This is a genomic window from Yersinia hibernica, from assembly GCF_004124235.1.
GTDB lineage: Bacteria > Pseudomonadota > Gammaproteobacteria > Enterobacterales > Enterobacteriaceae > Yersinia > Yersinia hibernica.
Map to the genome: position 1 here is coordinate 1,899,543 of NZ_CP032487.1, position 57,671 is coordinate 1,957,213.

Below are 57,671 nucleotides of genomic sequence, written 5' to 3' on the forward strand. Positions count from 1 at the left end.
AATTAATTACAAATACCCCCTCACTAATCATCCCGATTAAAATCATACTATTGAGTCTCACACTTACTGGCTAAAGTCTAATTACTTTCGCCGAGAAAAACATATTTTTTCTATTCGCGCTGTTACGATTCAGATATAAATTGCAAGCTAATTTTTTTGCTGGGTGTTGCTTATTAACCTGCGATTAACCTAATGCCGCGCGCTATATGCGGAATAATACCCCTATGATTAAGGCGTATTACACTCTGTCTGAATAGGGTAGAATGCGGCACGCATATTACCCCTGACGGCTGAGTGTATTGATGCCCGTAAGTATTGACTTACCCGCGCGATGCCTGCGTTTGAGAACCCGGTTAAGAATTCGACATATGGTTGTAATTTCATGAAATTCAGGCCTGTTACATCGACCCAAAACAAAGGGTTGCAGATAGCCAGCTCCCCCTTTACACATCAGCAACGCAGCACCCGCAGTATTATGCTGCTGGTTATTTTGGCCTGCATTCCGGGGATTGTCGCCCAGACCCTGTTTTTTGGCTACGGCAGCCTGATTCAAGTGGCGCTGGCCATGGTGACCGCCGTGCTGGCGGAAGGCGCGGTGTTGCAATTACGCAAACAACCGGTGCTAGTGCGGTTACAGGATAACTCTGCCCTGCTCACCGGGTTACTTTTGGGGATAAGCCTGCCCCCACTGGCCCCTTGGTGGATGATTGTATTAGGCACCTTATTCGCCATTGTCATTGCCAAGCAACTCTATGGCGGTTTGGGGCAAAATCCGTTTAACCCCGCCATGGTCGGCTATGTCGTTCTGCTAATTTCATTCCCGGTACAAATGACCAGTTGGCTGCCCCCGCAGCCATTACAGGGAACCGCGGTTGGGTTTTATGACAGCGTGTTGACCATATTCACCGGCTTTACCCATAACGGCGCGGATATTCACCAACTTCAAATAGGTTATGACGGCGTCAGTCAAGCCACGCCGCTTGATAGCTTTAAAACGGCGCTACGCTCCCAAGCGCCAGCGCAAATTTTGCAACAACCTATCTTTGCTGGGAGTCTGGCGGGGGTGGGCTGGCAATGGATTAACCTCGGTTTTCTGGCCGGCGGCCTATTCTTACTGTGGCGTAAAGCTATTCACTGGCATATTCCGGTGAGTTTTCTGTTGGCCTTGGCCGGGTGCGCCACCCTCAGTTGGCTGATAGCGCCACAAAGTTTTGCCCCACCGCTGTTGCATCTGTTTTCCGGTGCCACCATGTTAGGGGCTTTTTTTATTGCCACCGACCCGGTCAGCGCCTCAACAACCCCCCGTGGTCGCCTGATTTTCGGCGCCTTGATTGGTATTCTGGTGTGGCTGATTCGGGTTTACGGCGGTTATCCCGATGGCGTAGCATTTGCCGTGCTGCTGGCCAACATTACTGTGCCGCTGATTGACCACTATACCCAGCCACGCGTTTATGGCCATCACCGTGGGCGCAAATAAGGATCCGTTATGCTAAAGACTATGCAGCGTCACGGCATCACTCTGGCACTGTTTGCCGCCGGCGCCACCGGATTGACCGCAGTGGTGAATGCCCTGACCGAAACAACTATCGCCCATCAGGCCGCCCTACAACAAAAAGCCCTGCTGGATCAGGTTGTTCCAGCTGAAAACTATGACAATGACATGCAAGCTGAATGTTACGTTGTCACGAATTCGGCACTGGGCAATCTGGCCCCGCACCGCCTCTATCTGGCACGTAAAGCAGGCCAACCGGTCGCCGCCGCGCTGGAAACCACCGCCCCCGATGGTTATTCCGGGGCCATCCAACTCTTGGTCGGGGCCGATTTTCACGGCAATGTATGGGGCTCTCGGGTGATTGAACATCACGAAACCCCCGGCCTTGGTGATAAAATTGATATCCGCATTTCTGATTGGATTGACCATTTCCGTGGTCAACATGTGGCTAATCAGCAAGATAAGCGCTGGGCGGTGAAAAAAGACGGTGGCGATTTTGATCAGTTCACTGGGGCCACCATCACCCCAAGAGCAGTGGTGCGCGCGGTGAAAAATACGGCGCTGTATTTAGAAACGCTGCCGGCAACGCTTGATGGGTTGCCCGCCTGTGGAGAGAGTCAATGAGTGAAGCCAAAAACCTGTTAGCCCAAGGCCTGTGGAAAAATAACTCTGCATTGGTGCAACTGCTGGGCCTCTGCCCGCTCCTGGCGGTCTCATCAACCGCGACCAACGCGCTCGGTTTGGGTCTAGCCACCACCTTGGTTTTAGTCTGTACCAACACCGCCGTATCCGCACTACGCCGCTGGGTACCGCATGAAATCCGTATTCCTATTTATGTCATGATCATTGCGTCTGTGGTCAGTACCGTGCAAATGCTGATTAATGCCTATGCCTTTGGTTTATATCAATCTTTAGGGATATTCATCCCACTGATTGTAACCAACTGTATTGTGATTGGCCGGGCGGAAGCTTATGCCGCGAAAAATCCCGTGGGACTGTCAGCATTGGATGGCCTGGCCATGGGGCTGGGGGCCACTTGCGCACTATTTGTCTTGGGTTCGCTACGTGAAATTCTGGGTAACGGTACCCTGTTTGACGGCGCTGATATGCTGCTCGGTCACTGGGCAAAAGTGCTGCGTATTGAAGTTTTGCATCTAGACAGCCCATTCCTGTTGGCCATGCTGCCACCGGGTGCATTTATCGGCTTGGGCCTGTTGTTGGCCGCGAAGTATGTCATTGATGAGAAAATGAAAGCGCGCGCAGCCAAAGCACCCGCAACCGCGCCACAAGCTCAAGATATCGTGGTAGAGAAAACGTAATGAATAAAGAAAAACGTATCGCTATTTTGACCCGCTTGCGGGATAACGACCCACATCCCACCACCGAATTGGTTTACAGCAGCCCCTTTGAGCTGCTCATTTCTGTGCTGTTGTCAGCACAAGCCACTGATGTCAGTGTGAATAAAGCCACTGCCAAGCTCTATCCGGTGGCCAATACCCCACAGGCTATATTGGATCTGGGGGTTGATGGCCTCAAGTCATACATAAAAACTATTGGTCTGTTTAACACCAAAGCCGCGAATGTCATCAAAACCTGCCGTATTTTGCTGGAAAAACATCAAGGTGAAGTGCCAGAGGATCGTGCTGCGCTCGAAGCCCTACCCGGTGTCGGCCGCAAGACCGCTAATGTGGTGCTAAATACCGCTTTTGGCTGGCCAACCATTGCCGTTGATACCCATATATTCCGTGTTTGTAATCGCACCGGCTTCGCCCCGGGCAGCAATGTTGATCAGGTTGAGGCCAAGTTGCTCAAAGTGGTTCCCGCCGAATTTAAACTAGACTGCCACCACTGGCTGATTCTGCATGGCCGCTATACCTGTGTCGCGCGCAAACCGCGTTGTGGCTCATGCATTATTGAAGATTTGTGCGAGTTTGATGACAAACGCGATATATAAACATGATTGTCCAGCGCGTTTCAGCGGCCCAGGTGATCCCGCGCCGCTGCTCGATTCATCGGCAGCCTTTGAAGTGACTCATAATGATTAAATAAAATTAATGTATTTTTTGGCGTTTTTATCAAAACAGACTCATATTTGTGATGCAGCAAAATAAATACAAATTTATTTAATGTATTTTTAAAATATGAGGAATCAATGAATGAGCAAAATATGTCTTTTTAATAATAGTGCTAAAGTCAAAAAATCTCATTACTCATTAGTCAAAATCTGTATAACACTCATCGGGTTCAGTAGCTTTGCTCCCCTTCCCTTATTAGCCATGACATATCGCGACAATACCGTTGATTTACCGGTGACAGCCAGTGGCTACAAATTGGTTAACGGCAAATATGTGATAAACAGTTTTAATATTACCAGTGGGCAAGATCCGAAAGGTAATATAAACAATGGTACCACCCGAACTTGGAGTGGTAATTCCGCGAGCATCAATTATCAAATCGGGCGCAGTGGTTCTAAGGGCGTGGCAAACTGGTTTTCAAGCAATATAAAAGCCAATCAAACGACATTTAATCATGACCCTGGTGATCTCAATTTTGCCTTCCTCGGCACCATGACACTGACACTGAGTGGCGGTGTGCTTGGCAAGAATCAAGACACTTATACTATTCCCAATGTAACCTTGGCACAGGGGCATGCGGGCTTATCAAACAACTGGTGGTTTGGCGGGAAAACCTGTAGTTATCAAGGAAATAATATGGTTCGTTGTAGCGGAACCAGCAGTGCGGGCTATGCGGCGACATTTGATTTTCGCCGCGGCGGCAGTGGGAATCCTGTTAACTCGGTTGAACTAAAAAATATTAATATCCCGCAATACACCACTTATGGCCTGCAAAGTGATTATTCAGGTGAAAATACACGATGTGTTTGGCAACCATCATCACAGTGCCCTCCTTTTGTCACCTATTACAACAGCACGCAATCCGCCACGATTAAATTGTCGGTTGCAAATAACCGTTTATATAATGCGCAAGGGGCACTGTTTGATACCACCCGAGCTAATCTTAGCCATAGTGGACAACCCGCCGCCATATTTGTCATGGACGGTTCAGGCAATATTTATGCAAGTAACCAGAATAAAGTCTATCTATTCCACCATTCGTCATTATTAGCCGGCACATCCGTCAGTGCCGCCGGAGAACTATTTGTTAAAGCTGGCGTTATTCAATCTGCCACCAATTGTTCTGGACATTATCGCACTCCGAACACCTCAATGGTTCAATTGCGGGACTCACTTAATCGCCAAGGTTATTCTGGCACCTATGCAGTCGACTATTGTTCCGATGACCAAATGAAACGCATTCTGAAATCTCAAGGTGTGGCACCTTAATCGCCCAAATTAATATCTACCGGCCCTGCTGTTTAAAGTGCAGTATGGCCGGCATAATTTCTCACGATAAACCCCCTCTATGCCGCGATTGCGCTATTCGATTAGACGCCGCTACTGCGCCCCACTAAACTTGTGACAAAATAGACTCAAATAGTTAATTATTTTGTTACCTATTTGAAACAAAAAACACCTGCGGCGTATCATCATGAAATTTAAATCGGCCATAAAACCCTATACCGGCGCAGCTGGTGGCTGGGGATCCCTTGAAGCCACCACGCGCTTTGTGTTGGACAGCAAGCAAGCATTGAAAAACATTCGTAATTTGCTGCGTGTTAACCAGGTTAAGGGCTTTGACTGCCCGGGCTGTGCTTGGGGCGATGACAATCACAGCACATTCAGTTTTTGTGAAAATGGCGCAAAGGCCGTCAGTTGGGAAGCCACGCGCAAAGCAGTGGAGCCAGAGTTTTTTGCTGAACATAGCCTGACAACTCTGCGCCAACAAAGTGACTATTTTCTTGAATATCAAGGGCGCATCACCCATCCGATGCGCTATAACCGCGACACTGACCGCTATCAGCCCATCAGTTGGGACAGTGCTCTGGCGCTAATTGCCAAACATATTAATGGGTTGGAAAGCCCAGATCAGTTGGAGCTCTATACTTCAGGCCGCGCCAGCAATGAAGCTTCTTACCTTTATCAACTGTTTGGCCGCATGCTGGGGACCAATAACTTCCCCGATTGCTCCAACATGTGCCATGAGGCCAGCGGCACTGGGCTGAAACAGAGTATTGGTGTGGGTAAAGGCACCATTCGTATGCAGGACTTCGAATTGGCTGACGCCATTTTCGTTTTCGGGCAGAACCCGGGCACCAACCACCCCCGCATGTTACACAGTCTGCGCCATGCCAAAGAGCGCGGTGCACGGATTGTCAGCTTCAATACCTTGCGCGAGCGCGGGCTAGAGCGCTTTGCTGACCCACAAAACCCAATTGAAATGTTGACGCCTAAATCCTCGCCCATCAGTTCGGCCTATTTCCAACCTCATCTGGGGGGTGATATGGCGGCGGTACGCGGGATGGTGAAAGCATTATTGGAAACACATCGCCAACAGCTGGCTCAAGCCCAACCCGGCCTATTTGATGAGGAATTTATTCGCACACATACCCAAGGGGTAGATGCGTATCTGGCAGCGGTTGATAATACCTCATGGGCCAAAATCACCCAGCAATCGGGCCTAACAGAGGCACAGATACGCCATGCCGCCGGGGTTTATCAGCATGCCGAACGCGTTATTTTGACTTGGGCGATGGGCATTACTCAACACAAACACTCGGTGATAACTGTCAGAGAGCTGGCCAACCTGCAACTGCTATTTGGTCAGTTAGGCAAGCCCGGCGCAGGTTTATGCCCGGTCAGAGGCCACAGTAATGTGCAAGGCAACCGCACCATGGGGATTGATGAAAAACCCTCAGCCGCGATGTTGGCGCGTTTGGGCCAGCATTTTGGTTTTACCCCGCCTCAAGCCGCGGGACATAACACGGTAGAAGCCCTGGAGGCCATGCTGCGGGGTGAAGTCAAAGTATTGCTGGCGCTGGGGGGGAATCTGGCCGCCGCGGCACCGGATACCGAGCGCACGGCGCAAGCATTACGCCGCTGCGAGCTAACTGTGCATATCAGCACCAAACTCAATCGTAGCCACCTGATTACCGGCACTGAAGCGCTTATCCTGCCGACCTTAGGGCGCACTGAGCGCGATATGCAAGCCACCGGCTCACAATTTATTACGGTCGAAGATTCATTTAGCATGGTGCATGCCTCTGAGGGCGTGGGCAAACCACTGGCAGAAACTCAGCACTCTGAAACCGCCATCGTCTGCGGTATCGCCAATGCTGTTTTTGCGCGCCAGCCTGTTGCAGCTAACCGGCTCGATTGGCTGGCACTGGCCGATGATTATAATTTGATTCGTGACCATATTGCCGCCACCACCCCGGGGTTCAATGATTTCAATGCCCGCTGTGAGCACCCCGGCGGCTTCTATCTGGGCAACGCGGCGGCGCAAATGCAATTTGACACCCCGAGTGGCAAAGCCGAGTTTTGTGCAGCAATGCTGCCCGAGGGCCTGTTCCCGCAGCTAGCCGGGGATCAGGCCCCTTTTGTGCTGCAAACCTTGCGCTCACATGACCAGTACAACACCACTATTTATGGTCTTGATGACCGCTACCGCGGGGTGTATGGCCAGCGGGAGGTGCTGTTTATTAACCCGCAAGATTTGGCGGCGCTGGCATTAGACGATGGCGATTTAGTTGAAATTGAAACCCTGTGGAATGATGGAATTACCCGCAAAGTTAGCGGTTTCAAATTAGTGAGCTACGATATTCCGCGCGGCAATCTGGCGGCTTACTACCCTGAAACCAACCCGCTGGTGCCGCTATCGAGCTTTGGTGATGAAACCCATACCCCCACCTCGAAATCCGTACCGGTGGCGGTGCGGCGCTGGCAGCCGCCGCAAACGCAGCGCATTGCTTGAACTCCGTGATAAAACTGGCCCGCATTGCTCGGGCCGTTTTATCTCAAGTGATGGCGCATAAAGTGGCAGCCAAAATACCCATACTTTTAACGGTGAATTCCCTAACCCGATGATATGCCGCTTGCCCGACGGGACTGATTCGCGTAAAACTGTCAGCCGGATTAATCCCTCTAACTCACACCATTCACTGGACGATATGTTTCAAGATAACCCGCTGCTGGCGCAGCTAAAACAGCAACTTCACACTCAGACTCCGCGCGTCGAAGGCGTGGTTAAAGGTACTGAGAAAGGCTTTGGATTTCTTGAGGTAGACGGGCAGAAAAGTTATTTTATTCCGCCGCCACAGATGAAAAAAGTCATGCATGGCGATCGTATTATTGCCACCCTTCACACCGATAAAGACCGTGAAATTGCTGAACCGGAAACCCTGGTTGAGCCATTTTTGTCGCGCTTTGTTGGCCGGGTACAACGAAAAGATGACCGCCTGTCTATCGTCCCTGATCATCCTCTGCTGCGTGATGCCATTCAATGTCGTCCGGTGCGTGAACTGACGCACGATTTCCAGACCGGTGATTGGGCTGTGGCTGAAATGCGCCGCCATCCATTAAAAGGTGACCGCGCCTTTAATGCGGATTTAACCGCATTTATTACTGATGGCGACGATCATTTCGTCCCTTGGTGGGTCACGTTAGCTCGCCATAATCTGGAGCGTGAAGCACCCGCGATGGTTGAATCTGCGCTGCATGATGGCCAACTGCAACGTGAAGATTTGACCGCGCTTAATTTTGTCACTATCGATAGCGCCAGCACCGAAGATATGGATGATGCCTTGCAGGTGCACGACAACGGCGACGGTTCGCTGTTGTTGACCATTGCTATCGCCGACCCTACCGCATATGTCGATGAAAACAGTGAGTTGGATTTCATTGCCCGCAAGCGCGCATTTACCAACTATCTGCCGGGTTTCAACATCCCAATGCTGCCGCGGGATTTATCTGACAATCTGTGTTCACTGCGCCCGAATGAACGCCGCCCGGTGTTGGTGTGCCGAGTCACGGTCGCTGCTGATGGCGCGCTGGGAACTGACATCCAGTTCTCGGCGGCCTGGGTTGAGTCAAAAGCCAAGCTGGTTTATGACGAAGTTTCAGATTGGTTAGAGGGGCAAGGTGACTGGCAGCCGCAAAATGCCGAGATAGCCGAGCAAATCACATTACTAAAACGTGTGTGTGAGGCCCGCAGCAATTGGCGTCAAGCGCACGCGCTGGTGTTTAAAGACCGGCCAGACTATCGCTTCTTGTTGGGCGAGAAAGGTGAAGTGCTGGATATCATAGTCGAACACCGCCGCATTGCTAACCGGATTGTTGAAGAGTGCATGATTGCCGCCAATGTCTGCGCGGCTATTGCGCTGCGTGATAATCTTGGTTTTGGTATCTATAACGTGCATACCGGGTTTGATCCGGCGCTGGTTGAACAAGCGGCAAATGTGTTGCAAGCCAATGGCGTTGAAGCTTCCCCAGCCGCGCTGCTGACGCTGCCCGGCTTCTGTGAATTGCGCCGTCATCTTGATGCGCTGCCGACTCAGTTCCTTGACAGCCGCATCCGCCGTTTCCAAACCTTCGCCGAAATCAGCACCGTTCCCGGCCCACACTTCGGTTTAGGGCTTGAGGCCTATGCCACCTGGACGTCGCCAATTCGTAAATATGGCGATATGGTCAACCACCGCCTGCTGAAGGCTATTATTACCGGTCAGCCAGCGGAGAAACCACAGGATGAAATCACGCTGCAACTGGCTGAGCGTCGCCGCTTTAATCGTATGGCGGAGCGCGATGTCGGTGACTGGCTGTATGCGCGTTATCTCCAGCCAGTGGCCGGTACGGATACCCAATTCCCGGCGGAAATCATTGATGTCACGCGGGGGGGCCTGCGGGTGCGCTTACTGGATAATGGCGCGGTGGCCTTTATTCCTGCGCCATTTATTCATGCCGTGCGTGATGAAATGGTGTGCAGCCAAGAAACCGGCACGGTACAAATCAAAGGTGAAACGGTTTACAGCCAGAGCGACAAAATCAACGTGCGCATTGCAGAAGTGCGGATGGAAACCCGTAATGTGGTGGCCCGCCCAGTAGTTTAGTGCGCTACTCGCCTGAAAATCTATGCCGTGGTGATGTACAGTATCCCACGGCTTTTTTATTCCCCCTTATTTGATCGGCAGATTCTACGTTTTGAGGTATCCGTAGCGCGCTATATGTAAACAAATGATACTAATTATGTACAAAAAAACAATTCGCCCATCACATTTCTTACTTTCGCTACTTTTCTTTCACATTAAAGCCCCTATGTTAACTAGCAGTTTGCATCTTTTTGCCAAAACAGGTGCGTATAGCCGTTAACTTCCTCACAGAACAAGGAGTCGTTACCCATGAAAAACGTCAAGACTGTCGTCATTTGGCTGACCGTGGCGTTAATTGGTGCATTTGCTTTTGCCATGCTGGCACTTAGCCGTGGCGAACATGTCAACGCCATTTGGCTGGTGATTGCATCGGTGGCTTGCTACAGCATTGCATACCGCTTTTACAGCCTGTTTATTGCCAAGAATGTCTTTGAGCTTGATGACCGCCGTTTAACCCCTGCGGAGCGGCGTAATGATGGCCTGGATTATGTGCCGACCAATAAATGGGTGCTCTTTGGTCACCACTTTGCGGCTATTGCCGGAGCCGGGCCACTGGTGGGGCCAATACTGGCCGCCCAAATGGGCTTCTTGCCGGGCACTATCTGGATTCTGGTTGGGGTCATGATGGCCGGTGCAGTGCAGGACTTCTTGATTCTGTTTATCTCCACCCGCCGCGATGGCCGCTCTCTGGGGGAGATGGCCAAACAAGAGTTAGGTGCTTTTGCCGGGGTTATCACCATGTTAGGCGCATTGGGCGTGATGATTATCATCTTGTCGGCACTGGCATTGGTGGTGGTTAAAGCGCTGGCCGATAGTCCTTGGGGCCTGTTTACCATTGCCGCGACCATCCCAATCGCCCTGTTTATGGGCGTGTATATGCGGTTTCTTCGCCCGGGTAAAATCGCCGAAGTGTCATTAATTGGTTTTGTGCTGATGATGGCGGCAATTATTTACGGTGGGAATATTGCCGCACACCCATACTGGGGGCCATTCTTCACATTGCACGGCACCACACTGACCTGGGTGTTAGTGATTTACGGCTTTATTGCCTCGGTGCTGCCGGTATGGCTGCTGTTGGCACCGCGCGATTACCTGTCTACCTTCCTGAAAATTGGCGTCATCATCGGTCTGGCGATTGGTATTGTATTCGCCATGCCGGAAATGAAAATGCCAGCCGTCTCGCGCTTTATTGATGGCAGCGGCCCGGTATTCTCCGGCAGCCTGTTCCCGTTCTTATTCATCACCATCGCCTGTGGTGCGATTTCCGGTTTCCATGCGCTGGTCGCCAGTGGCACCACGCCGAAACTGATTGAGCGCGAAAGTCATACCCGCTTTATCGGCTATGGCGCGATGTTGATGGAGTCCTTCGTCGCCATTATGGCGCTGATTTGTGCCTCCGTTATCGACCCCGGCGTCTACTTTGCCATGAACTCGCCAGCGGCGCTGATTGGCACCACGGTAGAAAGTGCCTCGCAAGCCATTAACAGCTGGGGATTTGTGGTCACACCTGAAACTCTGGCGATGGTTGCCAAAGATGTCGGCGAGAACTCGATATTATCGCGTGCTGGCGGCGCACCGACGTTTGCGGTCGGGATGGCACATATCATCAGTGAAGTCTTTAATAGCCGTAATATGATGGCGTTTTGGTATCACTTTGCCATTCTGTTTGAAGCCATGTTTATCTTGACCGCCGTGGACGCGGGCACCCGTGCCTGCCGCTTTATGGTGCAAGATTTGGTCGGCGTGGTGGTGCCAAGCTTGGCAAATAACCGTTCATGGTTTGGTAACTTATCCGGCACCACGGTGGCCGTCGCTTGTTGGGGCTTCTTTGTGTATCAAGGTGTGGTCGACCCACTGGGCGGTATCAATACCTTGTGGCCACTCTTTGGTATCGGTAACCAGATGCTGGCGTCGATGGCGCTAATTTTAGGCACCGTGGTCCTGTTTAAAATGAAGAAGCAGCGCTATGCTTGGGTAACCATCCTGCCCACTATCTGGCTGTTTATTACCTCCATGACGGCAGGCTGGCAGAAGATTTTCCATGAAAAACCGAGCATTGGCTTCTTGGCGCAGGCGAAGAAATTCTCAGCCGGTGTCGAGCAAGGTGTTTTAATTGCCCCGGCCAAGAGCATTAAGGACATGGAAACTATCGTGTTTAACAACCAGATCAACGCCGCCTTGTGTGCATTCTTTATGTTGGTGGCGGTGACCATGCTGATTTCATCGGTCTTCGTGGTTCGTCGGGCGCTGAAGTCCAGCAAACCAACCACCCATGAGACTGAAATAGTCTGGCGTGAGGAGAGTGTTCGTGGCTAATGCAGGGGTTCCGTTTCGCAACCGAGGTGGCGTTTCACCGGCCACATCACGGCAAATTACGCGCTGTATACCGCTGGTTCCGGTGGTTAAGCACCCGACCACGTTATGGGCTTGGGTGCGTCTTATAGCGCAGCGGGTGGCACAAAGTTTCCGGCTGATGGTCGGCGTACAAGATTACGGCAATTATGTTAATCATATGCGTCGTCATCATCCCGCTACGCCGCCCATGACTGAACGGGATTTCCACCGTTATTGCTTGGAAGCCCGCTTCCCCAGCAAGGGCGGCAAGTTGGGGAAATGCCCGTGCTAGGGTAAAAACCGCTTGAGGCCAACCAAGTAAGTGACACCGTCACGCCCGGTAATATTCTAGCCGGGCGTTTTTTATATTTCCGCCTATCAGTGCCGATACTAGCCCAAGATGGCGGAGCCAAATGCGCCCTGCCAATCATGTTCAAACTGCTCGACCGCCGCTTTCACCGCCGGGGTGCTAATAAATTGCTCGGCCACATCCACCGGGATAGTGACCGACTGGCAGCCCGCCAACAAGCAATCCAGTACCTGACGCGGGGTGCGGAAGCTGGCGGCCAATACTTTTGCCCCCGGGGCATGTAGGGTCAGCAACTGCTGCAACTCGCGCACCATCGCAATGCCATCCCCGCCCTGAGCATCCAAGCGATTGACATAAGGCGCGACATACTCAGCCCCTGCCAAGGCCGATAGCAGCCCTTGCCCAGCACCGTAAACCGCCGTGCCCAGTGTCGGGATGGACATTGACTTCAATTTTTTGATTGCCGCTAACCCCTCAGCAGTCGCAGGCACTTTAATCACCAACCCCGGCACGCGCTGGGACAGCAATACCGCCTCTGAGACCATCAATTCACTGTCACTGGCTAAAACCTGGGCGAAGAGTTTGCCGGTTCCCCCCAGCGCATCACGCAATGCCGGCAGCACCTCCCAGATAGGTTTGCCTGCTTTGGCTAAAATACTGGGATTGGTCGTCACCCCCTGCAAAGGCAGAACACGCGCCAGACGTTTAACTGCGGCCACATCTGCGGTGTCGAGATAAAGCTCCATAAAAACCTCCAGAATTGTTTACAACGAATGGATTAACCAAGAATCATTAGTCGCAATCATAGACCAAGCACTAAACCATTATGTGATCCTTATCAAATAACTTTCATTCGATAGTCATTTATACTTCAAACGAAAGTTTATTTAGTGGGCAGAGCCTGATGAACCTAAGACAGCAAACCATTTTACAGTTAGTGAATGACCGCAAGCGGGTGAGTGTCAGTGAGTTAGCACAAGCCACCGAGGTGTCCGAGGTCACTATTCGCCAAGACCTCAATGTGCTGGCAAAGCGGGGCTTACTCAAGCGGGTGCATGGCTCGGCTATCGCCCTTGAGAGTGAAGATATTGATGTCCGCATGATGCGCCATTTTGCCATCAAGCAAAAACTGGCCAATTATGCCGCCTCACTGGTCAAGGACGGCGAAACCCTATTTATTGAAAGTGGTAGCAGCAATGCGCTACTGGCCCACCAGTTGGCACAGCGCCCTGGCATCACACTGGTGACCGTCAGCGGCTATATTGCTCGACAATTAAAAAACTCTGCCTGCGAAGTCATTTTACTGGGGGGGATTTATCAGAAGAAAAGTGACAGCATGGTTGGCCCTCTGACACAATTGTGTTTGCGTCATGTCAATTTCAGTAAGGCTTTTATTGGTATTGATGGCTATCAAGTAGACACCGGATTCACCGGGCGCGACATGCTGCGCGCCGATGTTATCAACAGTGTATTGGCTAAAGGTAGCGAAAATATCATTCTGGCTGATGCCTCAAAATTTGGGCAGGTACATCAAAACTTACTTGCCCCGACCTCTGGTGTCAGCCGAGTGATAACCGATAGCCGCTTGCCGGCCTACTACCAACAACAACTCACAGCCCAAGGTGTTAAAGTCGATATTATAAGCGAATAATCAGTAATTTACCCTTAGTGCAACAACGTTGCTGGAGTGATAATCGTGGCAGAAATAACCTTTACTCGTGAACAAACACAGCGCATGACATACAAACTGCAGCGCTATCTGGAGCACGAACACCATATCGAGCTGGAAGACTTTGATGCGGAATTTTTACTGCAATTCATCAGCCGCGAATTAGGCGCGCATTTCTACAATCAGGGCATCAATGATGCCATCACACAAATCGAAGCAAAAATGCTCGATATCAGTGACGCCATCTTATGGCTGGAAAAACCCGTGCAAGACTGAGCACGGGGTTGTCACCCCTGGCCATTATTGGCCGTAATAGGCATTTTTGCCGTGTTTACGCAGGTAGTGTTTGTCCAACAATTGTGGCTGCATAGTGCCCAGTTGCGGGTTCAACTGGCGAGAGAAAATCCCCATGTAAGCCAGTTCTTCTAATACCACCGCATTGTGGACGGCATTGTCAGCACTGGTTCCCCACGCAAATGGCCCGTGCGAATTGACTAAAACAGCGGGCACATCCTCAGGTTTAAGCCCCCGTTTATCGAATGTTTCGACAATCACATTGCCGGTTTCCCACTCATAACGGCCCGCGATTTCCTCGGCTGTCATCAGCCGGGTGCAAGGAATGGTGCCATAGAAATAATCAGCATGCGTGGTCCCCCAGGCGGGCAAATCCAGCCCGGCCTGCGCCCAGATAGTGGCATGGCGCGAATGGGTATGAACAATACCACCAATTTGTGGGAAATTAAGATAAAGCACCCGATGAGTATCAGTGTCCGATGACGGTTTTTTACTGCCCTCCACCACTTTGCCGGTTGCCAACTCGACCACCACCATGTCCTCCACGGTCATGACATCATATTCCACCCCCGAGGGTTTAATCACCATCAGCCCACTTTGCCGGTCGACGGCACTGACATTGCCCCAGGTGAAGGTGACCAGATTGTGGCGCGGTAGAGCCAGATTAGCAGCCAGCACTTGCTGCTTCAGTGGGTTGAGCATGATCGTATCCTGAATAACTGAATTTGTCCCATTTTCAGCGCGTCAGGTGAGAACCGGTATGGGCGAAATAGCTATAAACTGCGTGCAGATCAGCTAGAAAGTGCAGTCTGAGAGATGGGCAATCGGTGTCGCCGAGCTTTGTTGCGCATAGACAATGAGTTAATTCGGCTTTTAGCCTCAGATAAAACTTAATTCCGCCCCTGCGCTGAGTAAATTAAGACTATTTACCTATTAAATGTTTTACGGATATTTATACTGGTTTACAGCGGCAACAAAACCCATTTTTAGCATTAATTCTAAATTAAAGTCTAAATGCCACTTTTTATTCCAAACACTAACTTAACAAGACTTCGGCTAAAATTGATACAATGTCTATACTTAGTAAGGCAAGATAACTTTGATACGGATAATTCAGTAGCTATCACCTGCTCATCTGTATATAGCCACAGTCTGGAGAATGATGATGATAATCAATAAACGCTTTGCTACTGCCGCACTGGCACTGACTCTGACTTTATCTCTGTCTGCATGTTCTAACATGTCCAAACGTGACCGTAACACCGCAATTGGTGCCGGGGCCGGCGCTGTTGGTGGGGCGGTATTGACTGGCAGTACCCTAGGGACGTTAGGGGGTGCGGCGATTGGTGGGGTTATTGGCCATCAGGTTGGTAAATAACTTTTATCCTTTGTTCTTGAAACTGTAGCATTGTTGGCGGCTCTCAGGCACCCGGATCACTGAACCCCCTCAGCTCATCGGGATTTCTTCGTTTGCCGCCTAGCTACAGCCCCAATAACGTCGGATAATCTCTTTTGTGCTTGAAACGGAAGGTTATTTTCACCCTCCCGCCAGCTTCACTTGCATCCCTTTGGCTTCGAGCAGTTGCTTGAGAAGGTCCCGTTTATCCCCTTGAATCTCAATGATGCCGTCTTTCACCGCCCCACCGCAGCCACACTTCTTCTTCAACTCTGCCGCCAGTTTCTCCAGCATTTCATCACTGCCATCAATCCCGGTAATCAGACTCACACCTTTTCCCTTGCGGCCACTGGTCTGGCGCTGGATTCGAACAATACCATCACCCTTAGGTCGCTGTGGTTTTACCTCAGCCTCCGTGATACGGCCAGTATCAGTTGAATACACCAAACGGCTATTATCCTGGCTCATGATGCCCCCTGAGTCAGGGAGGCGCGAATGTCAGTCAGCGTTTTTTCCGGATCAGGGGATTGGGTGATCGGGCGCCCTATCACCATATAATCCACGCCAACACTAAGCGCTTGTTCTGGCGTCATAATTCGGCGCTGGTCACCCGCCTCGCTACCTTCAGGGCGAATCCCCGGCGTCACCAACTTGAAATCCTCGCCACACACCTGTTTCAAGCGCACAGCTTCATGGGCTGAACACACCACACCATCCAAGCCACAATCCCAAGTCAGTTTCGCCAACCGCTCAGCTTGCTCTGCGGGGGTGATGTTAATACCAATATCACGTAAATCTTCACCATCCATGCTGGTCAGCACCGTGACGGCAATCAGCAAAGGGGCTTGCTGACCGTAAGGTAATAAAGCCTCTTTGGCCGCAGTCATCATGCGCGCCCCACCACTGGCATGGACATTCACCATCCACACCCCAAGCTCGGCCGCCGCTGCAACAGCGCGGGCCGTGGTATTGGGAATATCGTGGAATTTCAAATCAAGGAAAATCTCAAAGCCGCGCTGTTGCAGGTCACGAACCAATTGCGGGCCATATAAGGTGAACATCTCTTTGCCCACTTTTAGCCGGCAATCATGCGGATTAACACGATCAGCAAAGGCTAGCGCCGCGTCTTTATTGGCATAATCCAGTGCAACCACGATCGGGGAAGATATTGAGCCACTGTTATTAGTGTGAGTTGCAGACGTCATTTTCAAGCCTTTTTCAGTCAGTTAGTCATGATAACCACGACATTCTACAGGGTGTAACACTGAAATTACAGCATTCGGGCTGCACCGCGATGTGCCCCTATTTGTCAAAGTTTGCTTGGCTAGGTCAATTCAGGTCAAGCCAATCGCCAGCCCATAACCGCCATTAAGTAAAAAAGCTTCAAGAAACGTAAAATATCAATCAAATAATTTGATTATATCGCTCAGTTTTTTGTGATTTTATTTAAATAACCATACCGTATCATACACTCCATCGCAGACAACGAATGTCTAAATAATGATTTAAATAATAATTTATTATTCAAATCATAAACATGAAACTGGAGTTCTTAATGAAAAATATTAAATATATTATCCCTGCATTGGCACTGTCTTTCGCTTCATTCGCCAGCGTTGCCGCAACACAAATTCAGCATGCGCCCGCTACAGGAGCCAATGAAATTGGCATCATCTCCGCCAGTAATGCAGGAACATTGACCGAATTAGAGCATGCATTGGCTAAAAAAGCAGACCAAGCCGGTGCCACATCATTCCTGATTACCTCTACAACCGGTAATAATAAATTGCACGGTACCGCCATCATTTATCGCTAAGCTAGCGCTTCACCTTGGCTATCTCCGGGCTTGCAGCACTAACGGCAAGCCCGCAATCTATTTCTCCTGCTGCTGACAATGACCATCCCTCTCACTGTTTCCCCCTGTCGTGCAGTAGCTCGCGCGCCGGAAAACTGAGGATCAGATGCGCGATGACACCACCGACTACCCCCCAGAACGCGGAGCCAACGCCCAACAGTGTTACACCACTGGCGGTTATCAGAAATGTGATAATCGCGGCATCACGCTGGCGTTCATTTTCCAGTGCGCGATACATGCTGCCAGCAATGGTGCCGAGCAGTGCCAGCCCAGCAATAGTGTGGATCAGCGCCAGCGGCAGTGCGCTAAAGAGCATGCCGATAGAGCCGCCGAACACCCCTGCGACCAAATAAAAAAAACCTGCGGCCACCGCCGCCATATAGCGTTTTTTCGGGTCAGGATGAATATCTTCGCCCATACAGATTGCCGCAGTAATGGCAGCAATGCAGATAGTAAATCCGCCGAATGGCGCCAAAACGAGCGCGGTCAGTGCAGTCCATGAAATCAGGGGAGAAACCGGTAAATGATAGCCATGCGCTTTCAATGTGGCGATGCCCGGCGCATTTTGCGAGGCCATGGTCACGATGAAAAATGGCACCCCGATACCAAGAACAGTTGCGAGTGTGAAATGCGGCATCACAAATGTGGGGGTGGCAACGGTCAATGTCTGGCCATGTAGCGCAATATCGCCCTGAGCCCCTGCCACCAGCAGCCCGGCGGCCAAGGCAAGCACAATCGCATAGCGCGTTAACAGGCGTTTTGCCAGTAAGTATACCAAGCACATGGTACTGACCAGGGCAAAATGACTTGATAGCGAAGTAAAGGCATCCAGACCGAAGCGCAGTAAAATCCCCGCCAACATCGCCGCTGACAGTGCCTGGGGAATATAATGCATCAGTCTGGCAAATAAGCCTGTCACGCCACATAACAAGATAAGCCCAGTGGCAAACACAAAAACCCCCACGGCCTCATTGAGCGGCGTACCGGGCAAACTGGTGACCAACAGTGCCGCGCCGGGCGTTGACCAGGCGGTGACCACCGGCGTGCGGTAATAGAGTGATAAGCCAATGCTGGTCACCCCCATGCCTAGCCCCAGCATACTCAGCCAGCCGCCGATTTGCGCCACACTGGCCCCCGCCGCCGCTGCCGCCTGAAAGATTATTGCCGCCGAACTGGTATAACCGACCAAAACGGCGACGAATCCGGCGATAACCGCCGAAAAAGTTAAATCTGATAAACGCAAATGCAATGCCATCGGGGAAAATCCTTCTGATTATTGGCTGCAGGCGGTATGCTAATGTGCGTTATAGCGCACAAACAGTCACTCAACATAGCACTGTGCGTTATAGCGCACAATGAAAATCGCAAACCGGGTTTCCAAAGGAGTCAAAATGCAAGAACTCACCCGCCATATTGGCAGTCAGTTGAAAGCCGTTCGGCGTGAACGGGGCTGGAGTTTGAGCCAGACGGCAGCACAGACTGGCGTCAGTAAGGCGATGCTGGGGCAAATTGAGCGCGGCGAATCCAGCCCTACCGTGGCGACACTGTGGAAAATTGCCAGCGGTCTGAATGTCTCTTTTTCGCAGTTCCTTGAAACGCCCCCGGCACAATCTGCGGCGCTGCACCGCCACGGTTTATTGACCACATTCAACAGCGAAAGCGCGGGAATGCGCGTTGTGCCGCTCTTTCCTTATGACGCAACACTGCGTATGGATATGTTTGTTATTGACTTAGAACCGGGGGGATGCAGCGAATCCGCGCCGCACGAAGCGGGGGTTATTGAGCATGTCATCGTGATTGATGGTGAACTGGTGCTGACCGTCGCTGGCGTCACCCGCACACTTAGCGCCGGCGAGGCGCTACGTTTTGCCGCCGATTGCCCGCATGCATATCGCAATGAAAGCAGTAATTCGGTGCGTTTTCACGATTTGATACATTACCCACACAATCGTCCGTAACCGGCATTTATCGCCATAAATTGGCGATAGAGATATTACCTGCCAATTTATGAGCTGGTTTCACCACCAGCTAATGTGAATTTTTTGTGACAGTTGTGTTATCCCCTAGACAGTTTCGCTTAGCTCGCTTAGCTTGGTATTTTCCCCTAAGTTGAAGGTTATATGATGAGCGAAATATCTACCTTAACCATTAAAATCCCTCTGGAATTAAAAGAGAAAGTGAAAGCCGCCGCCTTAGAAAAACAGTTTTCTCTGAGTACCGAAGTCTGCGAAAGATTAGAAAAAAGCTTTGCGGTTGAGGTTAAAAACAGTAAAAGCAGCCGTAAAGATGCCAAACTGCATCACAGCGAGATTGATAACCAAGGGGTAGAAGAGATTTCAGAGCTGCCGTTGAGCCAGAAAGAGTTGAAAAAACTGCGCCAATTACTGAAAGCACCGCAGAAGAAAAAGTAGATTATTGGATCAAAATGCACCGTCTGGCCGTCGGGTGAGTCAATTCACCCGATAGCGCTAATTATCGCGCAAATTATTGCCAGCCTAACTATTGCCCGTCTAACCCTCTGATTGGCTTAACGGATGCCCACGCACGGCATGATGGGCAATGCCAGTAGAGTGAGTGCGCGGTAAAACCACATTTATGGCAGCGATAACGCGGTTTGGTGCGAATTTGCTCCCCGACCATATCGCGCAGCAACAGCAAACTCTCTTTCGCCCGCCCTTCTTCTGCATCAGCCAGGTGATAGTCCATCAATCGATAGAAAACACGCATGGTTGGATGGCGCTGTAACTGGCGATTAATATAGGTTTGTGCCACATCGCGGCCTTCATGCTGCTCAAGAATTTCTGCCAACATCAGTTCAGCCGTCGCGCCGGTATTATCTTCAACACAGCGTTTGAGGAAATTCGCCCAGGCATCAGGTTGTTGTAGATGCTGGTAGCACTCACTCAGCATCGGCAATGCTTCGCTCACCACTTCTTTATCTTGCTCTAACACCCGCTCTAGCGCGTCGACACCTTTGGCATACTCACCCTTGGCCAAATACACCCGGCCTTGCATGATAGACACTCGCGCGCACTGTTTATCGGCGGAGGCCGCTTTCTTCAACAGATTCATCGCCTTATCGAGGTCATCACTGCCCATGGCTTGCAGCGCCAGCTCGCAATAGAAATGAGCAATTTCCAGGCGCTGATTATCTTTGCCCATCTTGACCAGTTTCTCAGCCACTTCAATGGCATTGTTCCAGTCACTGGTCGCCTGATAGATAACTAATAACTGCTGTAAGGCACCGAGCCGAAAATCTTGCTCTTCAACCAATTGGTTGAACATATCTTCCGCTCTGTCATATAAACCCGCCGCCATGTAATCGCGGCCCAGTTGCTGAACCGCCAGCAACCGTTGTTCAAATGTCAGAGAGGCACTTTCCATCAAGGCCTGATGAATGCGGATAGCGCGGTCAACTTCGCCACGCGAGCGGAAAAGATTACCTAACGTCAGATGCGCTTCAACCGTTGAACTGTCTTCTTTCAACATTTCAAGAAACAGGTCAACCGCTTTATCTTGCTGGTTTGAGAGAAGGAAGTTCACCCCTGCCACATATTCACGAGACAGGCGGTTAGCATCCTGCTGCTTATCCTGCTGAGCACTTCTACGGCCCATATACCAACCATAGGCGGCAGCGACTGGTAACAGCAGAAACAGCATTTCTAACATAGAAAATTATTCCTTGCTGACAGCAGGTGTGGCTGCAGTCGCATGAGGGTCCGCCGCTGGCTCTTGCTGTGATTCCAGGCGTTTAATTTTCCGCTCGGCACGGCCCAGTAAGATGCGAACCCGCAGATAAAAAAGCCCACAAATAATCCAGCCCAGTACCAAACCTGCGGCAAAAAGCGTTGCCAACAAAGTCGATACCCGATATTCACCCTGAGCCAATAAATAATTGAAGGTAACGACCTGATCGTTATTTGCTCCGAGCGTGACTGATATCACGAAAATCACGAGCACTAACAAAAAAATCAGCAAATATTTCACATTTTTTCCTAAAGGCCGAATCAACCTGATGAATTATGCCAAAAATGTGGCGTCCTTAGTTAATAAATTAGCACTTCCTTACCCTGCAAAGAAACCCTGCACCAAGATAAAGCGCTGAACCCGAGCTTAATAGAGATTATTTTAAGCAACTTAACGGCGAATAATAGTTAATCGCCTAATTTTCCTTATGCGCGCGTTTTTCAATCTCTTGCTGTTCTGGCGACACAATAGTTAATGGGCCAAACCAGCGCTGCACCCAATTGCATACAATAGCGACCAGTAGCGCACTGAGAACTGTCGCCGCCATCAGATCACCGGGCCAATGCATACCTAAGGCCAGCCGGCTCATCATCACACCCTGCGCCCAAAGCAGCAATAAAATCACCGTTTTATAATGGCGGCGCGGCCATAACAATCCAACCCCCAATAGCGCCCAACTGGCAGCAAAAACAGTATGACCAGAGGGAAAAGCAAAACCGGTTTCAAATTGCCAGTGGCGACTTAACCAAGCTGGGACGGTAGATTGGTTCTCAAGTTGCTGTTTGACTAACGCGCTGCGCTCGGCACGGGGTAAGGAGTAAAAAAAACGATTATCGACATGATGTTCAGCTTCAAGCCACACCACGAAGGGTCGCGGCTCCTGCACTTGCTCTTTAATCAGTGACTTTAGGCCTTGCCCCACCACAATCACCATGCCGAGTATGACTAACAGCCCGATGGCCGGTTTTATCCTAAAACGCAGGCACCACAAAAACCAGCCGCTGAGTAGCACACTGGTCAGCACTCCCCATGGCGCGGTGACAGTTTCAGTCAGCCAAAAAAGCCCTTTTAGCCAGCTTTCACCGCCACCGGGATGCCACTGCCAACCCGAGAGCCAAATGGCAAATGTTGGCAGCAGTAAAATAACTGCCCCCACGGTAATTCGTTTTGCTATATTCCACATCTGAGGCCCTTTCTTGCTGGCAATTCCCACAACATATTACCCATAGTGATAGCACAACTTGCATGAGGGCTATATCTATATAATATAAGCCGCTCTAACCATTGATAATATAGACAAATTTTCGTCACTCGCGAAATAAGTCCCGAATGAACCTTCACACCGGCTTTCTTGCTGCTTTGTTGAACAGCAGCGCGTCAAAAATTATGGCAATATAACTAATAATGATCGCGGAAAATTTTTTATTTAACCTTATCACCTAAAATACAGGGGATAGCGGGTTAAAACGGGCATTCACGGTAGGATATCAATAACCTACTTAAGGGCATGAAGTTATAATATGAACAGTAAGATGCAGCTAAAACGTGTAGCAGAAGCCAAATTACCGACGCCTTGGGGTGATTTTCTGATGGTCGGTTTCGAAGAGTTAGCCTCCGGCCATGACCATCTGGCATTGATATTGGGTGATATTAGCACCGATATGCCAGTGCTCTCGCGGGTTCATTCTGAATGTTTGACCGGTGACGCCCTGTTTAGCCTGCGTTGTGATTGTGGCTTCCAATTAGAGGCGGCACTGGCACATATTGCCGAAGAGGGCCGCGGTGTGCTGATTTACCATCGCCAGGAAGGCCGCAATATTGGTCTGCTGAATAAGATTCGGGCTTATGCATTGCAGGATCTTGGGGCCGATACGGTTGAAGCGAATCATCAGCTCGGTTTCGCCGCTGATGAGCGCGATTTCACCCTGTGTGCTGATATGTATAAGTTATTGGGTGTTAAAGCCGTGCGGCTGTTGACCAACAACCCGAAAAAAGTGGAAATTCTCTCCGAGGCGGGGATCAATATCGTCGAGCGCGTGCCCTTGATTGTCGGGCAAAACCCGAAGAATGAGCAATATATGGCAACCAAAGCCGCCAAAATGGGCCATTTATTGGCCAAGTAATCACTTTAGCTTAGGGTTTATCTCTATAAAAAGGGGGCGGCTGGCCCCCTTTTATCATTACGCAAGTTGATCACTGACACCAATAGTGACACTGTCACTCTATCTTCACAACATTTTGCGGATAACATAATGCAAAATGCCGCCATTCTCGAAGTAAACCAATTCAGTAGCAGTATCTATGCGGCAGAGGGTATCAACATTTTGTTGCCGGCCATCAGCATAGGTTAGAGTCACTGGCACGGTTTGCCCGGGTGACAAACTCTGTAACCCACTGATACTAATAGACTCATCCCCAGTCAGGCCCAATGTTTTGCGATTTACACCTGATGGGAACTCCAGTGGCAGAATGCCCATCCCGATAAGATTTGAGCGGTGAATACGTTCGAAAGATTCGGCAATCACCACTCTCACCCCTAATAATCGCGGCCCTTTAGCCGCCCAGTCCCGGCTGGAACCCGAGCCATACTCCTTACCCGCAATGACGGCTAATGGCACATTTTCCTGCTGATACCGCATGGCTGCATCGTAAATAGCCATCTGATTTTGTGATGGAATATGGCGAGTCATTCCCCCCTCAACACCTGGCACCATTTCATTGCGGATGCGGATATTGGCAAAAGTGCCGCGCATCATCACCTCATGATTGCCCCGGCGGGAACCATAAGAGTTAAACTCTTTAATCTCGACCCCACGATCACGCAAATAGCGGCCTGCGGGGCTGTCGAGCTTGATATTACCGGCCGGTGAAATGTGGTCGGTGGTGACGGAATCTGCCAAAATCGCCAAAATACGTGCATGCTGGATATCCTGAACCGGCTCCGGTAAGGCTTTCATTTCACTGAAGAAAGGTGGCAAGCGGATGTAGGTTGAATCACTCTGCCAGTCATAGGTCGGCGTGCTGTCGACTTGAATCGCCTGCCACTCCTCATCACCATCAAACACGGCAGCATATTCTTTGCGAAACATCTCGGTTTTCACCTCTTCCACCGCTTTGGCGATGTCAAGGCCGCTCGGCCAGATATCTTTCAGATAGACAGGGGCCCCCTCAGGGTCATGGCCCAACGGGTCTTGGCTCAAATTGACATTCATGTTACCAGCCAAGGCATAGGCCACCACCAGCGGCGGTGATGCCAACCAGTTAGTTTTCACCAAGGGATGGATGCGCCCCTCAAAGTTGCGGTTGCCAGACAGCACCGCACCGACGGTTAAATCCCCCTCTTTGATGGCTTTTTCTATTGAGTCCGGTAATGGGCCAGAGTTACCTATACAAGTCGTACAGCCATAGCCCACCAAGTTGAAGCCCAAGCGGTCAAGATAGGGCGTCAAGCCCGCAGAATTAAGATATTCAGTGACTACTTTAGAGCCGGGAGCCAGTGAAGTTTTCACCCAAGGTTTGGTTTTAAGGCCCTTTTCTGCGGCTTTCTTCGCCAGCAAGCCCGCGGCCATCAACACGCTAGGGTTGGAGGTATTGGTACAAGAAGTAATGGCCGCGATGACCACCGCGCCATGTTGTAGCTCGTGGGTTTCGCCGGCCAGAGTGAAGGCAACATGGCTGACTTTGTCTTTTTTGCTGTTGATTTCCAGCTCTTCAAAGGCGCTAAATGCTAACGGCACTTTAGCTAGAGCCACGCGGTCTTGTGGGCGCTTCGGCCCGGCCAAACTGGACTCCACCGTGCTCAAATCCAGTGCTAACTGGCTGGTAAATATCGGCTCATCCCCTGGGTGGCGCCACAATCCTTGCGCTTTACTGTAGTTTTCGACCAAGGCTATCTGTTCGTCGCTACGGCCACTTAAGCGCAGATAACTCAATGTCACATCATCGACCGGGAAGAAGCCGCAGGTCGCGCCATATTCCGGTGACATATTGGCAATAGTGGCCCGATCCGCCAGAGGTAAATCGGCCAATCCATCGCCATAGAACTCGACAAATTTACCCACCACGCCATGTTTTCTCAGCATCTGGGTGACAGTCAACACCAAGTCTGTGGCGGTAATTCCTTCGCGCATCTTGCCGGTCATTTTGAAGCCGACTACATCAGGGATGAGCATCGAGACTGGCTGGCCCAGCATCGCCGCTTCGGCCTCAATACCGCCAACCCCCCAGCCAAGGATCCCCAAGCCGTTAATCATGGTGGTGTGAGAATCCGTCCCCACCAAAGTATCTGGATAGGCAATCTGCTTGCCGCCCTGCTCTTCATGCCACACAGTCTGGCCCAGATATTCCAGGTTCACTTGATGGCAAATCCCCGTCCCCGGCGGCACCACACGAAAACGGCTAAAGGCTTTTTGCCCCCAGCGCAGGAAAATATAGCGCTCGTGGTTGCGCTCCATTTCTAAGCGGACGTTTTCACCAAAGGCCGCTTTATCACCAAATTCATCAACCGTGACCGAGTGGTCGATAACCAAATCCACCGGGGAGAGTGGATTAACCTGCGCAACATCCCCCCCCAGGCGTTTGACCGCTTCGCGCATCGCGGCCAAATCCACCACCGCCGGCACACCGGTAAAATCTTGCATTAATACGCGCGCGGGCCGGTAAGCAATCTCTTTGTCAGCATGCCCGGTCTGTTGCCAGGCAATAATGGCGTTCAGGTCATCCTGCTGAACTTGCTCACCATCGAAGTGGCGCAGTAAATTTTCCAATAACACTTTCAGTGATTTCGGCAGTCGGTCGATATCCCCCAGCACTGCCGCCAGTTGCGGCAGGCTGTAATAGTGATATTCGTGATTGAGGGCGACCAACTTGGCCATACTCGTTTTCCGCAGATCCAACGACATAGCGCCTCCATGATTTCTTATAGTGTTCTAAACAACTGTCATCTCAACAAGGCTATTCCCTTGAAATTATGAGGTCTAGATTAAATATAACACAAAGAAACATTAACATTTTGGCAACAATGCGATTACTGTGATAGATGGCCTATATACTGTTTTATTTGAACAAATCATAACGGGTAGTTAAAGCATCATGATATCCGTCCGAATACCCATTATCGTAAATTATCTTCATATCTACTTCTGCACATTCCTGAGGTATATCATCCTCAATATAAATACCTTCAGGTTCAAAATTACTTTCTAGTATCATCGACCCAAACTGCGCTTCGGTTAAATTTTCAAATGGTGGAACCCATATGTCATATTTACCGGCTGCAGACGATACAGCATTCGCAATAGTATCAGAGTTGAGAGTGAATAACGCTTTAAACCACTCTAAAATCATTTTTATTATACCGTTGCGGTTAACGTCACTTCTTAATTCGCTAGAACACTGGTTCTCAAATTTAAAAGAAACGCGCGATTTCTCTTCATTTAACTCAAAGTTTTTACCTAAAAACAGCTGACAATCCAATGTGAATAAAGGTTGGAACCCATCGTTATAAGGTACTGAATAGTGCATTTCAAGTCCATGATGTCTATCTGGCTTAAATTCCATTGAAATATCATCATGATGTAAATAAGGATGCCCTCTTTTGGCATGTTCAAGAGCCACTGTTGCCATGGAGTATTTACTCAATAAATTCAGTACAGCAACTCTTCGGTCATCTTCCTCTTTATTCCCTGCCTCTAACCAACCGATATCGACTAATTTCTCTAACACTTCACTAATATTTCTATAGCCTGTCAAACGCCCTTCAATATGAAATTGAGTTTTTTCAACAGGGGCATTTTGAGCCTCTAATGCACTAACTGTATTAGTCAGCCCCAGAGACTCTATTGGGTAAGATATTCTATTCATTTATTCCTCTTAACTATGTTTATATAAAAACCAAGATTCCATATCAATAAAATATCAAATTAATTTTAAATTATCTTTTGAATTTACACTTGTTATTTTTGTTATTGAAATACCCCCCCCAGATAAGGTAATTAAATTATTTTAAGTAAATGTAATTTGAATATCATGCTGTATTTTTATACAGTCCAAGTCATGCATTGTGTTAATAAAACACAATATCAGGTATATCCTATGAACAAAATGAGATTAAATAATGTCAAAAAATAAAAAGAAAACATCAGCATCAGTAGCCACGCAGGCAGCAAGAATACTCAAAGACCCTAATTCTTCCGCGATTGAAAAAAGTCTGGCTGGCTCGGCACTCTCTCAATCTAGCACCGACAACCAAACCGGTGCGCATATGGAGGATGTCGCGGCACAAGTACTGGCAAACCCTGAATCCAGTGAGAAAACCAAAACACTGGCCGGGTCGGTACTCGCTCAGGCTAATAAAAAACGCTAATTAGGCAAAAGCCCCTTTACAGGGGCTTTTTTAGCTGCACGCAAGAAGTTACTTAGTTGGCAGTTTAATATCTTTAAACATCGCCTCGATATCTTCATTTGAGCGCAACGCAACCGCTTTATCCACGACATCGCGCGTCAGATGCGGCGCAAAACGTAGAATAAAATCATACATATAGCTACGTAGGAAGGTACTGCGGCGGAAACCTATTTTAGTGGTGCTGTAGGTAAAGATATCGCGCGCATCCACCGTTACCAGGTCAGGGTCTTGAATAGGGTCAACTGCCATGCTGGCAATAACCCCAACACCCAGTCCTAATCTGACATAAGTTTTAATCACGTCCGCATCTGTTGCAGTAAAGACAATGCGAGGCGTCAGACCCGCCCGGTTAAACGCGGTATCCAGTTCAGAACGCCCGGTGAAACCAAAGGTATAGGTCACAATAGGATAGGCGGCTAATTCTTCGATGCTGACATGGGCTTTACCGGCTAATGGGTGATCGGGCTTCACCACCACCGCGCGATTCCAGTGATAGCACGGCAACATAATCAGGTCGTCGTACAAATGCAGCGCTTCGGTTGCGATGGCAAAGTCAGCACTGCCTTTGGAAACCGCTTCTGCAATTTGTGTGGGTGACCCTTGGTGCATATGCAAAGAGACACGCGGGTAGCGCTCGATAAAGCCTTTAATCACATTAGGCAATGCATAACGCGCTTGAGTATGAGTCGTTGCGACATACAAAGAACCTTTATCAGGATAAGTATGTTCACCGGCAACTGCTTTGATGGCATCAACTTTTGATAATACTTCACGAGCAATACGAATGATTTCCAGCCCGGCGGGAGTGACCTGAGTAAGGTGTTTACCACTGCGGGCAAAAATCTGGATACCCAGCTCATCTTCCAGCATTCGCACCTGTTTACTGATCCCAGGTTGGGAGGTGTACAGGCCCTCAGCGGTAGATGATACGTTAAGGTTATGATTGACCACCTCAACAATATAGCGGAGCTGCTGCAATTTCATATCTATACCATCCTAGGTTAAACACTGCGGGAAAAAACCACCGCTTGGTATATCGGTATCACCCGGTATGCCGAGAAGTTATTAACTGAAACCCATAACTGCATGATGCCAAAGTGGTCAGTATTGACCTTATAATAACATTAGGTGATAAAAAAATATTTTATATAACCACTATATCATTTCATCAGAAACTGTATACACCTTCTCACGTGACATTGCAGCGCTATTGGCGGTTTTTTTTCGCCTAACTCACTGATTCGCATCCATGTGTATACCGCGCTATTAACAAACCTTAGCTATCGAGTATTAGCCTAAAATAATCGTGTTTTTGATAAATGCAGACAGCCGCTAAAGATTGATAGTATCAACGGATTGACCAAGACTATAAAGCACTTGGATAAATTAGCCCAATAAAAAAACCAGCCATTAAGGCTGGTTTCAATTGCACAACTCAGTGCTTCACTTAGCTTTAATCACAGTTAAGCAAGTGAAATGCTGCCGCTGGCTCAGTAAGGCACTTACTTTTTAGCTTCAACCCATTTGCCGTCGATATAGAAAGCAGACCAACCGGTGGCTTTGCCATCTTTCTCTGACGAAACATACTGTTGCTTGGTTTTACGGCTAAAGCGCACCATGGTTTTATTACCCTCTTTATCCGTCACTGGCGCATCAGCCAGATAACGTAATTTCTCAGGTAATCTATCCTTGAAACGCACCAACTCTTCTACCAATGGCGCACGGGTTTCGCGCGATTTAGGGAAGGTATTGGCCGCCAGGAATACGCCAGCTGCGCCATCTCGCAACACAAAATAGGCATCAGACTTTTCACAAGGCAACTCTGGCAACGGCACCGGATCCTCTTTCGGAGGAGCGACTTCACCACTGCGCAAGATTTTACGGGTATTCTTACACTCATCGTTAGTGCAACCCATGTACTTGCCAAAACGCCCCATTTTCAGGTGCATTTCAGAGCCACATTTCTCGCACTCCACAATCGGGCCTTCATACCCTTTGATGCGGAATTCGCCCTCTTCTATCTCATAACCATCACAGGCTGGGTTATTACCACAAACATGCAATTTACGTTGATTATCAATAAGATAGCTATCCATTGCCGTGCCGCATTTCTGACAACGACGGCGGGCGCGCAATGCGTTAGTTTCTGCATCATCACCTTCCAGGATATTGAGAATTTCAGTTTCCGGCACCAGATTGATGGTGGTTTTGCAACGTTCTTTCGGGGGTAATGCATAGCCCGAACACCCTAAGAACACACCGGTGCTGGCGGTACGAATCCCCATTGGACGGCCACAGGTTGGGCAATCAATGCTGGTCATCACCATCTGATTTGGGCGCATACCGCCCTCTTCAGGATCTTTTTCAGCTTTTTCAAGTTGCTCGCTGAATTCGGCGAAGAAGCCATCCAACACCGCTTTCCACTCAGCCTGATCATTAGCCACCTGATCCAGACCACTTTCCATGCGCGCGGTGAAGTCGTAATTCATCAGCTCGCGGAAGTTTTCTTCCAAACGGTCAGTGACAATCTCACCCATTTTCTCGGCATAGAAACGACGGTTTTCGACCCGGACATAACCGCGGTCTTGAATGGTCGAAATAATCGATGCATAGGTAGATGGGCGGCCAATGCCACGTTTTTCCAACTCTTTCACCAATGATGCTTCACTGTAACGCGCCGGTGGCTTGGTGAAGTGTTGGCTGGGGATAAGCTTTTGTAAATCCAACTCACTGCCCACTTCAATCACTGGCAGAGTCCGGTCTTCATCGCCTTTACGCAGGGCGGGCATCACCTTCGTCCAACCATCGAATCGCAAGGTTCGGCCTTTCGCCCGCAGTTGGAAATCACCCGCCTGCACCGTCAAGGTGGTCGAATCATATTTGGCCGGTGTCATCTGACAGGCCACAAACTGACGCCAAATCAGCTGATACAGCTTCTGGGCATCGGCTTCCATATCTTTTAACTGCTCAGCCAGCACATTCACATCAGATGGGCGAATAGCTTCATGCGCTTCTTGTGAATTCTCTTTGCTGCTGTATTGGTTAGGTGCAGATGGCAAGTATTTATCGCCAAAATTATCACCAATATATCCGCGCACCATGGTCAAAGCATCCTGACTCAGGTTGGTGGAGTCAGTACGCATATAAGTGATATGGCCCGCTTCATACAAGCGCTGCGCCATCATCATGGTTTTCTTCACACCAAAGCTCAGGCGGGTACTGGCAGCCTGCTGCAAGGTTGAAGTAATGAACGGCGCACCCGGCTTGCTGCTGGTCGGTTTGTCTTCACGATCCAGCACTTTATAGCGGGCGTTTTCCAGCAGCTTCAGCGCAGCGTGAGTTTGCTCGCGATTGACGGGTTTAAACGGTTTATCGTGCGCATGGGTGACTTCCATTTGAATAGGAACTTCACCTTTTGCCAGCAAATCAGCATGCAGCTCCCAATACTCTTCAGGAACGAATGCTTTAATATCCCGCTCGCGTTCAACCACTAAACGCACGGCAACCGACTGCACACGCCCTGCGGACAGGCCACGGGCAATCTTTTTCCACAACAGCGGAGAAACCATATAGCCCACAACCCGGTCCATAAAGCGACGAGCTTGCTGGGCATTCACCCGGTTAATGTTCAATTCACCCGGTTGATTAAAAGCCTGTTGGATAGCATTTTGGGTGATTTCGTTAAATACCACACGGCTAAAACGCTGGTCATCACCACCAATCACTTCCCGCAAATGCCAGGCAATCGCCTCACCTTCGCGGTCAAGGTCGGTTGCGAGATAGATGTGGTCAGCGTTTTCGGCTAATGCTTTCAGCTCGGCAACCACTTTTTCTTTGCCGGGCAAAATTTCATACTGCGCTTTCCAGCCATGATAAGGATCGACACCCATGCGGTTAACTAATGCAACCTTTTCGTCTTTCTTTACTTTAGTTTTGGGTTTGTCGGCTTTCTTGGCTTTATCTTCAGTTGAGTTAGCGCTCTTCTTACTGGCTGAGCCACTGGTCGGTAAATCACGAATGTGACCGACACTGGACTTAACCACGTAGTTATTCCCTAAATATTTATTAATAGTTTTGGCTTTTGCCGGGGACTCAACTATTACGAGAGCTTTACCCATAATTACCTTTACCTAAATTATTTCTTCTAAAAGAAGGTTTTTATCTTGCCGTACCGCGGCATTCTGCATCTCTTTTTTATATTGCGGTACTTTTTCAGGATATCAACCTGTTTTTTTTGAGCAAAGCCCTAAAAGCACTTTGCGAAGTTCAGTTGACCATCCTCAAAATCTTCGCCTGCACCCAGAGCAACAGCCGTAAACTCTGCCTTATGGCGTCAACAAAACCTTCCACCTAATAGTATAAAATCCCACACTCTACCTGATAAAAAGCGACGCGCAACCTAATTAGCTCGGAATCTGAATTTATCCAATAGTGATGACAAAGCCATCAATGACTCGAATAAACCTTAGTCGGTTTGCGAACAAATGCTAACCCGCAGTACAATGGATAAGAGAAATTACCTTGTTCTGAGGAAATATGATTGTGGTGAGGAAATATAATGATTGGAAACACAACACCTATTGAGCGTAATAAATTATTGGCAGAAGCCAATGAGATTATTCGTCAACATGAAGATTATCTGCAGGGTATGAAAGCAACAGAGGTTGAGCAAAAAGGCCCGGTATTAGTCTTTCGCGGCGAGTTTTTCCTCGATGACGCGGGGCTACCCACCGCAAAAACCACCGCGGTATTTAATATGTTCAAACATCTCGCGCATGTTTTATCTGCCAAATATCATTTAATCGATTAATTGCAGATTATTCGCTTTTGCAGCGCCCTCTTTTAGCCAGTGCGCAAAAAGGAACAGGGGGCCAAGCCCCCTGCTGTTATCGCGCCAAATTCGGATTACATTGGATTATAACAAAGGTTTCTCACCGCGTTGCCACCAGCGTAATAGTAGACGGTCAACACTTTCTGCGGCACTCCCTGTAAAGCGATCCATCAGACGTTTGCGGCGGGTATAACGCACGCCAATAACTTCGTGATTATCCATTTCAGCAATCAGTAAATCATCGCTAGTACCGATGGCATCAACCAAACCTTTTTCTTTGGCTTGGGTACCAAACCAATGTTCGCCGGTGGCGACAGCATCAATATCTAAAGAAGGCCGTTGTTGCTGGACGAACTGTTTGAACAATAGATGCGTTTCATTCAGATCTTCCCGGAATTTTTCGCGACCTTGCTCCGTATTTTCACCAAACAGTGTCAGAGTGCGTTTAAATTCACCGGCGGTGTGTAACTCGACATCAATATCGTTCTTTTTCAGTAAACGATGGAAGTTAGGTATTTGAGCCACCACGCCGATCGAGCCGATAATAGCGAAAGGTGCGCTAATGATGCGGTCCGCCACACACGCCATCATGTAGCCGCCACTGGCGGCAACTTTATCTACCGCCACGGTGAGGCGAATACCTTTATGGCGCAGGCGCTCCAATTGTGACGCCGCCAGGCCATAGCCGTGGACCACACCACCCGGGCTTTCCAGCCTTAACAACACTTCATCCTGGGCTGTGGCCACTGCCAGCACCGCTGAAATTTCTTCACGTAATAAAGTGACTTCATGGGCATCAATACTTCCTTTGAAGTCAATAACATACAAACAAGGCTTAACCGCAGCTACCGCGCCCGCTTTTGCCCGCTGCTTTTTAAGTTTTTGATCCGATTTTTGCTGCTTTTTAAACTCTTTACTCCAGGCTTTTTGCTCCGCATGACTCATGCGCGCCAAGCGCATTTCACGCTGCATTTCCTTATATTGCTCACCCAGGTCAACCAGATTGAGTTCTCCCCGTTGCCCTTGTTTCCTCATTCCTTGGCTGACAACCAACAATACTATCGCAGCAATCGCAACCACGATGGTCACCACTTTAGCGAGAAACAGTCCGTACAGAGAAAATAACTCCACAAATACCGCCTTTATTCATCTGCTATTAAAGAGATATATGCATTCTAGCGAACCCGCAGGCCGCCGTCTTGCGCAAATGAAGAATTGCATTGGTTTCGCTTAAATATAAGAATATAAGAGATATCGCGGCATATATGAGTAAAACTTCCGCCGCCAGTAAAAGGAATAATTATGCATTACCAACCCAAACATGACCTGCTCAATAATCGCACTATCTTAGTGACAGGTGCTGGTGATGGCATTGGTCGCGAAGCGGCGCTGACTTACGCACGTTTTGGTGCCCGTGTGATTCTGGTGGGTAGAACAGAAAGCAAATTAGTGGCCGTGCAGCAGCAGATTGGCGAAGCAGGAGGCCACCCGGCCTTGGTTCTGGTGTTAGACCTCCTGCACGCAACACCGCAAGATTGCCAACAATTGGCGCAAACTCTCAGCAGCCAAATATCTCATTTAGACGGCGTGCTGCACAATGCCGGCTTATTGGGTGAGATAGTCCCCATGAGCGCTCAAAATATCGCGGTCTGGCAAGATGTTATGCAAGTGAATGTCAATGCGACTTTCATGCTTACCCAAGCATTATTGCCATTGCTGCTAAAATCGCCCAGCGCCTCTTTGGTTTTCACCAGTTCCAGTGTTGGCCGTCAAGGGCGCGCTGAATGGGGCGCTTATGCCGTGTCAAAATTTGCCACCGAGGGCATGATGCAGGTGCTTGCTGAGGAATATAAGCAGAGTAACCTGAGGGTAAATTGTATTAATCCCGGTGGAACCCGTACTCAAATGCGCGCCAACGCTTTCCCTGACGAAAACGCGGATAAGTTAAAAACACCGGCAGATATTATGCCGCTGTATCTCTACCTGATGGGCGATGATAGCCGCAGAAAGACAGGAATGAGCTTCGATGCACAACCCGGCCGTAAAGCCGGCCCCGCAGAATAAAGGAAGGTTTTATGTCTGAAGAACGCCACCAACAGCGTCAACAAAAAATAAAAGAAAAGGTTGAATCACGGGTTGCCGCCGCACAAGAAATCCGCGGCATCTTGATTGTTTTTACCGGCAATGGCAAAGGCAAAACTACGGCGGCATTTGGCACAGTGACTCGCGCGGTGGGCCATGGTCTGAAAGCAGGTGTGATACAGTTTATTAAAGGTGAATGGCCGAACGGCGAGAAAAATCTGCTGCAACAACATGGTGTTGAATTTCAGGTCATGGCTACGGGTTTTACCTGGAATACACAAAATAGAGAAACCGATACTGCCGCCTGCCAGCAGGTATGGCAACACGCGCTGCGCATGTTAGCTGACCCGACGTTAGATTTAGTGGTGCTGGATGAACTGACTTATATGGTGGCTTATGATTATCTGTCGCTGGCTGAAGTGGTCAATGCGCTACAACAGCGCCCAGCCCATCAAACTGTCATTATAACTGGCCGTGGTTGTCATCGGGACTTGCTCGAAATGGCGGATACAGTGAGTGAATTGCGCCCAGTGAAACATGCTTTTGATGCTGGGGTGAAGGCACAACAAGGTATTGACTGGTAATTATTCAATTTCAAAGGAACAAGGGAAGAAAGTCATCTCTTCCCTGATATCACTTAACCGCGTTTGTTGGATCCGCGACGCCCAGCGGGTGCTGCTGCATTGCCGGCATTTTGACGAGTAGAACCTTTACGGGCTGAGCTTTGACGCCCTGCTGCCTGACGGCCAGCAACTTCAGAGTGGCGCTTAACTGCACGACGAATCTGATTAGCTTTAACCCGGCGTCGGTCTTTCTCCACTGGCAATTTACTGACAGTTTCGGAATCCAGTTCAACCAGTTCGCGCAGATAATTGGTCGCAGCCAAATCTAATTCAGTCCAGCCACCGCGAGGCAAGCCTTTAGGGAGATTAATATCACCATAACGCACCCGAATCAGGCGGCTGACCTGTACACCGACGGCTTCCCATAAACGGCGAACTTCGCGGTTGCGCCCTTCGGTCAACGTGACGTTGTACCACTGGTTAAGCCCTTCTCCGCCTTGGAATTTAATGGTGCGGAATGCCGCCGGGCCATCTTCCAATTGCACACCACGGCTAAGCTGCTTGATTTTTTCGTCATCAATTTGACCAAACACCCGCACCGCATATTCGCGCTCAACTTCACGGCTGGGATGCATTAGGCGGTTAGCCAGCTCACCATCAGTGGTGAACAACAATAAACCTGAGGTATTCACGTCCAAACGGCCGACCGCAACCCAACGCGAACCGCGCAGTTTAGGCAACCGGTCGAACACCGTTGGGCGGCCTTCAGGGTCATTACGCGTACAAAGTTCACCCTCCGGCTTGTAATACGCCAGAACCCGGCACACTGCTTCTTCAGATTCTTTAATAGAAAGAAGATGACCATCCAGGCGAATTTTAGTGGCCGGCGTAACTTCAACACGGTCCCCTAACTTTGATATTTTACCATCAACGCTGACGCGGCCCTGCTGAATGATTGTTTCGATTTCCCGACGAGAGCCATGGCCAGCCCGTGCCAAGATTTTCTGTAATTTTTCACCCACAATTTTATCGCCTTGTGATACAGGGCTTTGTGGCTTTGAGTTTGTTAACTTTTGGTCTTCTGACTTCTCGCTCATTGAGCAACCTCTAATGTCGCCTTCACAGGCGTCGTGTTATATATTGTAATCAATAAGTTAAACCCACAATCAAGCCAAACTCACTGATTGTAATACATTTTGGAACCCAGCATGGCGCGCAAAACTGGCGTAAAAGCCCCCACATGCTGGTTCGTGACCGGATATATTACACTAATTTCACTGTCAGGGATTGAAAAAGTATTCCGGCAGCGGAAATGAAATTGCCGGATTATACCGGCAAATGCGAAGGTCAGTTACGAAAGCGAATTTTAGATAACTCAGAGAATGGGCGGAACAAACTCAACACACTAAACAACTACACCATCGCATATTGTGGCTCAATGCCGATATTTTCTAATAGTTGCGAGACAATCCCAGCATTCATAAGCATCGGTTGTAAAGTTGGGATACCCAATTTCCCCAGCGCACTCCGCTTGTGGTAGCTGATAGTTTTATTACTGAGCTGTAAATGAACCGCGATATCATTGTTTGATTTGCCTTGCAGTAATAAAGCTAACACGGTTCGTTCGCGCTTGGATAATACGCAGGCCCGCTTCTTACTCTGTATTGCCGAGTTTGAGAATACCCTGTTTAGTTGAGCCACAAATTGGCTAAGAGGGGCATTTTGCGCGATAACGGTATAAACCTGTTCGACGCCGCAAAAATACTGAGTCAATAGATCAACACAAAATTCATCAGCGATAACAATCACGCGACAGTTTGGGCGGTGTATCCGTAACCAATCGACAATCAGACTAAGACTATCGCCAGATGTATAATCCTCACCACGCAACCTCAAAACAGCTAAATGTGCTGCAGGGAACTTCACTAAATTATCATAACAATCAGTCAGTGAGCCAACGCTGGCCACAATATCGGTCAAGTATTCAATGTGTTGATCATGCGGTAGAATCACTCTTTTTGAAGTGTGCATCTGATGGCTAAAGTTGACGTAAAATGCACGTTTTGTGAGCAAATCGAATCTGTTAAAAAGCATGGCCTGGGTAAGGCCAAACTTCAGCGCTATCGGTGCCAGTCGTGCTGCCGTACTTTCCAGCTCGATTATGCTTATCGCGCCTGCCAACCCGGCATGAAATCACAAATTGTCGACCTTGCAATGAACAATGCCGGTATTCGAGACACTGCCCGAGCTTTACATATCAGCATTAATGCCGTTGTGCGCACACTAAAAAACTCTCGCCGAGAGTTGTAACCACGCTTCCTCTGGATAACCTGCAAATTCAGCTTATCTGTGAAGTTGATGAAATGTGGTCGTTTGTTGGCAATAAAAAGCGTCAGCGTTGGCTGTGGTATGCATGGGAGCCTCGTCTCAAACGTATTGTTGCTCATGCTTTTGGGCGCAGGAGCAAAATGACGCAGTGCAAATTACTGGGTTTACTGTCGGGCTTCAGAGTCGCCTTCTGGTGTACAGACAACTTCAGTGCTTATGAGATGTTACCGGCTACAAAACACATCACAGGTAAGCTTTACACCCAGCGGATTGAACGCGAAAACCTGAATCTTCGTAACCGGTTAAAACGACTGAATCACAAAACGCTTGGGTACTCAAAATCGGCAGAAATGCATGACAAGATAATCGGCACGTTCATTGAGCGTGAGCATTACCTGCAATGACCCTATCTACACATTGAATACGTGACCCATTATTTCGTCTAACTCATCTGCACGAACAGACAGCGATATCAGCGGTGTAAATGCGATAGATATAGGGAGCAGTAATTGCATTAATAAGGTATTAATTGCAACCAGTCTCATAAGTGATTTATATGAATGGAAACCGTTCATAGTGAATTCAAAGTTCCGATTTTGAATGGCGATATCCGTTATCACATAGATATAAGCCGTTTTATTATTGACAGACATATCAAAATCCATCACTGGCTAGTATTAATGATGGATTATGTATCTCACCCAATAAACGCAGTTTTTTAATGGTGCAATAAAGCATCCCAATGAAAAAAATGAGCAATCTAGCTGACTAAACTGCCCTATTCTTAATGGCAATACTGAAGATAAATCATTATCACACACTCTTCATCTTCACGAAAAATGCGAAAAATAATAATATAAAAACGAGCCAAAGGTATAATCACCTGGCATTGTTATAATATTTTAGCACTGTGAAATCACAGCACTTTAGTCAATCACTGATTAGATTCGTGATAGATAATTCACTTTATTTTGGACTTCATTAAACGCAGTATTTCTAACTCTGGCACACACCATTTTAAGTTTTGAATCTAATTCAAGAGAGATAAGCTGTTTAGGGTCATTGTCCAAAATGTTTCTATTTTGCTCTAAGAATGCGTACATATCATTAATTTTATCGAACTGTCCTCTAAATACACCGAACTCATTCGTATTCAGCTTTTTCACCATGGAAAAATTATTGACACACTGGTCATTGGTGCTCTTTTTAATAATGGCTGCGGTCTGTTGCTCGGAATCAACCTTTGCTTTTGTGCTGCACCCTCCCAATACCGCACTTGCCATCAATATTGCTATCGCCACTGCTTTCATAAAATGCCCTCATTAATCCTTTATAAGTACTCAGCCTTCTATTGGATATGCAACCCCTAACGCTAATATCACTCACGCCCTTTCCGCATAGTGATACTCGCTGCACTTGTTCAATAGAATGCAATCCACCTTTTGTAGCAGCGACATTCTACAATGCGTTTTTTATGCTGTAAAAGCGAGTTATATCAGATCCAAACACTACTTATGCTAGACATACCAGTTGTTTTGACCAAATAAAGTTCTTGAAATGGAGGGATAGATCAAATTTCAATGAATTAATAGTTTTATATTTCAAATTACTTGTACAAAACAGTTGATCAACCTAATTAAATTTAAGGCAAAAAAAAACTAAATTTATTTAGAATTATTGACACAGTGCAAAAAATGAAATTTTTATTATTCCCCTCCATCACAAATAAAACACTCCATCAGCAAGCTGACAACAAAAGATAATATGAAGGGGATCGGGGTTGGATATATGAGGAAAGTGAGATTCGGAATTATCTTGGTTATCGAAAATGCTCATCATAAAGAAAGCATTATTTCAGTAAGAAGTAATGCTTTCTATTTTAATATAAACAAGTTTTTTAGCGTTTGATTTATCGCCTTAACACCTAATTTACTGTATATATTTCTCCGGTGGGCACTGGCCGTTTTATTCTTCATACCTAGTGCTGCTGAAATATCACTATTAGTAAACCCTAACAATATATACTCCAACACTTCATTTTCTCTACTTGTTAATTTTCTTTTTATTTTCTTCGTCAACTCCGCTTGATTAAATTCCATTACTGGCTTGTGTGAAGATAATAATTTAATAATCAAGTTTTCAATGCGTTCAATCGGCGCTGTTTTGCATAATATTTCATCAGATATGATGGAAAAATAAATAAAGTCTTCAGTTTGCTCATCTTTGCGGCAAAAAACCACAATAGAAGCCAATGGGCTTGCCTCTCTTATCTGACTAATTGTATGAGATATCTTAACAACACAAATATTATCAACATCAAAGATAATAATATCTCGAGCATTTGATTGGTTATATATATCTTTATTATCGACAGAGTAATATAACTCAGAATCGATATTACGGCCTTTATCTACAATAAGCTTTATTCCCTTAATAATGATATCTAAGGACAATTTAGTTAAGCCACAATCACTAATCACAATAACTCTCATGACGTTATATCTTACCTTATTTATAATTTATTCAGAATGAGATTTTATTCAAGGTGTGATACATCAATAACGGTGCCGTGGCACCGCTATTGATGAAAACTAATGATGATTAGAAGTTGTATTTCACCCCTAACATAACAGCCGTGTCACTGTAGCCTTTATCGCCTAATTGCTGGCCCACATTACCCCAGACATTCAGTTGCTTGTTCAATTGCCCCTCAACACCCAGTTTCAACTCACCGATGTTTTTCGCACCAGCCTGCTTCACTTCTACCGTGTTCATGTTGGTGCCAAAGTCCTTGGTATTATGAATCCAATTGGCTTCGACAAACGGTTGGAACTCGCGATCTTTACCATTGTCGATGGCATGGTGCCCTTTCATATAAGAACGTACCCCCAGACGGGTCTGAATATTACCGTCGCCCTGACCGCTCACCTGAGTGCCATTGGCTTCACGGTGTTCGTCAGCTTTCACACCCATCCAGGTGATTTGCGCTTTGGGCTGAATAAAGTAGCTTTCGTTCTTAGCCTTATTTTCACCAATCTTAAAGGTATAGCCGCTTTCAACCGAGGCAGTAATCCCTTTCGACTTGTACTCTTCGCTCGCCAGACCTTCGCCTTGCACGGTATTGTTGAACCAGCTATATTGCGCCCAGCCGTCGACATACAACCCCGACTTGTCTTCATCATTGGCATACCAGGTGCTGTACACACCGGCAGAGTAACCCTCCACCGAGCCGTCTGACTGATAACCGGATGTCGAGCGCGTATTGCTCTTGCTGTTACCATAACCAGCCATCACACCTAAATGTAAACGGTTGAGATCATTGTTGCTCCACTGCGCGACATCGCCCCCCAGTTGCATCACATAGCGGTTACTTTGGGTTTTCAACTGCCCGCTGGTATCACGTGAACGGTTATGTCCACCTGCATTACGTAACCACATACTGGTCACTTTCTGCTCGCCGGTCAGGGCATCGATATACTGGGTTTCACCCAAACGATCGTGCAGGCGGGTGACAAACATATTGTTCGCGCTGGCCAAGTTGGCCGTGTAGCTGCCCGCTTCAGGACGTTTAGCTGCTTCGCCCGGAGCCACTGGATTTTCTGGGTCCACCGGATTCTCGGGGTCAACTGGCAAATTGCTCAGGCTGGTCAGATACCAATTCGCGGCATTCTGGCCCACACCACGTACCAGAGAGTAATCATATGCCCCCGCCACGATACGGCCACTGCTCACGAAATTACCGTCTGACTGGCCGTTGACCTGAATCAGCTCAATACCATTGAGCGTTTTAGCCCCCAGGCCGCCCGCGTTATCCACACTCACATTGGTGGTGCCGCTGGTGTTGCCATTAACTATCATGCTGTCCGTGGCTGAGTTGTCATCACCCAGCGCGGTGTTGAAATGCAGCAGACCGTTGTTGCCGATATAGTTACCATTCACCACCAATTGATTGCCGGTGGTGCCCGTGCCGTCACTGGTTTTGTTACCGATAAAGACGGTGCCGCTGTTGGTTAAATCGCTGCCAACGGTAAAGATATTACTGGCCGGAGCCAGACGGCTCAGTCGCGACGTTACCGATGCTGCAGGGTTACCCACAAACAGTGTCCCGCGGTTATCTATTGCACCGGCCACCCCACCAAAACCGCCCATAAAGGCACCGCTGGCGATGTTTACCTGCTGGCTAGCCAAGGTCATTGGCTGTGCATTGCTGCCTAATATCAGACCGCCAGCATTGATATCGGTCTGCCCGGTGTAGGCCGCGGCTTGAGTCAATGATACCGTCGCACTGCCGTTTTTAGTCAGGCTGCCGCTGCCGCTAATGCTGTTTGTCAGCAACCAGTCACTCTCGCTATTGAGCACCAATGAGCCGTTATTGGTGAGCGCAGCTGTCCCCAGATGTTCTGCTTGAGCAGCCGTTAACTGGCTGGCGTTGTTGATATCAAACAAGCCGCTGAACAAACTGTTATCGCCGGTTAATGTGATGTCGCTGTTATCCTGCAACACCACGCTCCCTGCAGCACTGACTGCATTCGCCAACTGACCGCTGGCCCCTTTCAGGGTCAACAGACCGGCGTTGACAATAGCGCCATTCCCCAGGCCGGCAGCATTATTCAGGAAGGCTTGCGCACCATTAGCAATGGTGGTCACCGCACTCAGGCCGCTATTCGCGCCATTAATGGTCAAGACATCAGCAGCAATGGTCAGCGCGCCACTGCCGGTCAGTTCCCCCTCGGAAACACCGCCCTGACTCAAAGTCAGGTTGCCGCCATTCAAATTCAACAATGAATTTGCCGTGCCATTCAGCTCGCCCACAGTTTGGCTGTAACCATTCATATCAAAGGTGGTGTCCGCCGCCAGTGATAACAGCGCAGTCTGACCCAGCACATTATTATTCAGCATCTGTAAGGTGCCGCTGCGGACATCGGTAGAGCCGGTGTAATCATTGTCCAGATTGGACAGCGTGACGGTATTGCTGGCACCGGTATCAATCGCCAAGTCACCACTGCCGGTCACTTTGGCACTTAAATCCGCCGCCGGGCCGGTTTTATTGGTGGCGTACAGTGACAACGCATCCGCGCCGCTGCCCAACAATTCAACCTGTGTCAGGCCGTAACTCACATACAAACCGTCATTACTCAGGCCGCTGGACAGACGATAATCGTAAGTTCCCTTGGCAACCGTGGTGCCATTTTGCGCAATATCTGCGGTGGTGGCATCAGTAATCAGATTGCCATCTTGGTCTTTTAACACCAGATTGCCGCCATTGCCTTGCACCGCCACATCACTGACCGCCAGTTGTAACAGGGTATTGGCATCATCCTGCTCCATAATAGGTAAGGCAGGATTGACCGGCGTCTGGCTGTTATCGACACTATCAATATTCACTTCTACCGTGCCGGTACCGAGCAAATTCATCTCTTTGGTGGTATGAATGGTGCTTTTCGCCACGGTCTCGCCCGGGGTGCCGGTGTTAAATTTCACCGTCCCGCCAGCGAAGGCCAACCCGCCAATAGTCTGAATGCCATCGCCCACAGTCGTGAGGCTATCAGCGCCGGCTTGCAAAGTGGCATTGACTAATGCCGCGGTGTTATCCGCTGCCAGTGTAAAGGTGGCGTGTCCCAGGGCCAGTACGCCGTTAAAAGCATTCTGTGCCGCGTTAGCCGTAAAGTTAAACGCGTTCCCCGCCGTATTGACCGCAACGGTGCCGAGACCATTGAGTTTGCTGTTAAAATTCACCGCATTGAGGTGATTAATCTGCAACAGGCTGCCATCGCCCAAGTTAAAGCCGGTGTTGGCGTTATCATCCTGCGCATTGCCCAGCGCCAATAACACATTGTCCAGCGTCAGTGTGGAATTATTAATCAGGTCGATATAATCCATATTCTGGATGGCAGCAGCATCTTTCAGCGTATATACCGAGTTATCAAAGGTCAGGGTATCGCTGCCGCTGCCGCCGTTCAGTGAACTGAACACGCCGGTGTCCGTGGCCGTTAGCCCGGTCAGAATAAAGTGGTCATCGCCACTGCCGGTGGTGAAATCAGTCCCTTCACTGCCCTGCATCAGGGTGACGGTGTTGTTACCGGCCAGCAAATTGACCTGGCCGACAATGTTGCCGCCCGTCTGGTTGGTAAAGGCCATGCCGGTGCCGGTGTTAGTGACGACCGCTTGTTGCGCGGCACTGTTGGCATGAATGCTGCCGCTGTTGATAAAGCGGGTGACATAGCCGTTATTGATGTCCACCACTGGGCTGGTGAGTGATTTGGATACCAAGTTGCCAGACTGATCGACATGTTCGGTGGTGCCTTTAACAATCAGAGCGGCCCCGCCGGCGGTGTCATAGACATTTACACTGGCACCGGTTTTCAAATCTTGACTGGAATTCGTGACGATCCCTTTGCCCGCCGCAGAATTAACATTAATGACCAGCCCCGCCGAGTCAGACATGTCCAGCGTATTATCAGTAATGGTATCGCCGGTATTGGCAAACAGAATCCCCGCGCCGCTACCATTGACATTAATCACGCCCGAGTTGGTCGCCGCCATGGACGCCCCGGTGCGCACACCCGTGCCATTGCCGACAGTCAGTGTGGTATTTTTTAACTGAATACCCGAAATTTCCGCTTTGTTTTCAATAGCATTCCCGGTGCCACCGGCGGTCATGGTGATAGTCGCGCCATCGACCGTTAGTGCAGTAGCGCCGGTATCGAGCAATACACCATGGGCAGTGCCGCCGGCGTTAGTTTGACCATTGCCAGACAGGGTTAAACTGGCCCCAGTGCCCAACAGATAAGCAGCCGTGCCATCCGTTGCAGTGACGGTACCCGAGTTATTGACTGTCGAGTTTGCCCCCTGAATATTTACCGCAGTGCCATTCACCGAGATATGGTTTTCATTGGTCAAGATCCCGCCATCAACCAACACCCCGGTGCTGCCAGCTTGGGTAAAATCAATGGAACCTTTATGGACCAGCTCCCCGCCATTACGGGCGACATAGCCATAGGCACCCGAGGCCGTGTTACCGGTCGTCAATACTGCTGAACTGGTCAGAACCGATTTGCCCGTAAGGCCAGTTGCCACACCATCAAGACCGTAGTAATTACCGTCAACAATACCGGCGGTGGCACCATTACCACTCAATTCCAAACTGGCATTGTCAGTGATGGTGCCGGTGGCTCCACCTTCGACTTTCACCCCGGTGGCACCCTCGCCAGACAGAACCATATTTAGCGCGCCAGAACTAAAGCTACTGCCCGCGCCGGTCACCTGAATCAGCGATGAGTTCTTACCGGTTGCATTCATGGTCGATGCCGTCGTCCCCGTAAAAGAAGCTCCTTTATCAACACGATATAAAGTCGAACTCTCGGTTGACACGGTCTCAGCACCAATGGCGGTGTTATTGACGCTGGCACCCGCACCATAAATCAGGTATCCCACTTGTTTTGTGCCGGAAACAAACTCAACCTGACCATTACCGGTAACATTAATGGTGCCTTGGTCTTCAGCCACGACCCCGATAGCCCCATCGCCGGAGAGATTCACCTGGCCGGAAAGATTCGCCACCGCACCGCTACCCACCGCCTGAATACCGTAGTTGGCTAAATTGGTCGCCGCATCAAGTCCTTTATTGACATAAATGTTACCCGCATTGGTCGCGGCACTGTTTGTCAGCACCTTCATCCCCACGGTATTGATACCATTGATAATGATATCGCCATTATTGACGACATTCGTGGCATTCAAGCTGGAAGAAATACCCACATTTTGTGCTGCTTTTTGTCCAGGTACTGCGCCGGCACCATTCAACTCAATGATGCCATTCTGATTAACCGCGGTTCTGACACCTTGTGCAATAATGGCCGTGGAGTTTTCAGTTTTGCTGCCAATTACAATTTTAGCGCCCACATTATTGATAAACGTGGCGATATTGCTCAGATTGACAGTGTCTTGAACTAATTTAATCGCATACGACTCTGTTTTTATTGCCAGGTCAGCCACTACATCACTCAATGAGCGCTGTGCCTCGCGCCCCACATAGACAGTGCCATTATTTTCAAAAATAGAGCCTTTCTGAACACTCACTCCTTCGTTCAGATAGCCTGCAGCAGGAGATAAATCCGTCGTTGCCGCGATATTAATCGCGCCGTTGTTAATAAATGTTGAAGTGCCATCAATAATAGCGGCGCGGGTATAAACACTGGTGCCACGTGAGGCGGTATTAATCACACCATTGTTAGTCACTGAAGAGGTGCCATTCGCCAAAATCGCGGTATGACTCCCACTGGCGATATTCAGTGGTAATGTGGCGGTCGGGCTAGATTTGAAATCCAGCATGTCAGGATTAGTCCCGGCATCTAGCACCCCCGTGGCTTCATTAATGACCGTACTGTCGGTGGCAAAAACAATGTTAGTGCCCCGAACACTGGCGGCAACGGAGCCTAAGATCCCGGCATTGTTCAAGGTTGCGCCGTCGTTCAAACGCACCACTGAAATATCACTATTAATGGCCTGAATATTGGCATCAGCGCTAATATTTACAATGGCATGCTGACCATCACCATGAATAAAAGCAACGCGCGAGGAGTCAACGATGTGATTGACGGCATCATTGGCATCAATACCCATATCAAGATAGATTGGGGTAACTTTAGGTGAAGTATTGGAGCCGGTTGTGGTATAGGCTCGGGCCAGCTCAGCTTGGTAGCCTTTACTGTCCAGAACAATCGCACCACTTTTAATACCGGCGATCAAATCATTATTGTATTTCTGGAAATCTGCAAAATTTTGAACATTCTGGGCACCTAAATACGGGCTGGTGAATGCACCGGTAAAGTCATCAAGTGGCGCATTAGCTACTGAAGTGCCGCTATCACGAATGTTGTTACTGTTATAACCCAGATTGACGACTGTTTTGGCATTATAATTGAGTACAGTATTCTGAGATGATGCATTATTCGAATCGACATAGAAGCCAGAGGATGTGGTTACCGCCGCCTCATTTTTTAAGCCCCCTTTCATAATGGCGCTGAAATAGTTCGTACTGTCATTAACCCAACCTGCCGCGCTGCTACCAACATTCACCGCCAGGTCACTGCCATCCTGCACATGGAATAAATTACGATTCACATACTGGCCATTCTCGCCGACGGCATAGGATACCGGCACCACAAAATCAGCCAGGGGTTTAATTGACATCGCCGTGCTGCTGTACACATTAATAGTAATTAATGCGCCCGTTCCTTTAGGATCAAGGAAAGTTTCAGTCACCATGTCGCCTAAATTGAAAATATTTTTACTGATCAGACTCCCTGCACCATAGAGGAAGTTTTCAGTTGGAATATCCCCTAACTTGACGTTTTTAAAACCAGAGTCACCTCGAGCAATGTTACTAAAGCTCCCCGATAACGTATTCCCGGCACCAGTGAATGATTGTTCAAAATCAACTTCAGGTGTAAAAACCGGAACACTGATATCTGCCGCAAAAGCAGAGTTCGCCCCCAATGTGAAGACCAAAGTAATAGCCACCTGGCTCAGGCGGGATGGTGCCGTTAAACCTAAAGTTGTATCGACATTTGCTGAGCAAAATGACTTAGTCTTTTTTCCTGACTTAGAAAACTCAGACGCAACATCATAGCGGCCTAAGGCACTATTCCAGATCACTTTAAATACTCGATTCATAAAACTCTCAATCCTCTCTATATTATTGGTTGTAATTAACGAGCAACATCCTTACTTAACTAAAAAGTAATTAAGCAGGCGAACTTTCACTGGTGATTGCCTTAATTATGATATTGCATCATTGACACCGATAATAAACATGCAGGGTTATACAGATATATAGGAGTGAAAAACCAAGTTCGTAGGAAAAATCCCACAATTATTGATATCTTGAAAATTAAACCCTATAAATCAATATATTAAAAACAAAAATAAGATAAGAATAATCTTGCTGGAATATAAAAACCCTATATAAATCAGCCTTATGAATTATTAAAAATAATCAGCTAATTATGGATATTTATCGGCAAGAATAAATAAAAAAGTTATCTTTCAAAGAAAGAGACTCCCCTTTTGATTTTTACCAAGCAATTTTTATTTAGTCTGAGCAATTTCATTTTATTGAAAATTCTTAACTAAAATCGCTCAATTGTACATAAAAATCAAGTTTATTAGTGTTTATGATCATAAATTTAATAAATGCGATACATTACTCCATAAAAAGTTGCCCTGTGTGGATTTTACAGATACTTATCCTGAAGAATGGTTTAAATACTAGAATAAAAGATCGTCAAATTAAATTAATAGCAAAATAAGCGCATTTACAATTATTTTCGCATTGGATGTGTCTTAAAATAAGTCATTCATGAAAATTAATTAAATAAGCAGTAAAATATAAAGTTAATTATCACAGAGAAATTAGTTAGCAGAAAAATACCGCAGTATATTAAAGAGTGATTAATGTTATAGATAAAATAAAAATGAAGGTTTATTGGTTTCAAAAATAATGAAATTAAATCAACAAACTGAAATATAACATTATTTTCACCCTGACACAGAATTATGCCATAAGAATAAATTAAAATATGAGCTATCTTTCTCAATATAAACTACACAATTTAAATTAGCATTCAAATATAATAATAGTAAAAATTGTGACTCATTAAGCAATTAAAATGAATCCCGACCCAGACATTGGCTAAGGTAGCGTAGGATAGCACTGTGGCTTTTAGCGGGGGGATTTAGCGAAGTTGGCCTAGATATCACATCAACGGGTTGGATACCCACAGTACAAAGCCTGCTGATGGCCGTATCCAACACTCGTCTATCATGGGGCATAACCCCCCTCTTTAGCGGAAGGGGGTCGCGTCACCTGCACCTTCACGGATGACTTCCGGGGACGAATCTGTCAGATCAATAACAGTGGTGGGTTGTTGGCCCAGTGAGCCGCCGTGGATGATTAAATCCACTTGTTTGCCCAAGTGCTCTTTGATCTCTTCAGGGTCCGACTCAGCAAAATCATTGCCCGGCAACATCAATGTAGTCGACATTAACGGCTCACCTAATACATCCAACAATGCTAAGGCAATGGGATTAGAGGGCACTCGCAGGCCAATTGTTTTACGTTTGTCATTCATCAAACGCCGAGGCACCTCTTTGGTGGCTTTCAGTATAAAAGTGTAGTTGCCGGGGGTATTGTTTTTGATCAGTCGAAACGCCGAGTTATCCACATAGGCATAGGTGGATAGCTCGGACAAATCACGGCATACCAAGGTGAAGTTATGATTGCCATCCAACTGGCGAATACGACAGATGCGTTCCATTGCGGTTTTATCTTCTAAACGGCAGCCAAGGGCATAACCAGAATCTGTCGGATAGACAATCACCCCGCCTTTACGTAAAAAATCAACACTTTGGTTGATTAATCTTGGCTGAGGGTTTTCTGGATGAATATAAAAAAATTGACTCATGACTCTACCTCATCATTCAACATACGCGTTGGCGGGTTTTCTATCGGCCAATCACGCCATACCGGCTCCACCCCAGCGGGCAGCCACAATTTGCGGCCCAACTCAATCCAGGAACAAGGTTGATGAAAATCAGACCCCTGGGATGCAAGTAAATTATAGTCGCGAGCATACTGGGCAAGTTGCGCCCGTTCATGAGGGGCCTGTTGGCATTGAGCGACCTCCATGGCATCCCCACCATGCTCGGAAAAATGTGCTAATAAACGTTTCAGCCATTTTGCCGTTAAATCATAGCGCCCAGGATGCGCCAGCACTGCTTGCCCACCAGATTGCTTAATAGCATCAATAGCTTGTTCTATTGTACACCATTGCGCGGGAACATAACCGGTCTTACCTTTGGCCAGATACTTTTTAAACACCTGCCCGACATTGCTGGCTAGCCCTAATTCAACCAGATAGCGGGCAAAATGACCACGCGTCACCTGACCGCCCTCTGCTAGCCGATTCGCCCCTTGCCAAGCATCAGGAATACGCGCCTTTGCCAGCCGGGCACTTATCTCCTGCGCCCGAATATAGCGGTGTTGTGACTGCTCACTTAACAACTGACAGAGGCGGCCATGCTGTATATCCATCCCTAATCCCACAATATGGATCTCATGGTTTTCCCATAATGTGGAAATCTCAACCCCGGGAATCAGCTGTATTGGCAACTGCTGCTCTTTGATGGTGGCTGCGGCTTCTGCCAACCCCGCGGTGGTATCGTGATCGGTAATCGCCAACACGCCGACGCGCATTTGCGCCGCCCTAATGACTAAGGCCGAGGGTGACAAGGAGCCATCAGATGCGGTGGTATGGCTGTGCAAATCATAGAGTGTAAAAGCCGTTGATGCGGCGCTAACATCAGTTAAATCAGCCGTATCAGGTGGTGTAGCGTTATCAGATAAAACGAGTTTATTTATCAAAGCGGTCTTATTAACCAAAGCGAATTTATTAGCCAAAACAAAGGCGGAAAAAGCGTGGCTAGCTATCATACTCGCTAATGTGGTATTCACGTTAATCAATCTTGTTTCGCTCACTGCCCATCACGGCAAATGCCACGCCAGCAAGTCTTTGTTAAAAAACAGTCATGGAGGGGTTGACATTCACCTCGCGAACCAGTTAACTAGTACACAAGTTCACGACAGACCAAGATGCTGCTCAAGAACATTGAGCAACACAATGAAAGCAATCATAGCGAGTGACTAATAATGAAAACGTCCCTGATTTCCTTACTGCGTTGGTGGCACATCTCCCTCTCTCGGGCGGTGTAATCACGCATCTCAGTCATCAGACCATGCAGATTGCTTCAGCCCGCTTACCGCGGGCTTTTTTATGGACAAATTTCGGCGTAATACTTTTTTCAGGAAAGACAAATAATGCAAACCTCGCGCCCGACTTTACAGTTATTGACCACCACGGGATGCTACCGTGATGACCCAACCGCGCTGTTCCACCAGCTCTGCGGCGCACGGCCAGCAACATTGCTGCTTGAGTCCGCGGAAGTGACCAGCAAGCAGAACCTGAAAAGCCTGCTCATCATCGACAGCGCATTGCGCATCACCGCATTGGGGCAAAAAGTGATGATTGAAGCCCTGACAGCCAATGGCGCTTCATTATTACCACTATTGGATGGCGCATTACCCGCCGAGGTTGAGATTCAGGTGCGCCCTAATGGCCGGGAATTAACTTTCCCCATCATTAATGATGTGCAGGATGAAGACTCCCGCTTACAGGCGCTCTCGGTTTTTGATGCCTTACGTTTGCTGCTGCAACTGGTCGAGGCCCCTGAAGCTGAGCGGGAAGCCATGTTCCTGGGGGGATTATTTGCTTACGATTTGGTCGCCGGCTTTGAAAGCTTGCCGCCATTGCGCCATGAAAACCGCTGCCCGGATTTCTGCTTCTATTTAGCCGAAACACTATTGGTGCTCGATCACCAACACCGTTCGACTCGATTACAAGCCAGCCTGTTCACCCCAGATAGCCGTGAGCATCAGCGTTTATCCGCACGTTTAGAGCAACTTGCCCACCAATTGCAGCAAGCACCGCTACCCATTCCGGCTCACTCAGTGCCAGAGATGACGTTACAGTGTAACCAATCAGATGCAGAATATGGTGCCGTTGTCAGTGAGTTACAGCAAGCCATTCGGCAGGGTGAGATTTTCCAAGTGGTGCCCTCGCGCCGTTTTTCGCTGCCTTGCCCCTCACCGCTGGCGGCTTATCAGACACTGAAAGACAGTAATCCCAGCCCCTATATGTTTTTTATGCAAGATAATGAATTTTCTCTGTTTGGCGCGTCGCCTGAAAGTGCGCTGAAATATGACGCCATGAATCGCCAGATTGAAATTTACCCGATTGCCGGTACTCGCCCCCGTGGTCGCCGGGCCAATGGCGAGCTAGACCGCGATTTAGACAGCCGCATTGAACTGGAAATGCGCACCGACCATAAAGAGCTCGCTGAACACTTGATGTTGGTGGATTTAGCCCGCAATGATTTGGCGCGCATCTGTGAGGCGGGCAGCCGCTATGTGGCGGATTTAACCAAAGTTGACCGCTACTCTTTTGTGATGCATTTGGTTTCTCGCGTGGTGGGGACATTACGCGCTGATCTCGATGTGCTCCATGCCTATCAAGCTTGTATGAATATGGGCACCTTGAGCGGCGCGCCTAAGGTGCGGGCCATGCAGTTAATTGCCGGCAGTGAGGGCGTGCGCCGCGGCAGTTATGGTGGCGCAGTGGGCTATTTTACCGCCCATGGTGATTTGGATACTTGCATTGTTATTCGCTCGGCTTATGTCGAGGACGGTATCGCCACAGTACAAGCCGGTGCCGGAGTGGTGCTCGACTCTGTTCCACAGGCGGAAGCCGATGAAACCCGCAACAAGGCACGCGCGGTGTTACGGGCCATTGCCAGTGCACATCATGCCAGGGAGCTGTTCTAATGGAAAATAATCACATGGCCGATATCTTGCTGCTCGATAATGTCGATTCCTTTACTTACAACCTGGTTGACCAACTGCGCTCCAGTGGTCACCGAGTGGTGATTTACCGCAACCACATTGCCGCTGACACCATTATTGCGCGGTTGCAGCAGCTCGAACGCCCGGTGTTAATGTTATCACCAGGCCCCGGCACCCCGGCACAAGCGGGCTGTATGCCGGAGTTATTGCAACGCCTACGCGGCCAATTACCCATTATTGGCATTTGTCTCGGTCATCAAGCCATTGTCGAGGCCTATGGCGGCCATGTCGGACAAGCGGGTGAAATATTGCATGGCAAAGCATCGGCCATTGAACACGACGGCCAAGGCATGTTTGCGACACTGCCAAATCCTTTACCGGTTGCCCGCTATCACTCATTAGTCGGCAGCAATATCCCAACAGAATTAACCGTTAACGCGCGTTTTGGCGAGATGGTGATGGCGGTTCGTCATGATGCCCATCGAGTATGTGGTTACCAATTCCACCCAGAATCGATTTTAACCACCCATGGTGCCCGGTTGCTTGAGCAAACATTGGCCTGGGCTTTATCCCCTGTGCGCACACAATCGCCAGGGTATTAGTAGCCACTCCACGTCAATGGGCGGATGTCATTAAGGGATATAACATGAAGAATTTATTAGCCACAGAGTTATTACTAGAAAAGCTGTTCCGAGCCGAGTCAATGACTCAGGCAGAAAGCCAATGTCTGTTTGCCGCGATTGTGCGTGGTGAACTGGAAGCCAGCCAATTGGCGGCGGCATTGATAAGCATGAAAGTGCGCGGTGAAACCCCGGCTGAAATCGCCGGTGCCGCCCAAGCTTTATTAGCGGATGCACAACCTTTCCCGCGCCCAGATTATCTGTTTACTGATATCGTCGGCACGGGCGGCGACGGCACCAACAGCATTAATATTTCGACGGCCAGCGCCTTTGTGGCCGCCAGTTGTGGCGCGAAAGTCGCCAAACACGGCAACCGCAGTGTCTCCAGCCGCTCCGGATCATCGGACTTGCTGGCCGCCTTTGGCATTCGCCTAGATATGAGCGCCGAACAATCGCGCTTGGCATTGGATGAATTAGGGGTTTGTTTCCTGTTTGCGCCGCAGTATCACACCGGTTTTCGCCATGCGATGCCAGTGCGCCAACAATTGAAAACTCGGACCTTATTTAATGTATTAGGGCCATTGATTAACCCGGCGCGCCCCCCTTTGGCACTGATTGGGGTTTATAGCCCTGAATTGGTCTTGCCGATTGCCCAAACCCTGAAAGTGCTGGGTTATCAGCGCGCTGCGGTAGTCCATGGCGGCGGAATGGATGAAGTGGCTATTCATGCGCCAACCCAAGTCGCGGAGCTCAATAACGGCAGTATTGAAAGTTACGAATTGGCACCGGAAGATTTTGGCTTAAACCGCTATGCACTTAGCACATTGCAAGGCGGCGCACCGGAAGAAAACCGTGACATTTTAGCGCGCTTGTTACAAGGTAAGGGTGAGGCGGCACACGCCGCAGCCGTCGCCGCTAACGTCGCGTTATTACTGAAATTACACGGGCAGGAAAACCTGCGCCACAACGCGCAGCAAGCATTGGAAATGATTCACAGCGGCCAGCCTTTTGACCGGGTTACCGCTCTGGCAGCTAGAGGATAAATCATGCAGGAAACTGTACTTCACCAAATAGTGCGCGATAAGGAAATCTGGGTTGCCGCGCGGAAATTGCAACAGCCTCTGGCTAGCTTCCAACATGACATCACCCTCAGTCAGCGCGATTTTTACCACGCGCTACAGGGCGACAACACGGTGTTTATTCTGGAATGTAAAAAAGCCTCGCCATCCAAAGGGGTGATTCGCGATAACTTTAACCCGGCGGAAATTGCCGCGGTTTATCGCCATTATGCGTCGGCTATTTCCGTATTAACTGACGAAAAATACTTCCAGGGCAATTTTGATTTCTTGCCCCAAGTCAGCGCCGTCGTCACTCAGCCGGTGTTGTGCAAAGATTTTATTATCGATGCCTATCAAATTCAGCTCGCCCGTTTCTATCAGGCTGATGCTATTTTGCTGATGCTCTCGGTGCTGGATGATGAAACATACCGTCAGTTGGCCGCCGTGGCGCATAGCCTGAAGATGGGGGTGCTAACCGAAGCCAGCAATGCGCAAGAGTTAGAGCGGGCGATTGCCTTAGGGGCGAAAGTGGTGGGCATTAATAATCGTGATTTGCGCGATTTATCCATCGACCTGAATCGCACCCGTGAACTGGCACCACGCCTGCCCGAGGGCGTCACCGTTATTAGCGAATCTGGCATCAATAATTACCGGCAAGTTCGTGAGCTAAGCCACTTTGCCAACGGTTTTCTTATTGGCAGCGCCTTGATGTCGGAGGCTGACTTAAATGCTGCCGTGCGCCGTGTGTTGCTGGGGGAAAACAAAGTGTGCGGGCTGACGCGCGCCCAAGATGCCGCCGCCGCCTACCAAGCCGGCGCGGTATATGGCGGCTTGATTTTCGTCGGCAATTCACCTCGCTATGTTGACATTGCGCAGGCGCGAACGGTTATCAGTGGTGCTCCGCTGAAGTATGTCGGCGTGTTCCGTGATGCCAAAGTCGAAACCATACAACAAACTGCCGAGCGCTTATCTCTGGTGGCGGTGCAATTGCATGGGCATGAAGATCAAACTTATATCAACCAACTGCGCGAGGTATTACCCGCCAGTTGCCAAATTTGGCAAGCATTGAGTGTTAATGGCTCAGTGCCGACACGCAATTTACAGCATGTTGAGCGCTATGTTTTGGACAATGGCCCAGGTGGCACTGGCCAGCGCTTTGACTGGTCATTATTAGCGGGTCAGCCATTGGATAACGTGCTACTGGCGGGCGGGCTGGGAGCTGATAACTGTGATGCGGCGGCGCAACTGGGCTGCGCGGGTCTGGATTTCAACTCCGGAGTAGAAAGCGCCCCCGGTGTGAAAGACCCGCAAAAGATTGCTGCGGTATTCCAAACTTTACGCGCTTACTAAATTAACGACTAACGGACAGAAAAATGACCACATTAAATCCTTATTTTGGCGAGTTCGGTGGAATGTATGTCCCCCAAATTCTGATGCCTGCATTGAAACAACTGGAAGAGGCTTTTGTCAGTGCGCAGCTGGACCCTGAGTTTCAGGCCGCATTTCAGGATTTGTTAAAGAATTATGCCGGGCGTCCAACCGCGCTGACACTGTGTCAGAATTTGACGACAGGGACAAAAACCAAGTTATATCTGAAACGTGAAGACCTGCTGCACGGCGGCGCGCACAAAACGAACCAAGTGCTGGGGCAGGCTTTATTAGCAAAACGTATGGGTAAAACAGAAATCATTGCTGAAACCGGTGCCGGTCAGCATGGTGTGGCATCAGCATTGGCCTGCGCCCTGCTTGGCTTGAAATGCCGCATCTATATGGGGGCTAAAGATATTGAGCGCCAATCCCCGAACGTATTTCGTATGCGCCTGATGGGCGCGGAGGTTATCCCGGTACACAGTGGCTCCTCGACACTGAAAGATGCATGTAATGAAGCGCTGCGCGACTGGTCTGGTAGCTACGAAACCGCGCACTACATGTTGGGAACCGCCGCCGGCCCTCACCCTTACCCGACAATTGTACGGGAGTTCCAACGGATGATTGGCGAAGAAACCAAAGCGCAGATCTTAGCCAAAGAAGGCCGGTTGCCGGATGCAGTGTTGGCCTGTGTGGGTGGCGGCTCCAATGCAATTGGTATGTTCGCTGATTTTATTGATGAACCCGGCGTTGGGCTGATTGGGGTAGAACCCGCAGGATTGGGGATTGAAACCGGCCAACATGGTGCACCACTGAAACACGGTAAGGTTGGTATCTACTTCGGTATGAAATCGCCGATGATGCAAACCAGTGATGGCCAAATTGAAGAATCTTACTCAATTTCGGCCGGGTTAGACTTCCCATCAGTCGGGCCGCAACATGCTTATTTGAATAGTATTGGGCGCGCTGATTATGTGTCAGTGACCGACGATGAAGCCCTCGAGGCATTTAAGGCGCTGTCATGCAAAGAGGGCATTATCCCGGCATTGGAATCTTCCCATGCCCTGGCGCACGCCTTGAAAATGATTAAAGCATCACCGGAAAAAGAGCAGATTCTGGTCGTCAATCTGTCCGGGCGCGGTGATAAAGATATTTTCACCGTTCATGATATTCTGAAAGCACGGGGAGAAATTTAATGGAGCGTTATCAGCAGCTTTTCAAACAGTTGGCGGGCAAAAAAGAAGGCGCATTTGTCCCATTCGTACAATTAGGCGACCCAACACCGGCACTCTCGTTAGAGATTATCGACACTTTAATTGCCGCCGGGGCAGATGCGCTGGAGCTGGGCATCCCATTCTCTGACCCATTGGCCGATGGCCCGACCATCCAAAATGCGGCGTTACGGGCTTTCGCCGCCGGTGTGACCCCGAGCATTTGTTTTGAGATGCTGGCCGAAATTCGCAAGAAACACCCCACGATTCCCATTGGTCTGCTGATGTATGCCAATTTAGTCTTCCATAATGGCATTGATACTTTCTATCAGCGCTGCGCTGATGTCGGGGTTGACTCAGTGCTGATTGCTGATGTGCCTTTTGAAGAATCACTGCCATTCCGCACGGCAGCACTGCGCCATGGCATCGCCCCTATATTTATTTGTCCGCCGAATGCCGATGATGATTTATTGCGCGAAATTGCCTCCCATGGCCGTGGCTATACCTATCTGCTCTCGCGGGCTGGGGTGACCGGTGCTGAAAATCACGGCCATCTGCCATTGAATCATTTGATTGATAAACTTCGTGAATACCATGCTGCTCCCGCATTACAAGGTTTTGGCATTTCAGAACCTGAACAAGTAAAAATGAGTCTAGCTGCCGGAGCCGCGGGGGCTATTTCAGGTTCTGCGATTGTAAAAATCATTGAAAACAATGTCTCACAACCTGCCGAGATGCTGGCGCAACTGACTCATTTCGTCACCAAAATGAAAGCGGCCACACGTCGTTAATGCCACCAGAGCGCCTGATAATTGATGCTATTCAGGCGCTTTCTTCCTTATTTTCAATACCTTTCTTGCAACTTATCCGCTGTAAATTTGAATAAAAGCTATTCATAACCAATACTAATAATGTGTAACACACTAAGCATTTTTTTACATTTGGATGCGGTGGGTGTTCTCTGAACCTAAATGAAATATGCGTTAATAGTAGGTTGAACTGCGCTTGCGCTGGCGCTGTTGATACGGGTTATCCAATACGCCCTATAACATCAATACACATGGAGAGTCATCTATGAAGATTTTTAAGACCATTACAGCTTTATGCATTGCAGTGATTATGGCGATGGCAATATCTGCCTGTGCGCCAACAGCAAAGTCAGAAGGAACCGGTGGTTATATCGATGACACGGTTATCACCACGAAGGTGAAATCAGCGCTATTGGGTGAGAAAAATCTAAAATCGACTGAGATAAGTGTGGAAACGTTCAAAGGGCGGGTTCAGTTGAGTGGCTTTGTTAGCTCACGTCAGGATGCTAACCGCGCGGTACAGATTACCCGAACCGTACCCGGGGTGAAGTCAGTTAGTGACCAAATGCTTATTAGGTAATAAAACGGTCAGAGGCGCATTTCTGCGCCTCTGTGTGACTCCGTGCTGCTTATCAAGGACGACGGATAATTAGAAACGGTAACCCGCGCCAAACATAAATACCCATGGGTCAAGGCGGGTGTGAATGCTCTGCTCCTGGCCATTGGCTTTAAATTTCACATCAGTTTCGATATTCATCCACCAGACGGACATATTCACCATCCAGTTTTCACTGACCATATA

At 48.8% G+C, this 57,671-nt stretch carries 48 protein-coding genes, 1 pseudogene and 1 other annotated feature (1 of these 50 only partly in view); of the genes and pseudogenes, 28 read left to right on the top strand and 21 right to left on the bottom strand.

Features of this window, described 5'->3' with window-relative positions:
- The first annotated feature begins 382 nt into the window (after positions 1 to 382).
- The 9 genes from rsxD (at position 383) to D5F51_RS08960 (ending at position 12,159) form a co-directional block, all read left to right on the top strand.
- Complete coding sequence (rsxD, locus tag D5F51_RS08920) at positions 383 to 1,477, top strand: electron transport complex subunit RsxD (protein WP_162301717.1); 1,095 nt, start codon at positions 383 to 385, stop codon at positions 1,475 to 1,477.
- 9 nt (positions 1,478 to 1,486) lie between these two features.
- Positions 1,487 to 2,116 carry an electron transport complex subunit RsxG gene (rsxG, locus tag D5F51_RS08925; RefSeq protein ID WP_129196249.1) on the top strand — a complete coding sequence of 210 codons (630 nt, stop codon included), beginning with the start codon at positions 1,487 to 1,489 and terminating at the stop codon, positions 2,114 to 2,116.
- Positions 2,113 to 2,811 carry an electron transport complex subunit E gene (locus tag D5F51_RS08930; RefSeq protein WP_129196251.1) on the top strand — a complete coding sequence of 233 codons (699 nt, stop codon included), beginning with the start codon at positions 2,113 to 2,115 and terminating at the stop codon, positions 2,809 to 2,811. The genes rsxG and D5F51_RS08930 overlap by 4 nt, the downstream gene beginning before the upstream one ends.
- Positions 2,811 to 3,446, top strand: a complete 636-nt coding sequence (nth, locus tag D5F51_RS08935) for an endonuclease III (protein WP_129196253.1) — start codon at positions 2,811 to 2,813, stop codon at positions 3,444 to 3,446. Before D5F51_RS08930 ends, nth begins: the two co-directional genes overlap by 1 nt.
- Positions 3,447 to 3,648: 202 nt before the next feature.
- Positions 3,649 to 4,836: a hypothetical protein gene (locus D5F51_RS08940; RefSeq protein ID WP_129196255.1), complete on the top strand. Its 1,188-nt coding sequence runs from the start codon at positions 3,649 to 3,651 to the stop codon at positions 4,834 to 4,836.
- Between the two features lie 205 nt (positions 4,837 to 5,041).
- Entirely contained in the window at positions 5,042 to 7,363 is a 2,322-nt protein-coding gene (locus D5F51_RS08945; protein ID WP_129196257.1) for an FdhF/YdeP family oxidoreductase, read from the top strand.
- A 196-nt stretch (positions 7,364 to 7,559) separates the two neighbouring features.
- Complete coding sequence (locus D5F51_RS08950; RefSeq protein ID WP_129196259.1) at positions 7,560 to 9,494, top strand: exoribonuclease II; 1,935 nt, start codon at positions 7,560 to 7,562, stop codon at positions 9,492 to 9,494.
- Positions 9,495 to 9,782: 288 nt separating this feature from the next.
- Positions 9,783 to 11,849, top strand: a complete 2,067-nt coding sequence (locus D5F51_RS08955; protein ID WP_129196261.1) for a carbon starvation CstA family protein — start codon at positions 9,783 to 9,785, stop codon at positions 11,847 to 11,849.
- Positions 11,842 to 12,159 (top strand): YbdD/YjiX family protein, encoded by a 318-nt coding sequence (locus tag D5F51_RS08960; RefSeq protein ID WP_025378215.1) that lies wholly within the window; start codon positions 11,842 to 11,844, stop codon positions 12,157 to 12,159. The genes D5F51_RS08955 and D5F51_RS08960 overlap by 8 nt, the downstream gene beginning before the upstream one ends.
- Before the next feature lie 98 nt (positions 12,160 to 12,257).
- Here the strand turns inward: D5F51_RS08960 and fsa are convergent, their stop codons facing one another.
- On the bottom strand, positions 12,258 to 12,923 hold the full coding sequence (gene fsa / locus D5F51_RS08965) for a fructose-6-phosphate aldolase (RefSeq protein ID WP_025378214.1): 666 nt from the start codon (positions 12,921 to 12,923) through the stop codon (positions 12,258 to 12,260).
- Between the two features lie 158 nt (positions 12,924 to 13,081).
- Here fsa and D5F51_RS08970 point away from each other — a divergent pair, with 158 nt between their 5' ends.
- Both D5F51_RS08970 and D5F51_RS08975 read left to right on the top strand, forming a co-directional pair.
- Positions 13,082 to 13,828, top strand: a complete 747-nt coding sequence (locus D5F51_RS08970; protein WP_129196263.1) for a DeoR/GlpR family DNA-binding transcription regulator — start codon at positions 13,082 to 13,084, stop codon at positions 13,826 to 13,828.
- Positions 13,829 to 13,873: 45 nt separating this feature from the next.
- Positions 13,874 to 14,122 carry a DUF2164 domain-containing protein gene (locus D5F51_RS08975; RefSeq protein WP_025378211.1) on the top strand — a complete coding sequence of 83 codons (249 nt, stop codon included), beginning with the start codon at positions 13,874 to 13,876 and terminating at the stop codon, positions 14,120 to 14,122.
- Between the two features lie 24 nt (positions 14,123 to 14,146).
- On the opposite strand, the gene araD is transcribed toward D5F51_RS08975, so the two are convergent.
- Positions 14,147 to 14,842, bottom strand: a complete 696-nt coding sequence (gene araD, locus D5F51_RS08980; protein WP_025378210.1) for an L-ribulose-5-phosphate 4-epimerase — start codon at positions 14,840 to 14,842, stop codon at positions 14,147 to 14,149.
- A 460-nt stretch (positions 14,843 to 15,302) separates the two neighbouring features.
- Here araD and osmB point away from each other — a divergent pair, with 460 nt between their 5' ends.
- Positions 15,303 to 15,518 (top strand): osmotically-inducible lipoprotein OsmB, encoded by a 216-nt coding sequence (gene osmB, locus D5F51_RS08985; protein WP_025378209.1) that lies wholly within the window; start codon positions 15,303 to 15,305, stop codon positions 15,516 to 15,518.
- Positions 15,519 to 15,677: 159 nt separating this feature from the next.
- Here osmB and yciH read toward each other — a convergent pair whose 3' ends face one another.
- A complete protein-coding gene (gene yciH, locus D5F51_RS08990; protein WP_087769515.1) occupies positions 15,678 to 16,004 on the bottom strand; it encodes a stress response translation initiation inhibitor YciH in 327 nt (108 codons plus the stop codon).
- Positions 16,001 to 16,741 carry an orotidine-5'-phosphate decarboxylase gene (pyrF, locus tag D5F51_RS08995; protein ID WP_129196265.1) on the bottom strand — a complete coding sequence of 247 codons (741 nt, stop codon included), beginning with the start codon at positions 16,739 to 16,741 and terminating at the stop codon, positions 16,001 to 16,003. Before pyrF ends, yciH begins: the two co-directional genes overlap by 4 nt.
- Positions 16,742 to 17,091: 350 nt before the next feature.
- On the opposite strand from pyrF, the gene bhsA reads away from it, so the two are divergent.
- On the top strand, positions 17,092 to 17,352 hold the full coding sequence (gene bhsA, locus D5F51_RS09000) for a multiple stress resistance protein BhsA (RefSeq protein ID WP_025378207.1): 261 nt from the start codon (positions 17,092 to 17,094) through the stop codon (positions 17,350 to 17,352).
- Between the two features lie 91 nt (positions 17,353 to 17,443).
- Here the strand turns inward: bhsA and D5F51_RS09005 are convergent, their stop codons facing one another.
- A complete protein-coding gene (locus D5F51_RS09005) occupies positions 17,444 to 18,646 on the bottom strand; it encodes a benzoate/H(+) symporter BenE family transporter (protein WP_129196267.1) in 1,203 nt (400 codons plus the stop codon).
- Between the two features lie 136 nt (positions 18,647 to 18,782).
- Here D5F51_RS09005 and D5F51_RS09010 point away from each other — a divergent pair, with 136 nt between their 5' ends.
- Together D5F51_RS09010 and D5F51_RS09015 are read left to right on the top strand one after the other, a co-directional pair.
- On the top strand, positions 18,783 to 19,349 hold the full coding sequence (locus D5F51_RS09010) for a helix-turn-helix domain-containing protein (RefSeq protein ID WP_129196269.1): 567 nt from the start codon (positions 18,783 to 18,785) through the stop codon (positions 19,347 to 19,349).
- A 165-nt stretch (positions 19,350 to 19,514) separates the two neighbouring features.
- Positions 19,515 to 19,802, top strand: a complete 288-nt coding sequence (locus tag D5F51_RS09015) for a hypothetical protein (RefSeq protein WP_025378196.1) — start codon at positions 19,515 to 19,517, stop codon at positions 19,800 to 19,802.
- An 88-nt stretch (positions 19,803 to 19,890) separates the two neighbouring features.
- Here D5F51_RS09015 and lapB read toward each other — a convergent pair whose 3' ends face one another.
- From lapB to pgpB, 3 genes are all read right to left on the bottom strand, one after another.
- Positions 19,891 to 21,060, bottom strand: coding sequence for a lipopolysaccharide assembly protein LapB (gene lapB / locus D5F51_RS09020; protein ID WP_025378195.1), 1,170 nt, complete (start codon positions 21,058 to 21,060; stop codon positions 19,891 to 19,893).
- A 6-nt stretch (positions 21,061 to 21,066) separates the two neighbouring features.
- Complete coding sequence (locus D5F51_RS09025) at positions 21,067 to 21,378, bottom strand: LapA family protein (protein ID WP_025378194.1); 312 nt, start codon at positions 21,376 to 21,378, stop codon at positions 21,067 to 21,069.
- Positions 21,379 to 21,553: 175 nt separating this feature from the next.
- A complete protein-coding gene (gene pgpB / locus D5F51_RS09030) occupies positions 21,554 to 22,321 on the bottom strand; it encodes a phosphatidylglycerophosphatase B (protein ID WP_129196271.1) in 768 nt (255 codons plus the stop codon).
- Between the two features lie 349 nt (positions 22,322 to 22,670).
- Between pgpB and ribA the strand changes: the two genes are divergently transcribed.
- Entirely contained in the window at positions 22,671 to 23,261 is a 591-nt protein-coding gene (ribA, locus tag D5F51_RS09035; RefSeq protein WP_087768986.1) for a GTP cyclohydrolase II, read from the top strand.
- Between the two features lie 105 nt (positions 23,262 to 23,366).
- Here the strand turns inward: ribA and acnA are convergent, their stop codons facing one another.
- Together acnA and D5F51_RS09045 are read right to left on the bottom strand one after the other, a co-directional pair.
- Positions 23,367 to 26,039 carry an aconitate hydratase AcnA gene (acnA, locus tag D5F51_RS09040; protein ID WP_129196273.1) on the bottom strand — a complete coding sequence of 891 codons (2,673 nt, stop codon included), beginning with the start codon at positions 26,037 to 26,039 and terminating at the stop codon, positions 23,367 to 23,369.
- Between the two features lie 154 nt (positions 26,040 to 26,193).
- Positions 26,194 to 27,000 (bottom strand): hypothetical protein, encoded by an 807-nt coding sequence (locus tag D5F51_RS09045; protein WP_129196275.1) that lies wholly within the window; start codon positions 26,998 to 27,000, stop codon positions 26,194 to 26,196.
- Between the two features lie 253 nt (positions 27,001 to 27,253).
- On the opposite strand from D5F51_RS09045, the gene D5F51_RS09050 reads away from it, so the two are divergent.
- Positions 27,254 to 27,502: a hypothetical protein gene (locus D5F51_RS09050; protein ID WP_087768978.1), complete on the top strand. Its 249-nt coding sequence runs from the start codon at positions 27,254 to 27,256 to the stop codon at positions 27,500 to 27,502.
- A gap of 48 nt (positions 27,503 to 27,550) precedes the next feature.
- On the opposite strand, the gene cysB is transcribed toward D5F51_RS09050, so the two are convergent.
- The gene (gene cysB / locus D5F51_RS09055) at positions 27,551 to 28,525 is read right to left on the bottom strand and encodes an HTH-type transcriptional regulator CysB (protein ID WP_005165856.1); all 975 of its coding nucleotides are present in this window, start codon (positions 28,523 to 28,525) and stop codon (positions 27,551 to 27,553) included.
- 518 nt (positions 28,526 to 29,043) lie between these two features.
- The gene (gene topA, locus D5F51_RS09060) at positions 29,044 to 31,659 is read right to left on the bottom strand and encodes a type I DNA topoisomerase (RefSeq protein ID WP_087768977.1); all 2,616 of its coding nucleotides are present in this window, start codon (positions 31,657 to 31,659) and stop codon (positions 29,044 to 29,046) included.
- Positions 31,660 to 32,099: 440 nt separating this feature from the next.
- Here topA and D5F51_RS09070 point away from each other — a divergent pair, with 440 nt between their 5' ends.
- Complete coding sequence (locus D5F51_RS09070; protein WP_025378186.1) at positions 32,100 to 32,351, top strand: YciN family protein; 252 nt, start codon at positions 32,100 to 32,102, stop codon at positions 32,349 to 32,351.
- A gap of 105 nt (positions 32,352 to 32,456) precedes the next feature.
- On the opposite strand, the gene sohB is transcribed toward D5F51_RS09070, so the two are convergent.
- Positions 32,457 to 33,503, bottom strand: a complete 1,047-nt coding sequence (gene sohB, locus D5F51_RS09075; RefSeq protein WP_129196277.1) for a protease SohB — start codon at positions 33,501 to 33,503, stop codon at positions 32,457 to 32,459.
- A gap of 171 nt (positions 33,504 to 33,674) precedes the next feature.
- Between sohB and D5F51_RS09080 the strand changes: the two genes are divergently transcribed.
- Together D5F51_RS09080 and cobO are read left to right on the top strand one after the other, a co-directional pair.
- Entirely contained in the window at positions 33,675 to 34,436 is a 762-nt protein-coding gene (locus tag D5F51_RS09080; RefSeq protein WP_025378184.1) for a YciK family oxidoreductase, read from the top strand.
- 11 nt (positions 34,437 to 34,447) lie between these two features.
- Complete coding sequence (gene cobO, locus D5F51_RS09085) at positions 34,448 to 35,038, top strand: cob(I)yrinic acid a,c-diamide adenosyltransferase (RefSeq protein ID WP_129196279.1); 591 nt, start codon at positions 34,448 to 34,450, stop codon at positions 35,036 to 35,038.
- A gap of 53 nt (positions 35,039 to 35,091) precedes the next feature.
- Here cobO and rluB read toward each other — a convergent pair whose 3' ends face one another.
- Together rluB and D5F51_RS22875 are read right to left on the bottom strand one after the other, a co-directional pair.
- On the bottom strand, positions 35,092 to 36,114 hold the full coding sequence (gene rluB / locus D5F51_RS09090) for a 23S rRNA pseudouridine(2605) synthase RluB (protein ID WP_025378182.1): 1,023 nt from the start codon (positions 36,112 to 36,114) through the stop codon (positions 35,092 to 35,094).
- 316 nt (positions 36,115 to 36,430) lie between these two features.
- On the bottom strand, positions 36,431 to 37,048 hold the full coding sequence (locus tag D5F51_RS22875; RefSeq protein ID WP_129196281.1) for a helix-turn-helix transcriptional regulator: 618 nt from the start codon (positions 37,046 to 37,048) through the stop codon (positions 36,431 to 36,433).
- Positions 37,049 to 37,051: 3 nt separating this feature from the next.
- Between D5F51_RS22875 and D5F51_RS09100 the strand changes: the two genes are divergently transcribed.
- Positions 37,052 to 37,749, top strand: a protein-coding gene (locus tag D5F51_RS09100; RefSeq protein WP_129196283.1) for an IS1 family transposase whose coding sequence is annotated in 2 segments (ribosomal slippage) — positions 37,052 to 37,301 and positions 37,301 to 37,749 — 699 coding nt in all. Because the reading frame shifts where the segments join, the coding sequence is not laid out codon by codon here.
- Between the two features lie 537 nt (positions 37,750 to 38,286).
- Here the strand turns inward: D5F51_RS09100 and D5F51_RS09105 are convergent.
- From D5F51_RS09105 to rnm, 5 genes are all read right to left on the bottom strand, one after another.
- Entirely contained in the window at positions 38,287 to 38,655 is a 369-nt protein-coding gene (locus tag D5F51_RS09105) for a hypothetical protein (protein ID WP_129196285.1), read from the bottom strand.
- A gap of 564 nt (positions 38,656 to 39,219) precedes the next feature.
- Complete coding sequence (locus D5F51_RS09110; protein WP_129196287.1) at positions 39,220 to 39,837, bottom strand: response regulator transcription factor; 618 nt, start codon at positions 39,835 to 39,837, stop codon at positions 39,220 to 39,222.
- Positions 39,838 to 39,946: 109 nt separating this feature from the next.
- Positions 39,947 to 47,020, bottom strand: coding sequence for an autotransporter outer membrane beta-barrel domain-containing protein (locus D5F51_RS09115; protein ID WP_129196289.1), 7,074 nt, complete (start codon positions 47,018 to 47,020; stop codon positions 39,947 to 39,949).
- 1,169 nt (positions 47,021 to 48,189) lie between these two features.
- Positions 48,190 to 48,810 (bottom strand): L-threonylcarbamoyladenylate synthase, encoded by a 621-nt coding sequence (locus D5F51_RS09120; RefSeq protein ID WP_025378167.1) that lies wholly within the window; start codon positions 48,808 to 48,810, stop codon positions 48,190 to 48,192.
- Positions 48,807 to 49,787: an RNase RNM gene (gene rnm, locus D5F51_RS09125; protein ID WP_162301836.1), complete on the bottom strand. Its 981-nt coding sequence runs from the start codon at positions 49,785 to 49,787 to the stop codon at positions 48,807 to 48,809. Before rnm ends, D5F51_RS09120 begins: the two co-directional genes overlap by 4 nt.
- A 267-nt stretch (positions 49,788 to 50,054) precedes the next feature.
- Between rnm and trpL the strand changes: the two genes are divergently transcribed.
- From trpL to D5F51_RS09165, 7 genes and pseudogenes are all read left to right on the top strand, one after another.
- Entirely contained in the window at positions 50,055 to 50,117 is a 63-nt protein-coding gene (trpL, locus tag D5F51_RS09130) for a trp operon leader peptide (RefSeq protein WP_061512357.1), read from the top strand.
- Positions 50,079 to 50,180: a sequence feature (Trp leader region), on the top strand. It overlaps the preceding gene by 39 nt.
- A 42-nt stretch (positions 50,181 to 50,222) precedes the next feature.
- Complete coding sequence (locus D5F51_RS09135) at positions 50,223 to 51,785, top strand: anthranilate synthase component 1 (RefSeq protein WP_129196291.1); 1,563 nt, start codon at positions 50,223 to 50,225, stop codon at positions 51,783 to 51,785.
- Positions 51,786 to 51,799: 14 nt separating this feature from the next.
- Positions 51,800 to 53,466: pseudogene (trpD, locus tag D5F51_RS22740) on the top strand (bifunctional anthranilate synthase glutamate amidotransferase component TrpG/anthranilate phosphoribosyltransferase TrpD).
- Between the two features lie 3 nt (positions 53,467 to 53,469).
- Positions 53,470 to 54,831, top strand: a complete 1,362-nt coding sequence (trpCF, locus tag D5F51_RS09150; protein ID WP_129196293.1) for a bifunctional indole-3-glycerol-phosphate synthase TrpC/phosphoribosylanthranilate isomerase TrpF — start codon at positions 53,470 to 53,472, stop codon at positions 54,829 to 54,831.
- A gap of 23 nt (positions 54,832 to 54,854) precedes the next feature.
- A complete protein-coding gene (gene trpB / locus D5F51_RS09155) occupies positions 54,855 to 56,045 on the top strand; it encodes a tryptophan synthase subunit beta (protein ID WP_025378162.1) in 1,191 nt (396 codons plus the stop codon).
- Positions 56,045 to 56,851 (top strand): tryptophan synthase subunit alpha, encoded by an 807-nt coding sequence (gene trpA, locus D5F51_RS09160; RefSeq protein ID WP_129196295.1) that lies wholly within the window; start codon positions 56,045 to 56,047, stop codon positions 56,849 to 56,851. The genes trpB and trpA overlap by 1 nt, the downstream gene beginning before the upstream one ends.
- 283 nt (positions 56,852 to 57,134) lie before the next feature.
- Positions 57,135 to 57,449: a BON domain-containing protein gene (locus tag D5F51_RS09165; RefSeq protein WP_025378160.1), complete on the top strand. Its 315-nt coding sequence runs from the start codon at positions 57,135 to 57,137 to the stop codon at positions 57,447 to 57,449.
- Between the two features lie 69 nt (positions 57,450 to 57,518).
- On the opposite strand, the gene ompW is transcribed toward D5F51_RS09165, so the two are convergent.
- A protein-coding gene (gene ompW / locus D5F51_RS09170) for an outer membrane protein OmpW (RefSeq protein WP_129196297.1) crosses the window boundary here: on the bottom strand, positions 57,519 to 57,671 show its final stretch. The gene runs 483 nt beyond the window's last position; only the last 153 of its 636 coding nucleotides appear in the window; the start codon falls outside the window, past its right edge — the gene reads right to left on this strand; it ends in the stop codon at positions 57,519 to 57,521.

Excerpts from the sequence above, each read along its gene's own strand:
- rluB (WP_025378182.1), bottom strand. The coding sequence starts at position 36,114 with ATGAGCGAGAAGTCAGAAGACCAAAAGTTAACAAACTCAAAGCCACAA.
- D5F51_RS09105 (WP_129196285.1), bottom strand. The coding sequence starts at position 38,655 with ATGAAAGCAGTGGCGATAGCAATATTGATGGCAAGTGCGGTATTGGGA.
- lapB (WP_025378195.1), bottom strand. The coding sequence starts at position 21,060 with ATGTTAGAAATGCTGTTTCTGCTGTTACCAGTCGCTGCCGCCTATGGT.
- trpA (WP_129196295.1), top strand. The coding sequence starts at position 56,045 with ATGGAGCGTTATCAGCAGCTTTTCAAACAGTTGGCGGGCAAAAAAGAA.
- D5F51_RS09005 (WP_129196267.1), bottom strand. The coding sequence starts at position 18,646 with ATGGCATTGCATTTGCGTTTATCAGATTTAACTTTTTCGGCGGTTATC.
- nth (WP_129196253.1), top strand. The coding sequence starts at position 2,811 with ATGAATAAAGAAAAACGTATCGCTATTTTGACCCGCTTGCGGGATAAC.
- araD (WP_025378210.1), bottom strand. The coding sequence starts at position 14,842 with ATGCTCAACCCACTGAAGCAGCAAGTGCTGGCTGCTAATCTGGCTCTA.
- D5F51_RS09135 (WP_129196291.1), top strand. The coding sequence starts at position 50,223 with ATGCAAACCTCGCGCCCGACTTTACAGTTATTGACCACCACGGGATGC.
- trpB (WP_025378162.1), top strand. The coding sequence starts at position 54,855 with ATGACCACATTAAATCCTTATTTTGGCGAGTTCGGTGGAATGTATGTC.
- D5F51_RS08955 (WP_129196261.1), top strand. The coding sequence starts at position 9,783 with ATGAAAAACGTCAAGACTGTCGTCATTTGGCTGACCGTGGCGTTAATT.
- pyrF (WP_129196265.1), bottom strand. The coding sequence starts at position 16,741 with ATGACGTCTGCAACTCACACTAATAACAGTGGCTCAATATCTTCCCCG.
- acnA (WP_129196273.1), bottom strand. The coding sequence starts at position 26,039 with ATGTCGTTGGATCTGCGGAAAACGAGTATGGCCAAGTTGGTCGCCCTC.
- topA (WP_087768977.1), bottom strand. The coding sequence starts at position 31,659 with ATGGGTAAAGCTCTCGTAATAGTTGAGTCCCCGGCAAAAGCCAAAACT.
- bhsA (WP_025378207.1), top strand. The coding sequence starts at position 17,092 with ATGAAAAATATTAAATATATTATCCCTGCATTGGCACTGTCTTTCGCT.
- D5F51_RS09115 (WP_129196289.1), bottom strand. The coding sequence starts at position 47,020 with ATGAATCGAGTATTTAAAGTGATCTGGAATAGTGCCTTAGGCCGCTAT.
- rsxG (WP_129196249.1), top strand. The coding sequence starts at position 1,487 with ATGCTAAAGACTATGCAGCGTCACGGCATCACTCTGGCACTGTTTGCC.
- trpCF (WP_129196293.1), top strand. The coding sequence starts at position 53,470 with ATGCAGGAAACTGTACTTCACCAAATAGTGCGCGATAAGGAAATCTGG.
- ribA (WP_087768986.1), top strand. The coding sequence starts at position 22,671 with ATGCAGCTAAAACGTGTAGCAGAAGCCAAATTACCGACGCCTTGGGGT.
- D5F51_RS09110 (WP_129196287.1), bottom strand. The coding sequence starts at position 39,837 with ATGAGAGTTATTGTGATTAGTGATTGTGGCTTAACTAAATTGTCCTTA.
- D5F51_RS09045 (WP_129196275.1), bottom strand. The coding sequence starts at position 27,000 with ATGAATAGAATATCTTACCCAATAGAGTCTCTGGGGCTGACTAATACA.
- pgpB (WP_129196271.1), bottom strand. The coding sequence starts at position 22,321 with ATGTGGAATATAGCAAAACGAATTACCGTGGGGGCAGTTATTTTACTG.
- D5F51_RS09165 (WP_025378160.1), top strand. The coding sequence starts at position 57,135 with ATGAAGATTTTTAAGACCATTACAGCTTTATGCATTGCAGTGATTATG.
- D5F51_RS08930 (WP_129196251.1), top strand. The coding sequence starts at position 2,113 with ATGAGTGAAGCCAAAAACCTGTTAGCCCAAGGCCTGTGGAAAAATAAC.
- D5F51_RS09010 (WP_129196269.1), top strand. The coding sequence starts at position 18,783 with ATGCAAGAACTCACCCGCCATATTGGCAGTCAGTTGAAAGCCGTTCGG.
- cysB (WP_005165856.1), bottom strand. The coding sequence starts at position 28,525 with ATGAAATTGCAGCAGCTCCGCTATATTGTTGAGGTGGTCAATCATAAC.
- D5F51_RS09015 (WP_025378196.1), top strand. The coding sequence starts at position 19,515 with ATGAGCGAAATATCTACCTTAACCATTAAAATCCCTCTGGAATTAAAA.
- D5F51_RS08970 (WP_129196263.1), top strand. The coding sequence starts at position 13,082 with ATGAACCTAAGACAGCAAACCATTTTACAGTTAGTGAATGACCGCAAG.
- D5F51_RS08945 (WP_129196257.1), top strand. The coding sequence starts at position 5,042 with ATGAAATTTAAATCGGCCATAAAACCCTATACCGGCGCAGCTGGTGGC.
- D5F51_RS09070 (WP_025378186.1), top strand. The coding sequence starts at position 32,100 with ATGATTGGAAACACAACACCTATTGAGCGTAATAAATTATTGGCAGAA.
- D5F51_RS22875 (WP_129196281.1), bottom strand. The coding sequence starts at position 37,048 with ATGCACACTTCAAAAAGAGTGATTCTACCGCATGATCAACACATTGAA.
- D5F51_RS08940 (WP_129196255.1), top strand. The coding sequence starts at position 3,649 with ATGAGCAAAATATGTCTTTTTAATAATAGTGCTAAAGTCAAAAAATCT.
- cobO (WP_129196279.1), top strand. The coding sequence starts at position 34,448 with ATGTCTGAAGAACGCCACCAACAGCGTCAACAAAAAATAAAAGAAAAG.
- fsa (WP_025378214.1), bottom strand. The coding sequence starts at position 12,923 with ATGGAGCTTTATCTCGACACCGCAGATGTGGCCGCAGTTAAACGTCTG.
- yciH (WP_087769515.1), bottom strand. The coding sequence starts at position 16,004 with ATGAGCCAGGATAATAGCCGTTTGGTGTATTCAACTGATACTGGCCGT.
- D5F51_RS09080 (WP_025378184.1), top strand. The coding sequence starts at position 33,675 with ATGCATTACCAACCCAAACATGACCTGCTCAATAATCGCACTATCTTA.
- D5F51_RS09050 (WP_087768978.1), top strand. The coding sequence starts at position 27,254 with ATGTCAAAAAATAAAAAGAAAACATCAGCATCAGTAGCCACGCAGGCA.
- D5F51_RS09120 (WP_025378167.1), bottom strand. The coding sequence starts at position 48,810 with ATGAGTCAATTTTTTTATATTCATCCAGAAAACCCTCAGCCAAGATTA.
- osmB (WP_025378209.1), top strand. The coding sequence starts at position 15,303 with ATGATGATAATCAATAAACGCTTTGCTACTGCCGCACTGGCACTGACT.
- rsxD (WP_162301717.1), top strand. The coding sequence starts at position 383 with ATGAAATTCAGGCCTGTTACATCGACCCAAAACAAAGGGTTGCAGATA.
- D5F51_RS08950 (WP_129196259.1), top strand. The coding sequence starts at position 7,560 with ATGTTTCAAGATAACCCGCTGCTGGCGCAGCTAAAACAGCAACTTCAC.